The following is a 56,527-nucleotide window of genomic DNA, read 5'->3' as shown; positions in this document are numbered from 1 at the left end:
TGCCCCTCCACGACAGATCGGAGACCGACCACATCACCTGCAATGCCATTTCCAATGGCATACCGGGAGCCATGGCTGACGGCGACGTGGACTTCCTCCCCGGTGACGGCCCCACCAGCGGTATCTCCGTCACGCCGACCGCCGGCACCCTGCAGGCGATCCGTGAACGGGTCGGCAAGCGGGGTGTCTCGGCGTACCTGGAGAAGGCGGCCCAGCGGCAGATCGAGCGGGACAACCTGGACGAGCTGATTGCCGACTTCGACAAGGTGCACGGTCCGGCCGACCCGGAGGCGGTCGCGGCCAAGCGTGCCCCCCCAGGTCGCTGACCTGGGCGAACGGCTGGGTTGCGGCCCGTTCCGGCGCGGCTGCTTTTACCGTGGTTCCCCGCTGTTCCCCGCCTGATCTGGTGCGCTTGTGGTGCGGCGCTTGGGTTCCACTGCGGGCGGAACTCGCTGACCACGGGTGGGTCATCTTCGTCCGCATGACTGATACACGGATCAGTATCTGTCCGGCCCGTGGGGAGGAGACTGCGGCCCTGGCCGCGCTCCGCACTCGCATGGCGTACTACACAGCGGGCGCCTGTCGGCGAACGAGCTGACCAGTGCAAAACAGATCAGCGCGTACTGACTGCTGCACGGTGTCTAATCCACGGCCAAGTGCGGTGCAGCGCGCCGGGAAGGCTTCTGGCTCTCCAACGCGGCATCCAGAGCGCTACGAATCTCCGGAGGCAGGCACGCACTCTGCGGCCACTGCACGACGTGGTCTGCCACCTCCCGCAGTTTGATGTTCGTGTGCTGCGACACCTGCTTGAGGATCGCCCACCCTCGTGCGGGCTGTACGCCGCCGTAGGCGATCACCACGCCGATCGCCTGGTCAATGAGGGCGTGCGAGTCGAGCGCCTGCTTCAGTTGCTCGATCTGCTTCCGCAGGTCGAGAATCTCGCGGTCGGAGTCAGAGCGGTCTTGCATGTTGATCCGCAACTTCCAAACGGCGCTGCATCAGTGGGTGCGCACTCAGGGTCTTCAGTGAGGGGCTCAGGAGGCGGCGGCGGCATCCATCGTCTCTCGTATCGCCAGGACGGTGTCGGCTCCGGTGATCGCAAACAGCCGCTGAAGCTGCCATGGCGGCGCGGCCACGCGGAGGGTGCCCACTTGGTGGATATGGATCAACAGATTGAGGAACGAGGAATCCGCGAAGACGACATCGGAGGTGTCCAGGACCACCTTGCGATGCTTCCTGGCGGCGGCGTCCAGTGCGTGGGCCAGAGGCGGGATCGTATCCATGTCGTAGGAGCCGTGAGCGGCGATGACCCAGGCACCGCGCCATTCGTACTGATCCAACGCAGCTTCCGGGGCATGTTCGCCGGCCTGGTCCGACCCCTGCTCCCCGCCTGTGTTGCTCATAAGTCTTGGCATGACAGCCTCATCCTGGGACACCTTCGGGGCTCCTTCCGTGGCGCTCACCGCGGAGCACGTCAGAGATTACCTGAAAAATATGTCACGTATCTGGGTTCGGCAATGGCGGCCCCCTAAAATGCGGGTCATGGTTGGAGTGCCCGAACCTCACAGCGGATGGACGTTCATCACCAGCCACGCGCGTGTGCTGGCAGCCATCGCCGATAACCCGAACGTCCGGATCCGAGACATAGCTGCCCGCTGCCGGCTCACGGAGCGCGCCGTCCAGCGCATCATCTCCGACCTTGAGCAGGGCGGTTACCTCTCCCACACCCGTGATGGGCGCACGAACACCTATCACATCGAGCCCAACAAGGTGCTGCGCCACCCGGCAGAGGCCGGCCTCACCGTGGCCTCTCTGCTTTCGCTGCTCATGCAGGATGAGACGGAGCGCGGCAGAGCCCCGGTTGCTTAGAGGTCGCGCAGATAGGCGCGGTGGGGACCCCGACGGCAGGACGGGCACAGGCCTTGGTGGAGTTGCGACACTCCGTGATCACCGAGGAGACCTGTGCCCGCTCGGGCGAGTCACCTCTGGCCGGTGAGCTGCTGGAAGGTCCGCTCGTGGTGCATCTCGTCGCCCCCGGCCTCGCGGAAGAAGTCCGCTGCGGCCGTATCGCCTGCTTTCTGGGCCTCGTCCGCGTACCGCGCGTACATGTTGCTCGCCTCCTGTTCCGAGGCGATCGATGTCTTGAGGTTGGTGGCGTCGGAATTGACGTAACCGGCCGCGTTGGACAGCCCGGGCCAGTTCTCGTGGCTCTCTTGCGCCGCAAGAGCGGCGAACAGCGCGGCCAACCTCGCCTGCCCGGTGTTCACCGCGGTCTGGGCGAGGGCTTGGTACTCCGCCCAGTTCCATGCCGCTGTCGTCAGCGCGGAGTTCGCGTCGTGGGTCAGAGCGTTGTAGAAGCTCCCGGTGTGGTGCGGGGCGTTGCTGACCTGGATGGGAACCGTGCTGACGGAGGGAGCGGCAGGGACCTGGCCCTTGCCCTGCAGGGCTGAGAGCGCCTGGGTGAGCAGGCCGGCGGCGGCGGTCTGCCGCGCGGCGACGGCGCGCAGCTCGGCAGCCGCCGCGGAGTTCTCGGGGGCCTGCGCCGCCCAGCCGGTGTAGGCCTTCGCGGCCTGCTGGGCCTGCTCAATCGCCGTCCGCAGGTTGGCGACGTTGTCGGTGGCGCTGTACAGCCCCGCCTCGGTCACCTCATGCATCCAGTGGTCCTGGTGCTCGACCAGACCCACCGACTGCCAGACGTCGGCCAGGTCCGGCCGACCGCTCCGCAGTGCACCGTCGGCGTAGCCGGCGTACTGCAGGGAGGCCGCCGACTCGGTCTTGGCGGCGTCGATCATCAGTTGCCGACTGTCTGAGCCCGCGGCCGATGTAGCGGAGGAAGAGGCGGCCATCGCCGCCGGGGCGGCGGTCCCCATCACTGCGAGGACCGCTATGGCGGGAACAACGAGACGGATGTGCATTGCAAGATCCTCTCGAGCTGAGTCCTGAGACGCCCTGACCGCTATATGCGCAGGGTGCGAGACGGACGAACGATGCAGGGCCAGGGGGTCGACGCGCCATCCTGTGCCAAAAAGGGACTCTACGGCAAAGGGTTACAGTTCGCCCATTAGTGGACTACTCTGCGTCATTGTCGCTGATCGGGCCGTGGGGTAGGTCCTCGGGCAGCCGCCGCGGAGGATGAGGGCTTCGTCTTGATCAGCGAAGCCGTGGATCGCACATCTCTGAGCTCACAGGCCGCACGGATAGGCGTGCGTTCATGGTCGGATGGGTGCAAGTCTCCTTAGAGGCCGCGCGGATAGGCGTGATGTCGTGGGGTAACGGTCCCAGGTCGTCCAGGCGGTCCAGGGTCGGGGCGAGCAGAGGGGAGCCATGTCGGTTGGCGCCAGGCAGGACACGACCCAGTGGAATGCCGTGTCCATCCTTCATGCCCGAGCGTTTCAGGCCCTGTTCGCCGCGGTCGACTGGTGAGCGACCGGCGACCTCGCCGCCTCCGGGGGCCTTGGTGATGGCCGTTCGGGCAGCAGGGACGGTGGGCGCATCCGTGCGGACGAGACCTTCGAGACGAAGAAGGATGCGGAGGTCTGGCTGTCCCAAGTAGAGGCGGACCTCAGCCGCGGTGACTGGCGCGCTCCCGATGCTGGGGCGGTCAACTTCCGCGTCTACGCTGAGAAATGGGTCGAAGAGCGTGAGTTGGCCGTTCGCACTGAGGACCTGTACAAGCACCTACTCCGGCTCTATAGCCTTCCCACCTTCGGCGGCCTCGACCTCGACGAGATCACCGCTCCTCGCGTCCGTGAGTGGCGCGCCGAGCGGCTTCGCACCACGCAGGCCAAGACCACTGTCGCCAAGGCGTACCGCCTCCTCAAGGGCATCCTCGAGACGGCTGTCGATGACGACCCGATCAGCCGCAATCCGTGCCGAATCAAGGGAGCGGGCAAGGAGTCGGCCGCCGAACGCCGTATCGCCACCGTGACCCAGGTCGATGCCCTCGCCGATGCGATCGGTATCCGCTGGCGCCTCATGGTCTACCTCGGTGCGTACGGCCCGATGCGGCCTGAAGAGCTGGCCGGCCTTCGCCGCCGTGACGTCGACGTCGACAACATGGTGATCCGCGTCCGCGTCGCCGAGCCGGAGCGGACGAACGGCAAGCGTGCACCTGGCGAGACCAAGTCGGGCGCAGGCGTGCGACCTGTCGTCCTCCCGGCGTTTCTTCACAGGGAGGTGAAGCAGCATCTCGCCTGGTTCGCCGAGAAGGGGCCTGACGGCCTGGTCTTCGTCGGCGAGAAAGGAGCGCCGTTCCGTAGGACCTCCTTCGGCCGGAAGTGGAAGCGTGCCCGTGCTGCCGTCGGTCTTCCGGACGGATTCCGGTTCTACGACCTTCGTCACACCGGGCACACTCTTTCGACCCGCTCGGGTGCCACGCTGAAGGACACGATGGTTCGGGCGGGCCAGTCCTCTGAGAAGGCTGCGCTGATCTACCAGCACTCCGACGAGGAGCGGCAGCGGGACGTGGCGGCCGGGCTCGACGACATGGTCCGCGCCGAGCGTGCGAAGAACCACAGCGGCGATCGCGCGCACCACAACCAGAAGCCCACCGGTAGCTGACAGCGGCCTTATGGTGCGGTTGTGGTGTGCTCGCCGCCGACCGGTCTAGACAACAAAGAACCCCCGGGTCCATGACCTGGGGGTTTCGCATGGAGCGGGTGACGAGAATCGAACTCGCGCTCTCAGCTTGGGAAGCTGAGGTGATTTAGTGCCCGGCCCGCTGCGGGGTTGACCTGCGGGCCCTGTTATACCAGCACAACACCCCATGAATGCAGTCTGCCGCGGTTGGAACGTGTAGGGGCGCTAGTTGGGGCTACTGGTTAGGCAGTTGCCCAGATCCATGCCCTGGTGATCAGCTTGAGAAGCTGCGAGTAAGTGCGTCTGGCTCGGCCGCTGACCTAAGAGCTGTCCCGCAATGGCCTGCTCGTTGCCTGGCATGATCGACGCGTGACCAGTGAACCTGGGCGGCAGGGCCGCATGAAGTATGTGCTGTTCGACGTCGACGGCACGCTGATCGACGCGGTGAGCAACCAGCGTCGGGTTTGGGGAACCTGGGCGGAACGGTACGGGCTGGACGCAGACGAGGTCTACCAGGTGGCTCTACGGACGCGGCCGATGGAGACGTTCGCCCAGATCGCTGCGGACCACGATCCGCGTGAGTGCCTGGCCGCACTGCACGAGCTGGAAGACGAAGACGTCCGCTCCGGCGTCTATTCGGCTTTCGACGGCGCGTCGGAGCTGTTGCACGGCCTGCCACTGAAGTCCTGGGCGCTGGTGACCTCGAACTACGAGCACCGGGTGCGCGGCCGTTTCCTGCGAACGGGTTTGCCGGTGCCGGACGTGATCGTGGACGCGGCCGCGGTCGAGGAGGGCAAGCCCTCTCCCGTCCCCTATCTGCGAGCAGCTGAGCAGCTCGGCGCCAGTCCGGGAGACTGCCTGGTCATCGAGGACGCCCCGTCCGGAGTGCGGTCCGGGCTACGGGCCGGGATGACGGTGTGGGGTGTGAACACCACCGTCGCAGTGGAGGATGTGCATCGCCACTTCGTCAGTCTTCGAGAGGCAGTCCCCCACATCCTGGCCTTCGCGTCCGGACCTGACGCGAGCGCCGCAGTCTGAGCCCGTCCGCCGGCACCGGGCAGCACCGGGATGATCACGCAGTGACCGGTGTGATCACGGCGTCGGAGCCTTCCTGGATAGCCCCGTTCAGCGGACTGAGCCCGCGACAGTTCGGCAAGCTGATCACGGCGTTGCGGCGCGAAGGCGCGGACCCGGTTCGCACGGGCCGGCCGTGGAGTCTGCCGCTGGAGGATCGGGTCCTGCTGGTCGCCGCATACTGGCGCACCAACCTCACGCTGCGCCAGCTGGCACCCCTGTTCGGGGTATCGAGGTGTTCCCGCAGGATGGTGACCAGTGTGGGCGGGACAGGCGCCGGGCGGACCGGGTGACAGGTCCGCCCGGCCGTACCACCGGTAGCCTCAGGGGGCTACAGAGACGGGGGAGAGGACGAACCCTCTTCCTCGGGGTGGGGTTCTGGAGGAAATATGCGGGTCTTGTTCTGGTTCGTCGGCGCTTTCTTCGGCCTGGTCGCACTGATCACTATCTTCATTTCTTTTTCTGAATGGGATATTCGCAAAAAAGATCTGAAAAGGGCAAATGACAAGACTTTCCTGGGATTTGCATGCGTGGGGGTCGTTTCAGTAGCACTTGCGCTACTCTTCTGGTCACTGTAAACGTGCACGCCTTACGAGGCCCAGGCTTTGAGGTGCGGCTTCATCCTTATCAGGTCGATCACGGGGAGTTGGTGGCATCGGTCAACTCGCTCCTGGCCGCCGTCGGGCGTCTGCTGTGAGCCGGGTCTGACCGCCGCTGTCCGTGCCTGTTGGTGTCAGCCGCTGATGTCAGGTGCCAGGGCCCTCTTCACGGATCGGCCCGTCGCGCCCTTACAGCCCGTTCGGCCTTTCCCGCACGCCAGATAACGAGCGCTCGTAAGATCATCTGGTCATCGTGAGGCATGAACGGGGGCCAGATGGGGGAAAGCGAGCAGTTCGTGACGATAGCGGCCGTCCTGCTTGGCGCGCTGTCTACTCACTTCACCAATCACCTGATGGAGCGGAGCAAGAACCGCTACCAACTCATGACTCGGTGGGACGACAAGAAGGTCGAGGCCTATGCGGCGTACATGGATGCGGTGAAGTGGCGCATCGCCGCATGCGTCCGGGTGTACGAGGCCAAAGAGGGGCTGGCCGAAGATCACAGGTCTGAGGAGGAGATTCGCGCGGACTTGTTCCAAGCGAGCCGACAATGGGGGTCCGCCTTCGAGCGGGTCATGCTCCTCGGCTGTGACGATGCGATCGAGGCCGGCCATGAGCTGAACGTACTGCTCTCTGAGATCACTTGGCAGGCGACTGGGAAGATCACCGGAACTCTCAGCGAATGGCGGGAACGGCATCGCGCCGCGTTCCGAGCGATCAACACCTTCCATGAAGCGGCCCGGCAAGACCTGGGCATCCAAGGGAGAGTCACGGGCGAGAGGCACCCGCAGCGCGACCTCTTGCTCCCACCCTCACGCGATGCAGCGGAAGACTGATCTCCCTCAGCCCACCACTCACCCCAGCTCCCATCCCGTACGCCGTCGACCCACACACCGTGGAGCGGGCGTGGTTCCTGGCGTCCAGGTGGAGCGCGCCACTGTACGAACGACCTGGACGCCAGGGGCCGCGTCTGCTCGGCTCTGCCTGGGTCGATGGTGTACGGGAGGGGAGCCCCCGACATCTGCCACGACGGACCTGGGGTCGGCGACGGCGCCCCCTCGTCACACCGGACACACCCTGTCGACGCGCTCCGGTGCCACGCTCAAGGACACGATGGTCCGCGCGGGGCAGTCCTCGGAGAGGGCGGCGCTGATCTATCAGCACTCCGACGAGGAGCGCCAGGAGGAGGTCGCCGCGGGCCTCGACGCCACCGTCCGGAAGGCTCGAGCCGCCGCAGCTCGGAAGGCCCCCGACAAGCCTTCTGGCACGAATCTGGCACGCGGCGAGTGATCACCGAGGACAGCAAAAAGGCCCGGGTCTGTGACCTGGGCCTTCGTCGTGGAGCGGGTGACGAGAATCGAACTCGCGCTCTCAGCTTGGGAAGCTGATGTTCTACCATTAAACTACACCCGCGTAAGTCCCGACCGGAGATCCGGTCCCGGAACGCTGCTCACTGTACCTCATCCCGGACCCCCGGTGCTCGCGCCCTGGGGTCCGGTGTCGTTGCGGGGTGTGGATGTGGCTGCGGGCAGCCGGAGTTGGGGCGTACGGTGGTGGGGTAGCGGTGGGGTTGTGTGCGGTCGGAGTGCCGCCTGGAGGGCCGTCCCTTTCATCCCGTAATGTGGCGTTCGTCGTCCGTCACGGCAGTGAGACGAAGCCTCTTGGGGAAGGGACTCTGAGGACTTGATGGAGCGCACCGTCGTCCGTTGTGCCGAAGGGCACGTGTTCAGCACCGCTTCGTTCCCGATGCAGCAGGCCGAGCGCCTCGGCCCCGGCCGGCTCGTCCGGTGTCCCCGCTGCGCCCGGCTCCGCAGCGCGGTGCCGGTGACCTTGCAGAAGCAGTAGCGGCAGGAGCGGAGAGGCCTCAGCGGCCAGCGGTTCGGGCGCGTGGAGTCGTCGCGATTGTGGTGGCTCCGCGCGCCTTGCGTATTCTCAGGGCGTGCTTCTCTCAGACAAGGACATCCGGACCGAGATCGACAAGGGGCGGGTCCTGATCGACCCGTTCGATCCGACCATGGTGCAGCCCTCGAGCATCGACGTGCGGCTCGACCGCTACTTCCGGGTGTTCGAGAACCACAGGTACCCCCACATCGACCCCTCCGTCGAGCAGGTCGACCTCACGCGGCTCGTCGAGCCCGAGGGCGACGAGCCGTTCATCCTGCATCCCGGGGAGTTCGTGCTGGCCTCGACCTACGAGGTCATCACCCTGCCCGATGACCTCGCTTCGCGGCTCGAGGGCAAGAGCTCCCTCGGACGGCTGGGGCTCGTCACCCACTCCACCGCCGGGTTCATCGACCCCGGCTTCTCCGGGCACGTCACGCTCGAGCTGTCGAACCTCGCCACCCTTCCGATCAAGCTCTGGCCGGGCATGAAGATCGGGCAGCTGTGCATGTTCCGGCTGAGCTCGCCGGCCGAGTTCCCCTACGGCAGCGAGCGGTACGGTTCGCGCTACCAGGGCCAGCGCGGTCCCACGCCGTCCCGTTCCTTCCTGAACTTCCACCGGACGCAGGTGTGAGCGGGACATGACGAGCGACGCACGGGAGAACCTGACCTACGAGGACTTCGGACGCGCCGTCCGGGAACTCGCCCAGACCATCGCCGACGACGGCTACGAGCCCGACATCGTGCTCAGCATCGCGCGCGGCGGAGTGTTCGTGGCCGGCGGGCTCGCGTACGCCCTGGACTGCAAGAACATCCACCTGGTCAATGTGGAGTTCTACACCGGTGTGGGCACCACGCTCGACATGCCCGTGATGCTCGCCCCGGTCCCCAACGCGATCGACTTCACCGACAAGAAGGTCCTGATCGCCGACGACGTGGCCGACACCGGCAAGACGCTGAAACTCGTGCACGACTTCTGCGTGGAGACCGTCGCCGAGGTCCGCTCCGCGGTGATCTACGAGAAGTCCCAGTCGCTGGTGAAGTGCGAGTACGTGTGGAAGCGGACCGATGACTGGATCAACTTCCCGTGGTCCGTGCTGCCTCCGGTCCGGAAGGCCGGGACGCCGGTCACGCCTTCCAAAGAGGCCCTCTGAGGGCCTGCGGGCATGGCTCCGGGGCCGGCTCCGGTCCCCGGGTGGCCCGAACCCCCTCGACGCGCCTCAGGAGCTGACCTGAGCCGTCGCCCCCGAACGGACGGTGCCGGCCGACTCGGGGGCTCGCGGTCGCGCCGGGGCTGCGGTTCGTCGGGGACTCGGCGTCCCTGTCCGGGCGGCCTGGTCACAGCCAAGGCCCCGGCGCACTCGGCGCCGGGCCTTGGTCGGAGCCGTTCGAAGCCGTGCGGCTAGAACGTCCCCAGCTTGATGATCGACAGGATCGCGATCAGCTGGATCGCCGACGCGCCCAGAGCCTTCGGCCAGGGCAGGTCGTGGGACTTGGAGACCATCACGGTCAGCAGCGCGCCCGCCGCGACCCAGGTCGCCCAGCCCAGGAGCTGGACGAAGGACGCGTCGCCGCCGAAGAACATCGCGACGACCAGGCGTGGTGCGTCCGTGATGGACATGATCAGCATGGACAGGCCGACCGTGGGCTGCCAGGCGCCGTCGCCGCCGAGCTGGCGGGCCAGGGTGTGGGTGACCACGCCCAGGATGAAGGAGCTGATCACGATCGCCACTGCGGTCGTCAGGACGATCGGGATCGCGCTGGAGAGCGTGGCGTTGATCGCGTCCTGACGGGCGCCGTCGAAGCCGAAGACCGCGAGCAGGCCGTACAGGAACGTCACGATGAGGGCCGGCCCCCACATCGTGTAGTCCCGCATCTGGAGGAACGTCTGGGTCGGGGACAGCACGATGCCCCGCAGCAGCTCCTTCCAGTGCAGCCGCGGACCGGCAGGCGGCGTCGAGGCCTGGCCCGCGCGGTAGGTCTGACTCTCGTTGTAGGGGTCCTCGCCGACGGAGAACGCCTGGGTGTGGCCCGGGTTGTTGGCCGCGTAGGGATCCGTGGTGTGGGGGTGGCCCTGGCCGTCGTCGCCGAAGTACTCCGGCTCGCCCTGGGGCTGCGGCGCCTGCCACTGCGGGCGGCCGCCGTAGGGCTGTGCCCCGCCGTACTGCTGCTGAGGCGCGGCGGGGTAGCCGTACGAGGAGGCCTGCGGCGCCTGCCGGCCGTTCGGCGGTTGCTGCGGTCGCGCTTGAGGAGCGCGGGCCTCCCGGCCGCGCCCGATCCTGAATCCAGCCACGTCTTCGAACGTACCTGTTCCCGGAGGGTGACGTGCCGGGTCCGGGGCCGAGGGCCCGCTTTGCTGCCGAGCTGTGACATCCCCTAAGGGGCCGTCAGGCGGGGAATCAGGGACGTCTCAGTGTGCCGTCGATGTTTGCGCTGCGCCCCGGACGTAGGTGACCCGGCAACGGCCGAGGGGCCGGGGTCGCCTTCCGCGATCCCGGCCCCTCGGCTGCTGCACCTTTCGGCGTTGCGCCCTTGGGCGCTGTGCCCTTCGGGGGTGTATGGCCGCCCTGTTACTTCACCGGTTCCGGCTCCGGCGTGCTCTCCGCGTCCGCCTGGCCCGCCGGCGGCTCGTCGACCGGCGTCTTGACGGAGTCGAGGAGCAGCTGGGCCACGTCCACGACCTGGATGGACTCCTTGGCCTTGCCGTCGTTCTTCTTGCCGTTCACCGAGTCCGTGAGCATGACCAGGCAGAACGGGCAGGCCGTCGAGACGATGTCCGGGTTGAGGGAGAGGGCCTCGTCGACGCGCTCGTTGTTGATGCGCTTGCCGATCCGCTCCTCCATCCACATCCGGGCGCCACCGGCGCCGCAGCAGAAGCCGCGCTCCTTGTGGCGGTGCATCTCCTCGTTGCGCAGGCCCGGGACCTTGCCGATGATCTCGCGCGGGGGCGTGTAGATCTTGTTGTGGCGGCCCAGGTAGCACGGGTCGTGGTAGGTGATGATGCCCTCGACCGGGGTGACCGGGACCAGTTTGCCCTCGTCGACGAGGTGCTGGAGCAGCTGGGTGTGGTGGATGACCTCGTAGTCGCCGCCGAGCTGCGGGTACTCGTTGCCGATGGTGTTCAGGCAGTGCGGGCAGGTGGCGACGATCTTCTTCGCCGACTTCGGCTTCCTGGTCGAGGGGTCGACGTTGCCGTCCTCGTCGAGGGACTCGCCGAACGCCATGTTCAGGGCCGCCACGTTCTCCATGCCGAGCTCCTGGAAGAGGGGCTCGTTGCCCAGGCGGCGGGCGGAGTCACCGGTGCACTTCTCGTCGCCGCCCATGATCGCGAACTTCACGCCCGCGATGTGCAGCAGCTCGGCGAAGGCCTTGGTGGTCTTCTTCGCGCGGTCCTCCAGGGCGCCCGCGCAGCCGACCCAGTACAGGTACTCGACCTCGGTGAGGTCCTCGATGTCCCGGCCGACGACCGGCACCTCGAAGTCGACCTCCTTGGTCCACTCCAGGCGCTGCTTCTTGGCCAGGCCCCAGGGGTTGCCCTTCTTCTCCAGGTTCTTGAGCATCGTGCCCGCCTCGGACGGGAACGCGGACTCGATCATCACCTGGTAGCGGCGCATGTCGACGATGTGGTCGACGTGCTCGATGTCGACCGGGCACTGCTCGACGCAGGCGCCGCAGGTGGTGCAGGACCACAGCACGTCCGGGTCGATGACGCCGTTCTCCTCGGCGGTGCCGATCAGCGGGCGCTCGGCCTCGGCCAGCGCGGAGGCGGGCACCGAAGCAAGCTGCTCCTCGGACGCCTTCTCCTCGCCCTCCATGGTCTTGCCGCCGCCGGCCAGCAGGTACGGCGCCTTGGCGTGCGCGTGGTCCCGCAGGGACATGATCAGGAGCTTCGGGGAGAGCGGCTTGCCCGTGTTCCAGGCGGGGCACTGCGACTGGCAGCGGCCGCACTCGGTGCAGGTGGAGAAGTCCAGCAGGCCCTTCCAGGAGAACTGCTCGACCTGGGAGACGCCGAAGACGTCGTCGTCGCCGGGGTCGGTGAAGTCGATCGGCTTGCCGCCGCTCGTCATCGGCTGGAGAGCGCCCAGGGCCGTACCGCCGTCGCTCTCCCGCTTGAACCAGATGTTCGGGAAGGCGAGGAAGCGGTGCCATGCGATACCCATGTCCGTCTTCAGCGAGACCGTGATCATCCAGATGAAGGACGTCGCGATCTTGATCATCGCCACCAGGTAGACCAGGTTCTGCAGGGTGCCGACGCCCAGGCCGTGGAAGGCGGCGACCAGCGGGTACGAGGCGAAGTACCCGGCCTCGTAGTGGTCGACGCCGGCCAGGGCGCCCTCCAGGCCGCGCAGTGTCATGATCGCCAGGCCGATGATCAGGATCACGGACTCGACGAAGTAGGCCTGGCCGAAGTTGGAGCCCGCGAACCGGGACTTGCGTCCGGGCCGGGTGGGCAGCGACAGCTGGCGGATGACGATCAGGGTGAGGATGCCGAGCGTCGTCATGGTGCCGACGACCTCGACGAACAGCTCGTACGGCAGCCAGTGCCCGATGATCGGCAGCGCCCAGTCGGCCTCGAAGAGCTGCCCGAAGGCGTTGATCAGGGTCAGGACCAGGGTGAAGAAGCCCACCGCCACGAACCAGTGTGCGACGCCGACGATGCCCCAGCGGTTCATGCGGGTGTGGCCGAGGAATTCCTTGACCACGGTGACGGTGCGCTGCTTGGGGTCGTTGGTACGGGTGCCGGCGGGCACGTTCTGTCCGAGCCGCACGAAGCGGTAGATCTGGCCGATGGCTCGGGCGAACAGCGCCACGCCGACCACGGCCAGGACCAGCGACACGATGATCGCGGCGAGTTGCATTTGGGGGCTCCTCGGGCCTGCGAGGGGTTTCCTCCGTGTACTTCCTGTGTACTCCGAAGGCGGTGATTACTAAGCGGTAACTTATGCAGTCCGTCTGAGACTACCCACTTATGCCGCCGCACTGTAGTGGCGCAAGCGGTGATCTGCGTCGCTGTGGGTTTCGGTCGCCGTCGGGACCCGCGCCCGCGCGGTCCTGGCCCGCGACCGGGGACTGGTCCGTTCCGGGGACGGTGTTACGGGGTGCTGGACGTGAGCCCTGGGGGCGCGGGCCCGTGGTGCCGCGGACGGTGAGTCGGCTCGGTGTACGACACCGCCCGCTTGGTACACGTCGGTGTGCGCCTCGCTGCGCTGTCCGCCCGCCCCACTTCCCTCAGTGGTCCCCGCGGTGGGTCTCGCCATGAACTGTACTGCCGTCCCCGGCGTCCCGAACCAGCCCTCACCTGCGGTGATTCTCTGGTTGCCGTATGGCGTGGGAAAGAAGTTGAGTCGATTGGGCTCAGGTCTGTTGACGCCGCGCCGACCCTCGTGCATCCTTGAGCCTGTTCCACTCAAGTCAGCTGGAGGAATTCACCATGGCACGTGCGGTCGGCATCGACCTGGGCACGACTAACTCCGTCGTCAGCGTTCTGGAGGGCGGCGAGCCCACCGTCATCACCAACGCCGAGGGTGCCAGGACCACGCCGTCCGTCGTCGCCTTCGCCAAGAACGGCGAGGTGCTCGTCGGCGAGGTCGCCAAGCGCCAGGCGGTCACGAACGTGGACCGGACCATCCGCTCGGTGAAGCGCCACATGGGCACCGACTGGAAGATCCAGCTCGACGGCAAGGACTTCAACCCGCAGCAGATCTCCGCGTTCATCCTGCAGAAGCTGAAGCGGGACGCCGAGGCGTACCTGGGCGAGAAGGTGACCGACGCGGTCATCACCGTCCCGGCCTACTTCAACGACTCCGAGCGCCAGGCGACGAAGGAGGCCGGCGAGATCGCCGGTCTGAACGTCCTGCGTATCGTCAACGAGCCGACCGCGGCCGCGCTCGCCTACGGCCTCGACAAGGACGACCAGACGATCCTCGTCTTCGACCTCGGTGGCGGCACCTTCGACGTGTCCCTCCTGGAGATCGGCGACGGCGTCGTCGAGGTGAAGGCCACCAACGGTGACAACCACCTCGGTGGTGACGACTGGGACCAGCGCATCGTCGACTACCTGGTCAAGCAGTTCCAGTCCGGCCACGGCGTGGACCTGTCCAAGGACAAGATGGCTCTGCAGCGTCTGCGTGAGGCTGCCGAGAAGGCGAAGATCGAGCTGTCCTCGTCCACCGAGACCTCGATCAACCTGCCCTACATCACCGCGTCCGCCGAGGGCCCGCTGCACCTGGACGAGAAGCTCACCCGGGCTCAGTTCCAGCAGCTGACGGCCGACCTGCTGGAGCGCTGCAAGACGCCGTTCCACAACGTCATCAAGGACGCCGGCATCTCCATCAACGAGATCGACCACGTCGTCCTCGTCGGTGGCTCCACCCGTATGCCCGCCGTCGCCGAGCTCGTCAAGGAGCTGACCGGCGGCAAGGAGGCCAACAAGGGTGTGAACCCGGACGAGGTCGTCGCCATCGGCGCCTCGCTCCAGGCCGGTGTCCTCAAGGGCGAGGTCAAGGACGTCCTGCTCCTCGACGTCACCCCGCTGTCCCTCGGCATCGAGACCAAGGGCGGCATCATGACCAAGCTGATCGAGCGCAACACCACGATCCCGACCAAGCGCTCGGAGATCTTCACGACGGCGGAGGACAACCAGCCGTCGGTGCAGATCCAGGTCTACCAGGGCGAGCGCGAGATCGCGGCGTACAACAAGAAGCTCGGCATGTTCGAGCTGACCGGTCTGCCGCCGGCGCCGCGTGGCGTCCCGCAGATCGAGGTCTCCTTCGACATCGACGCCAACGGCATCATGCACGTCACGGCGAAGGACCTCGGCACCGGCAAGGAGCAGAAGATGACCGTCACCGGCGGCTCCTCGCTCCCGAAGGAAGAGGTCGACCGCATGCGCGAGGAGGCCGAGCGCTACGCGGAGGAGGACCACAAGCGCCGCGAGGCCGCCGAGGCCCGCAACCAGGGCGAGCAGCTCGTCTACCAGACCGAGAAGTTCCTCAAGGACAACGAGGACAAGGTCCCCGGCGAGATCAAGGCCGAGGTCGAGGCCGCGGTCGGCGAGCTGAAGGAAGCCCTCAAGGGCGAGGACACGGCCGAGATCCGCTCCGCCACCGAGAAGGTCGCGGCCGTCTCGCAGAAGCTCGGTCAGGCCATGTACGCCGACGCCCAGGCCGCGCAGGCCGCCGACGGCGGTGCTTCGGCCGGTGCCGGTGAGGCCAAGGCCGACGACGACGTGGTGGACGCCGAGATCGTCGACGACGAGCGGAAGGACGGTGCCGCGTGACGGAGGAGACCCCGGGCTTCGAGGAGAAGCCCGACGTCCCCTCCGGCGCCACCCCTGATGACGCCGAGCCGCAGGCCGCCTCCCCCTCTTCGGAGGAGGCGGCGGCCCCGGCGGGGGACGCAAGCGACAACAACGCCGGTCTGGTGGCCCAGCTGGACCAGGTGCGCAAGGCGCTCGGCGAGCGCACGGCGGACCTCCAGCGCCTCCAGGCCGAGTACCAGAACTACCGCCGCCGCGTCGAGCGCGACCGGATCGCGGTCAAGGAGATCGCCGTCGCGAACCTCCTGGCCGAACTCCTGCCCGTACTCGACGACATCGGCCGCGCGCGGGAACACGGCGAACTGGTGGGCGGTTTCAAGTCCGTCGCCGAGTCGCTGGAGACCGTCGCGGCGAAGATGGGTCTGCAGCAGTTCGGCAAGGAGGGCGAGCCCTTCGACCCGACCATCCACGAGGCCCTGATGCACAGCTACGCGCCCGACGTCACCGAGACGACGTGCGTGGCGATTCTGCAGCCCGGGTATCGCTTCGGCGAGCGCACCATCCGACCCGCGCGGGTGGCCGTGGCCGAGCCGCAGCCGGGAGCGCAGACGGTCAAGGCCGAGGAGACCGGCGAGGCGGGCGACGACAAGGAGAACGGTGGCCCGGACGAGGGCTGACGTACACCACGAACGCGTAGGGAAGGAGGGACGTCGGGGATGAGCACCAAGGACTTCATCGAGAAGGACTACTACAAGGTCCTCGGCGTCCCCAAGGACGCCACCGAGGCCGAGATCAAGAAGGCGTACCGGAAGCTCGCCCGCGAGTTCCACCCGGACGCCAACAAGGGCAACGCCAAGGCGGAGGAACGTTTCAAGGAGATCTCCGAGGCGAACGACGTCCTCGGCGACCCCAAGAAGCGCAAGGAGTACGACGAGGCCCGCGCCCTGTTCGGCAACGGCGGCTTCCGTCCCGGCCCCGGGGCGGGCGGCTCGTTCAACTTCGACCTGGGCGACCTCTTCGGCGGCCAGGGCGGCGCCGGGGGCGGCTTCGGCGGTGGTCTCGGTGACGTCTTCGGGGGCCTGTTCAACCGTGGCGGCGGCGCGGGCACGCGTACGCAGCCCAGGCGCGGCCAGGACATCGAGTCCGAGGTCACGCTGAGCTTCATGGAGGCGGTGGACGGGGCGACCGTGCCGCTGCGCATGTCCTCGCAGTCACCGTGCAAGGCCTGTTCGGGCACCGGCGACAAGAACGGCACGCCGCGCGTGTGCCCGACCTGTGTCGGCACCGGGCAGGTGGCGCGCGGCTCGGGCGGCGGCTTCTCGCTGACCGACCCGTGCCCGGACTGCAAGGGCCGCGGGCTGATCGCGGAGGACCCGTGCGAGGTCTGCAAGGGCAGCGGCCGGGCCAAGTCGTCCCGGACGATGCAGGTGCGCATCCCGGCGGGCGTGTCCGACGGGCAGCGCATCCGGCTGCGCGGCAAGGGCGCGCCCGGCGAGCGGGGCGGCCCGGCCGGTGACCTGTACGTGGTCGTGCACGTCAATCCGCATCCCGTCTTCGGTCGCAAGGGCGACAACCTGACGGTCACCGTTCCGGTGACCTTCGCGGAGGCGGCGCTCGGCGCCGACATCCGGGTGCCCACCCTGGGCGGGCCCCCGGTGACGCTGAAGCTGCCCCCCGGCACGCCGAACGGGCGTACGATGCGCGCCCGTGGAAAGGGCGCGGTCCGCAAGGACGGCACCCGCGGCGACCTGCTGGTCACCGTGGAGGTGAGTGTCCCGAAGGACGTGTCGGGGAAGGCTCGTGACGCGCTGGAGGCGTATCGCGAGGCAACCGCGGGTGAGGACCCGCGGGCGGAGCTGTTCCAGGCCGCGAAGGGAGCATGACCAGATGGACGGGCGTCGACGCAACCCGTATGAGCTGACCGAGGACACCCCGGTCTACGTCATCTCGGTGGCGGCCCAGCTCTCCGGACTGCACCCGCAGACGCTGCGCCAGTACGACCGTCTGGGGCTCGTGTCCCCGGACCGCACCGCGGGGCGGGGCCGGCGCTACTCGGCCCGTGACATCGAACTGCTCCGCCAGGTGCAGCAGTTGTCGCAGGACGAGGGCATCAACCTGGCCGGTATCAAGCGCATCATCGAACTGGAGAACCAGGTCGCCGCGCTCCAGTCCCGCGTCGCGGAGCTCCAGGCCGCCCTTGACGGCGCGGCGGCGGCCATGCGCCAGCGGGAGGCGGCCGTCCACGCGTCCTACCGCCGTGACCTGGTGCCGTATCAGGAGGTCCAGCAGACCAGCGCGCTGGTGGTGTGGCGGCCGAAGCGGCAACAGCAGGACTGAGTGGAACACGGTGAAGGGGCCCGCGGAACACCGCGGGCCCCTTCATCGTGCCAGAACCGGCCGGTACAGGGTCGTGCCGACGGGTGCGGTGGTGTCGGTCCACACCCAGCCGCGCGAGCACGACGGCGGTGGCCGCCGCGGCGGTCGTGCGTCGTCTGGCTTGGTTCATTCGGTCCTCTGATCGGATCGGGACTCTTCTGGAGCGAGGGCGGCGAGACCTGTCTGTCGACTGTGATGCGGATCACGCGTCCCGGGATTTGACCAAGGAGGCGGCACTGCCAGGCAGTTGACTACACGTCAGTTCGCGATCGCTCCAGGTGACGGAGTGGGTAGGCGTCAGGCTGAGACGCGGAAGCAGTCCCCACACGACGCTCTCTTGGTTTTCACTTGACTCGCACAGTGATCCTGTTGCCATCTCGTTAACCGGTAGTTCTTGACGCTGCCCACCGTCCCCGCGTTGGCTTTCAGCCACCTGGGTCGCAACGCTGCTCCCTCGCCCGGAAGGCACCTGATGTGAACGTTCGTACCACCCGTAGGACCGCTGTGCGTCGTACCGCCATAGCCCTGGCCGCCTCGGCGTCGGCCGTCTCGCTCGCCGCGTGCGGCGTCATCGACGGAGTCGGCGGCAGCAGCAGCTCCGCCACGCCGAAGAAGGGCAACGACATCACGGTCGGTCTCCTTCTGCCCGAGAAGGAGAACCCGCGGTACGACAGGTTCGACTACCCCATCATCAAGAAGCAGGTCGCCTCCCTCACCGACAACAAGGGCAAGGTCCTGTACGCCAACGCCGACGCCGACGCGGCCGCGCAGAACAAGCAGCTCGACCAGATGATCGCCGACAAGGCGGACGTGCTGCTGGTGGACGCGGTCGACGCCAAGGCCATCGCGCCGGGCGTGCAGAAGGCCAAGGACGCGGGCATCCCGGTCATCGCCTACGACCGGCTCGCCCAGGGCCCCATCGACGCGTACATCTCCTTCGACAACGAACTGGTCGGCCAGGTGCAGGGCCGCGCCCTCATGGACGCACTCGGCGCCAAGGCCTCGAGCAGCAAGATCGTCATGATGAACGGCTCGCCCACCGACCCGAACGCGGCGCAGTTCAAGGAGGGCGCGCTCAGCGAGCTCCAGGGCAAGGTCAACATCGTCAAGTCCTTCGACACCAAGGACTGGAAGCCGGAGAACGCCAAGGCGAACATGGCCGAGGCGATCCGGGCCGTCGGGCTGAGCAACATCGCCGCGGTCTACTCCGCGAACGACGGCATGGCCGGCGCCGTCATCGACGCGCTGAAGGAGGCGGGCGTCAGCAAGGTGCCGCCGGTGACCGGGCAGGACGCGGCGCTGGACGCGGTGCAGCGGATCGTCTCCGGTGAGCAGTACATGAGCGTGTACAAGTCGTACCCGGACGAGGCGAACAACGCCGCGGAGATGGCCGTGGCCAAGGTCCAGGGCCGCTCGATCGAGTTCGACGCACTGACCCGTGACCATGTCGACAGCCCGACGGAGAAGAACATCCCGTCGATGCTCGTGCCGGTGGTCGCCCTCACGAGGGACAACATCAAGGACACGGTGATCCAGGACGGCATCTACACCGTCAAGGACATCTGCACCGCGAAGTACAAGGCGGACTGCTCCGCGATCAACCTGCACTAAGAGCCCCGGAAGGGCCTGTCGTCACCCGCGTCGCCCGCCGTGGTAGCGGCTCAGGTCACCACTGTGCGGACGGCACAGGCCTGGCGCGCCTTCGGGGTACCCGGCGACCGGCGAGCCGGTCCGGGCCCCGGCCGTGCCCCCTGCGACCCGCGCCCCCAAGGGGGCGCGGGTCGCGGCCTGTCCGGATCGAGGAGTTCCGCCGACGGGCCCGTCAGCTTGGTGCAGCGGAAGTTCCGGAGGTGGGCCGAAACCCGCATGTTCGGGGGCAAGGGCGGGCGTTGTGGCGGGGGAGCCGTGTTGCGGTGGCGGGCGGGTCCGCGCATAGTTGCGCTGCGAAGGCGTGCGGGGCGCGGCGCGGACGGCGCGCGTCCGCGTGCGTGAGGGAGTCGCCGGCGGGCCGCGTCGCGTGGGACGCGGGAGCCGGGAGTCGTAAGCCAGGGGTGGAAGATGGCCGGGCACGGGACGGACGCGCATCCGCACGGCGCTGACCGGCTCTGCGAGGCCGGGACCCGCGTGTACTCCCGGGCCGTGCGTCGCGGCCGGGTGCCCCGCGCCGACGCCGCGAAGGTGCCGTGCCTGCTGGAGCTGGCGCTGCTGCACCCCGACCCCGACGACATGGACTGGCTGGTGCCCACCGCCCCGCAGGAGGTCATGACCCGGCTGCTGCGCGGTGTGCACGAGGAGGTCTCCGCGAGTCGGGCGCGGGTCGGCACGGCGGTGGCCGCCGTCGAGTGGTACGCCGGGCTGGGCGGCCGTGAGCAGGGCTCCCAGGAGGGCGTGGCGATCCGTGTGCTGGACGGGCTGACGCGGATCCGCGCCGCCATGGACGAGGCGACGGAACAGTGCACGACCGAGGTGCTGACCGTGCAGCCGGGGGGTATCCGCCGCGAGGACGAACTGGCCGAGGGGCTGCCGCGGGCGCTGGAGATGCGCCGGCGGGGTGTGCGCATGCGCGACCTGTACACGCATGTCGCCCGGCACGGCCAGGGCCTGCACACCTACATGGAGCTCATGGGCGACGCGGCCGAGGCGCGCACCCTGGACGAGGTGCCCGAGCGGCTGATCGTGTTCGACCGCACCGTCGCCTTCATCCCCGCGAACGCGGACCGCACGATCGCGCTGGAGCTGCGACATCCGGCCATCATCGAGTACCTGGTGACCGTCTTCGAACGTTTGTGGCGTCTGGCGATCCCGCTCACCTCACCGCTGCCCGAGACGGGCATCGACGGCATCACCCACCGGGAGCGCTCCATCGCGGCGCTGCTCGCCGAGGGTCACCAGGACGCGGTGGTCGCCGAACGGCTGGGCATCAGCGTCCGCACCTGCCGCGCGCACATCGCCCGGTTGTCCGAGACCCTGGGCGCGGCGAGCCGTACGCAGCTCGGGGTGAGGATCGCCCAGACGGGCCTGGACGGTCCGCCGCACGCGCCCGAGTTGCTGCCGGTCACCGCTCCGGGCGCTCCGGAATCCCCCACCGAGCTGTAGAACCCTCGCGCTTCAGTGCTCCTCCTTCAGGAGGCCCGACTGGGCGATGAGGTAGCCGAGTTGGGCACGGCTGCCGCTGCCCAGAGCCTGGGCCAGCTTGGCGATGTGGGCCCGGCAGGTGCGGACGTTCATCCCCAGCCGGCGGGCGATGGCCTCGTCGACGTGACCCTCCACCAGAAGCTTGGCGATGGAGCGCTGGACGCCGGTGATGCCGTCGCGGGCGGGTTCGTAGGGCACTTCCTCGCGCAGGGGGGTGGCGCGGCGCCAGAGGTGCTCGAAAACCTTGATCAGATATTTGACGAGGCCGGGATGGCGGAGTTCGAGGGCCACTTGCTGGTCGTCGTGCGCCGGGACGAAGGCAACCGTCTCGTCGCAGATGATGAGCCGCCCTATGAGTTCCTCCAGCGTGCGGATCTCGACCTTGCCGCGTGACATGACCTCCACGTACGCCATGGTTCCCAGACTGTGGCGCACGGTGTGCTGGTAGAGCGTGCGCATGCTCACGCCGCGTTCCATCAGGGGACGGTCCCGCTCGAGGGCCTGCCTCAGGATGTGCTCGCTGCGTCCGCCACCCGGCTGCACGGTCAGGACCTCGTGACGGCATTCGGCCGTGGCGAGGTTGAGCGCCGCGTTGATCCGGTCGGAGCCCTCGAGCACGGTGATGGCATGGGTGGGGGCAGGGGCCAGGGCGCTGAGCGCCATGAACGGCTCGAAGGATTCGGTCAGTTCGATGGAGATCCGCCGACGGTCCAGGATCTCCCGCTCCAGCGGATGCAGCCGTTGGGCGAGCGCGACGGACGGCGGAACCGGCCGCAACCAGTTCTCGTCGTCAGGATCCGGGTGCAGCAACGCGAACTCCAGGAGGCAGGGAGCGTCCTTGATCTCCGACCGGGCGATACGGCCGGTGCTCAACGCGCTTGCATAAAGCTGTGTCCCCTCCTCACAGAGATCGGTAATCGCGTGTGGATGTGTCCCTTTCGGATAGTTATTAGGCAAATCTCCACCCCCCAGGGTCCTGAACATGCAGGAACATGATGCATCGACCCTGTGGCATTGACGTGCCTGAATGAGCCATCGTCTTGGTGGCACGGGGGAAGGAAACTCGTTGAGTGAGGACGAAGCCGACTATGTACAAGAGAATGCTTCGATCGGCGCTTGCCGTTGCCTTCTCTGCGGCCGTGGTCTTCGGTGCCGGGGCGGGGACGGCGCAGGCGGTCGGCGTCGCCAAGCTGGACACCGGCTGGGGTGCCAGTGAGCCGACGGGGATCGTCGCGACGCCGGCGGACACCGGTTGGGGGGCGAGTGCGCCTCTCGCCGCGCCGGGGACGACCTCATGACCACCCCGCCCGACGACCGGTCCTTCCGCCGGGAAATGGCCACCGCCTACCGCTCGGGCTGGCACTTCATCGACCTGGCCACCGCCATCCCCCACAGCGGTGACTCGTTGATGGTGACCGTGTTCGGGGAGCCCGTCGTCGTCACCCGGGACGAGGACGAGGACGTGCGGGCGTACCGGCTGCTGCGGCGGCCTCGGGGAGCGCCGCAGCCTGTGCGGTGCGCCATCCGGTACGGAATGATCTTTGTGAACCTGGACCAGCGTGACCACCGGCTGTCCGAGGCGGACAGCCCGGAAGTGAGGACCATCTCAGCCACCCCCCGCAGTGCCTGACGCGATTCCCCCGTCGTAACAAATCGCTCAGGTGCTTCCCCCCGCAGCGGCGTCACCGTGACCTGAACACGGTGACGCCGCTGCAGTTTTCGGCGGACATCTCCGGACATCACCAGGATCCGACGGTGGCCGAAACCAGTCGCCGTGGCGGGCCCGGCGATCAACCGCGTCCCAGTGCCCGGGAGAGCCCGATCTCGATCACCACGCGCGACGGGTTCGGCGCCGGCACCCTGCCGTAGCGCTCGGCGTAGCGCCGCTCCGCCTCCGCGACCCGCCCGGGGTCGGCCGAGACGTGTGCGCGCCCCTCCAGCGTGGCCCACCGTCGCCCGTCCACCTGGCAGACCGCGACCGGCGCCCCCTCGGGCCCCGCAGCCGTCACATGTCCCACCTTCGTGCTCGCCTTGTTCGTGATCACCCGGGCCAGCCGCGCCCCGGGGTCGTACGTCACTCCGACCGGGACGACGTGCGGGCTGCCGTCCGGGCGCAGGGTCGTCAGCGTGCACAGGTGTCTTTCCCGCCAGAACCTGAGGTACTCGGCATCGGGTGCGCCGGGGTCTTGGGAGTACGTGGCCATGGAACCGGAACCTAGCCGTTCCCTCTCCCGTGCGGCGCCTTGAGTGGAATAGACTCAACTTTGTGTACGTTGACGTAGTCACAGTGGAAGGCACAGCTGAGCGCGGCTGACCCGCAGGAGGAGAACGGACACGTGGACGCCGAGCTGACCAACAGGAGCCGGGACGCGATCAACGCGGCCACCCAACGGGCCGTGTCGGAGGGCCACCCGGACCTCACCCCCGCCCACCTGCTCCTCGCGTTGCTCGAGGGGCAGGACAACGAGAACATCATCGACCTGCTCGTCGCCGTGGACGCCGACCGGGCCTCCGTGCGTTCCGGCGCGGAGCGCCTGCTCGCCGGGCTGCCCCGCGTGACCGGGTCGACCGTAGCGCCGCCCCAGCCCAACCGCGACATGCTCGCCGTGGTCGCGGACGCGGACAAGCGCGCCAAGGACCTCGGCGACGACTACCTGTCCACCGAGCACCTGCTCATCGGCATCGCCGCGAAGGGCGGCGCCGCCGGGGAGGTCCTGTCCGGGCAGGGAGCGGACGCCAAGAAGCTGCTGGACGCGTTCCAGAAGACCAGGGGAGGACGCCGGGTGACGACCCCGGACCCGGAGGGGCAGTACAAGGCCCTCGAGAAGTTCGGCACCGACTTCACCGCCGCCGCGCGCGACGGCAAGCTGGACCCGGTCATCGGCCGGGACCAGGAGATCCGCCGCGTCGTACAGGTGCTGTCCCGCCGTACGAAGAACAACCCCGTCCTCATCGGTGAGCCCGGCGTCGGCAAGACCGCCGTCGTCGAGGGGCTCGCCCAGCGGATCGTGAAGGGCGACGTGCCCGAGTCGCTCAGGAACAAGCGCCTCGTCGCGCTCGACCTGGGCGCCATGGTCGCGGGCGCGAAGTACCGCGGTGAGTTCGAGGAGCGGTTGAAGACCGTGCTCTCCGAGATCAAGGACAGCGACGGCCAGATCATCACCTTCATCGACGAGCTGCACACCGTCGTGGGCGCGGGCGCCGGCGGCGACTCCTCGATGGACGCCGGCAACATGCTGAAGCCGATGCTGGCCCGCGGCGAGCTGCGCATGATCGGCGCGACCACGCTCGACGAGTACCGTGAGCGCATCGAGAAGGACGCCGCGCTGGAGCGCCGCTTCCAGCAGGTCTTCGTGGGCGAGCCGACCGTCGAGGACACCATCGCCATCCTGCGCGGCCTCAAGGGCCGGTACGAGGCCCACCACAAGGTGCAGATCGCGGACAGCGCCCTGGTGGCCGCCGCCGCGCTGTCCGACCGCTACATCACCTCCCGCTTCCTGCCCGACAAGGCCATCGACCTCGTTGACGAGGCGGCCTCGCGGCTGCGCATGGAGATCGACTCGTCCCCGGTCGAGATCGACGAACTCCAGCGTGCCGTGGACCGGCTGCGCATGGAGGAGCTGGCCCTCGACAAGGAGACCGACGCGGCCTCCCGTGAGCGCCTGGAGAAGTTGCGCCGCGACCTCGCCGACAAGGAGGAGGAGTTGCGGGGCCTGACCGCCCGCTGGGAGAAGGAGAAGCAGTCCCTCAACCGCGTCGGTGAGCTGAAGGAGAAGCTGGACGACCTGCGCGGCCAGGCCGAGCGCGCCCAGCGCGACGGCGACTTCGACACCGCCTCCAAGCTGCTGTACGGCGAGATCCCGGCCGTGGAGAAGGAGCTGGAGGCCGCCTCCGAGGCCGAGGAGGAGGCCACGAAGGACACCATGGTCAAGGAGGAGGTCGGCTCCGACGACATCGCGGACGTCGTCGCCTCCTGGACCGGTATCCCCGCCGGGCGCCTCCTGGAGGGCGAGACGCAGAAGCTGCTGCGCATGGAGGAGGAGATCGGCAAGCGGCTCATCGGCCAGAGCGAGGCCGTACGGGCCGTCTCCGACGCCGTACGCCGCAGCCGCGCGGGCATCTCGGACCCCGACCGGCCGACGGGCTCGTTCCTCTTCCTCGGCCCCACGGGCGTCGGCAAGACCGAGCTCGCCAAGGCGCTCGCGGACTTCCTCTTCGACGACGAGCGGGCCATGGTCCGCATCGACATGTCGGAGTACGGCGAGAAGCACAGTGTCGCCCGGCTGGTCGGCGCCCCGCCCGGGTACGTCGGCTACGAGGAGGGCGGCCAGCTGACGGAGGCGGTGCGCCGCCGCCCGTACAGCGTCATCCTGCTCGACGAGGTGGAGAAGGCCCACCCCGAGGTCTTCGACATCCTGCTCCAGGTGCTGGACGACGGCCGTCTGACCGACGGCCAGGGCCGTACGGTCGACTTCCGCAACACCATCCTGGTGCTGACCTCGAACCTGGGCAGCCAGTACCTGGTCGATCCGCTCACCACTGGGGCGGAGAAGAAGGAGCAGGTCCTCGAGGTGGTCCGGTCCTCCTTCAAGCCTGAGTTCCTCAACCGGCTCGACGACCTGGTGGTCTTCTCGGCGCTGACCAAGCCCGAGCTGGAGCGGATCGCACAGCTCCAGATCGAGCGCCTGGCCAAGCGGCTGCACGAGCGGCGCCTGAACCTGGAGATCACCCCCGAGGCCCTGGCCTGGCTCGCCGAGGAGGGCCTGGACCCGGCCTACGGCGCCCGCCCGCTGCGCCGCCTGGTCCAGACGGCCATCGGTGACCGCCTCGCCAGGGAGATCCTGGCGGGCGAGGTCAAGGACGGCGACACGGTCCGGGTGGACCGCTTCGGCGAGGGTCTGCTGGTGGGGCCGGCGACGGGCAAGACGCTGTAGGGGACCGCACGGCTCCCGGGTACTCGAAAGTACGCCCGCCCACGTGACCGGTTCGTGTCAGCCATCGGCTGACACGAACCGTCGGGGGTTGCCACCCCCCTCCCCGCATGAGGGAGGATGGCGGAATCCGTACGAAGGGAAGAACACGGTGAGCATCGACCCGTCCTCGATTCCGAATTTCGGGGGCCAGCCCGAGCCGCAGCCTCCGGCGGGCCCCGTGGTTCCGGATCAGGACCTCGTGAAGCAGCTCCTGGACCAGATGGAGCTCAAGCACCTCGTCGACGAAGAGGGTGACCTCGTCGCGCCGTGGGAGCAGTTCCGTACGTACTTCATGTTCCGCGGCGAAGGCGATCAGCAGGTCTTCTCGGTGCGGACGTTCTACGACCGGCCCCACAAGATCGACGAGAAGCCCCAGCTGCTGGAGTCCATCGACGACTGGAACCGGCGCACGCTGTGGCCCAAGGTCTACAGCCACACCCACGACGACGGCACCGTCCGCCTCATCGGCGAGGCACAGATGCTGATCGGCACGGGTGTGAGCCTGGAGCACTTCGTCTCCTCGACCGTCAGCTGGGTACGGGCCGCCATCGAGTTCGACCGGTGGCTCGTGGAGCAGCTCGGCCTCGCGGAAGAGGTCGACGACGCCGAGAAGCCCGAGGACGACGGGGAGTAGCCCCGGCCGGACCCGTCCGGTGCCGCGGCGGTTCGCCCGCACTAGAGGGGAGATCGGGCCAGCACCACCAGATAGGCCCCATAGACGAACGAGAGCCCGGCCAGCGCGCCCGCCACCACGGCGGCGTGCCACGGCCGGGCTCGCGCTGTTCGCACCAGCGCCCGCGCCACCACGATCAGCAGCGGGAACGCCGGCAGCAGAAAACGCGGCTTGGACTCGAAGAACCCGGAGCCGCCGAGCGCGATCAGCAGCAGCACGCCGCTGTGGACGACGAGCGGCAGCGGGGCCCGGTCCACGACCAGCAGGGCGAACAGCACGGTGCTCACCCCGACGATCACCAGCGCCATCGGGAACAGCAGCCGGGTGCCGTGCAGCAGCATGTGCTCGGTGAAGTTCAGGGCGCCCCGCCCGAAGTCGAAGCGGGAGCCCCACAGCCGTTGCACGGTGAAGTAGCCGCCGAGCGGATCGCCCCGGCGGCGGCCCACCCACACGACGTAGCCGCCCCAGCCGAGCGGTGCGAGCGCCGCGCCCGTCCACAGCCTGGGGGAAACTCCGCGCCCGCGCTGCCGCCACACCTCCAGGCCGGCCGCCGCGAGGACCGCCGCGGTCACTGCGACGCCGTTGGGCCGGGCGAGCCCCGCCAGCGCCGCCAGCGCGCCCGCCCACACCCAGCGGCGGGTCAGGACCGCGTACAGCGACCAGGCGGCGAACGCGGTCATGACGGGTTCCGTGTAGGCCATCGACAGCACGACGGAGTGCGGCAGCAGACCCCACAGCAGGACCAGGACGACGGCCACCGCGGGGCCGTACACCCGCAGGCCGATGCGGTGGATGCCGCATGCGGCGACCGCGGCCGCCGTCCAGGACACCAGCAGTCCCGCCGCACCGCCGCCGAGGGGGGCGATCGTGGTGACGGTGTGGACCATGCCCGGGTACAGCGGGAAGAACGCCAGGTCGCTGTGGACGCCGGTGGGGGTGTGCTGGGTGAACCCGTAGCCGTGGGCGGCGATCCGCAGGTACCAGACGGAGTCCCAGGAGCGCCCGAGCAGGAGCAGCGGGTTCTTGCCCGCCGCCCGGGCGGCGACGGCGAGCACGAGCACGCCGGACAGCCGGACGGCGACGAACAGCCCGAGGGCGGTGAGGGCCGTGGCGGCCGGCCGCCGCCCGCCACCGGTCGGACGGACGGAGTCGCGGTGGCCCGGGCGCTCGGCGGCCGGGGCCGGGATGGTACTGACGTGGGTCACACCGGAACCATGCGTCGATCATGTCCCGATTTGCGACCTTGCGCGTCCGCGCGCCGACGAATTCCCACGCCTGACACGCAGCCGTCTTGCAACAGGGCCGCCACTGCCAACTTCAGCACCACCGCGCCGGTGAGCCGGCCTCCGCCGGTACCGGCCTCCGCCGGTACCGGCCTCCGCACGCGATGCGCGGCGCTGCCGGCGGGTGCTCGCTCGGGTCCGGCTTCAGGCAGGCGTGATCCGAACGAGGCCCTGGTCGACCTGCCCGGTAGGGCGGATCGTGACGGTGTCGACGTCGACGCCGGCCGGCTGGCCGAGCCCCCGCATGACGCCGTCGGCGATGTTCTCCGCGCTGAGCGCCGGGCCGGGCGGAGTGCCGCCGCGTGAGGGGGCAGTGGCCGCGTGAGGGGGGCAGTGGGAGAGCAGGAGCGGATGAGAGGAGGGGCCGGTCCCGACGGTGGTCAGCGCGCGAACGCCTTGCGGAGCCGTTCCGTCGCGTCCGCCAGCACCTCGACGCGTTTGCAGAACGCGAACCGGACGTAGGGTGCCCCCGCCTCTTTGTGGTCGTAGAAGACCGCGTTCGGGATGGCGACGACACCCGCCCGCTCGGGGAGGGCGCGGCAGAAGGCGAAGCCGTCCCTCTCGCCGAGGGGGCGGATGTCGGTGGTGACGAAATAGGTGCCTGTCGGCCGGAAGACCGTGAAGCCGGCGTCGGTGAGACCGGCGCTGAGCAGGTCCCGCTTGGCGCGCAGATCGTCGCGGAAGTCCGTGAAGTAGGCGTCGGGCAGGCGCAGGGCCTCGGCGACGGCGTACTGGAACGGCCCGGACGCCACGTACGTCAGGAACTGCTTGGCCGACCGCACCGCCGCCACCAGCCCCGGCGTCGCCGTCACCCAGCCGACCTTCCACCCCGTGAACGAGAACGTCTTCCCGGCCGACCCGATGGTCACCGTCCGCTCGCGCATCCCGGGGAAGGTCGCCAGCGGTACGTGCTCCGCCTCGTCGAACACCAGGTGCTCGTACACCTCGTCGGTGACCACCAGCAGATCGCGCTCGACGGCCAGCTCGGCGATCGCCCGCAGCTCCTCGTGGGTGAGCACGGTCCCGGTCGGGTTGTGCGGGGTGTTGATCAGCAGCAGCCGGGTCCGGTCGGTGACGGCGTCGCGCAGCTCGTCCAGGTCCAGCCGGAAGCTGCCCTCCGAGGGGCGCAGCGTGACCGGTACGCGCCGGCCGCCCGCCATCGCGATGCAGGCGGCGTACGAGTCGTAGTACGGCTCCAGGGCGACCACCTCGTCACCCGGTTCCAGCAGCGCCAGCAGCGCCGCCGCGATCGCCTCGGTCGCGCCGGCGGTGACCAGCACCTCCGTGTCGGGGTCGTACCCGAGCCTGTAGCGCCGCTCCTGGTGGGCGGCGATCGCGGCACGCAGCTCGGGGACGCCGGGCCCCGGCGGGTACTGGTTGCCGTGCCCGTCGCGCAGCGCCCGTACGGCGGCCTCCCGCACCTCCTCGGGGCCGTCGGTGTCGGGGAAGCCCTGACCGAGGTTGATCGACCCGGTGCTCACGGCGAGGGCCGACATCTCGGCGAAGATCGTCGTCCCGAACTCGGTGAGGCGGCGGTTGAGGAAGGGGCGCGCGCTGGAGGTCATGGCCGCCATCCTGCGCCCAAGCTCTGGACTTCCTCAACTCTGCTTTGGCCGGTCACCGCCGCGGGCATCCCCCGACCATTCAGGAAGACGGAGGCGCCCACGGGGGGTCGCTTCGGGGGATTCGAAAGGGGGACGGTGCCATGGTCACCGGCATCTTTCTGGCGATCGTCTGCGTCGTTGTGGTGGCGCTGCTCGTGTCGGCACAGCGTCGTTCGAAGAAGGGAGCGGTGCGGTCGGGGGGCCGCTCCGGGGCGCGGACGCGGACGGGCCGGGGGCGCGACGGAAGCCACGGGGGCAGCGGGGACACCGGGGCCGGCAGCTGGTGGGTGGCCGGGACCGACGGCGGTTCGTCGAGCGGCCACCACTCGGGCGGGCACCACTCGGGCGGGCACCACTCGTGCGGCGGGGGCCACTCCTGCGGCGGCCACTCGTCGTGCGGGTCGTCGTGCGGCGGAGGCAACTGACACGGGGCAGTCGGGCTCCGGACGCATCCGGGCCGCGCGCACCGGGTGGCCGCCGGGACGGATCCCGGCGGCCACCCGGCCCATGTGCCCACACGTCAGCACCCGACCGACGACCGCCTCTCCCGGGGGAGCGCGACGGCGCGTGCCGACGGCGCTGTATGTGGGACGTGCGCTCATTGCCGCGTCGCGAAGGGGCGCACGGCTCACACAGCAACACTCCAGGCGCACGCGATAGTTGAACAATTGAGCTGGGGAGCCCCCGTGGGATGGAAACCCTACGAACTTGGGTAAAAACGCTTTGCCGGGACCACAGTTCATGATTCCCTCTCAACACACCAACGCAGCCCGCGGACGCCCTTCGGACACCTGTCCGGCAGGAGTCCCTCCCCACCGGGCCGACCGGAAGCATTACCCGACTGGCTGAGCCGGCCTTGTCCCCGGCGCCACGACCGGGGTGCTCCGGATCCCCACTTCTCACTTTGCGTGCTAGCGGAGCCGATCCATGCTCACGACCCTGAACACCTCCTACACCGACACGCGCGCGGCCGATCTGGCCTGGACCCTGGGCCGCGAGCCGCTGCCCGCGCTCGCCACCCTCGACCTCGAACTCGCCGGGACGCAGCTGCAGTTGCGCCTCCTCGGCGCGTCCCACCAGGTGCTCCTTACGGAGGAGCGGGGCATCTGCTCGGAGACGGTGGCGTGCATCGCGGGCTCCAGCACCCCGCTGCCACTGGGTGTCGCCAAGCGGGTCGGCGACTGGGAGTACGAGTTCGCGGCCCGCGTCGAGGTGCTCTCGCCCGGCTCCTTCGCCGGCCGTGCCCAGGAACTGCTGGCCCTGGTCTCCGACCACCCCAACGGCCTGGCCGGCGTCTTCCCCGGCAGTCCGCACGCGTTCACCGCGATGCTGGCCCAGCGCCACGAGGGCCAGGTCCACTGGCGCACCTGGCACGCCTACCCGCAGGACGGCCAGTTGGTGGCGACCCGGACCCGGGTCGGGGTGAGGCAGCGGCCGAAACGACGGGACGACGCCAGGGAGAAGTCGGTCCTGTCGGGCAGGTGAGGACGATCGGCGCCCATTCAGCCATGGCTGTGCACCGTCATCCCGGCCGGCATGTGCGGACGAGCCCCTTCAGGCCGGAGCGACGCTCTGGGGGCGGCAGCCCCCACTCGGCCGCACCACCCCCCGGTGCCGAACGACTCGGCGCCACACGTGTGGGTGACAAGGCTGAGCGCAAGCGTGACGTAGCGTTCCGGACGTGATCGAACCGCACGCGCCCGCACCACCCGGCGCTGCCGCCTCCTGGGGCGGCGGCCGGAGCCAGACGCGGCTGCCCGTAGGCCCGGGCGCCGGGCGGTTCCTGGTCCTCGCCGGCGTGTTCGTCTGCGCGGCCTGTGGACTCGTGTACGAACTCGAACTCGTCGCGCTCGCGTCGTACTTGATCGGCGACTCGGTCACCCAGGCCTCGGTCGTGCTGTCCGTGATGGTGTTCGCGATGGGTGTCGGCTCGCTCGCCGCCAAACGGCTCCGTTGCCGCGCCGCGGCCGGGTTCGGCGCGGTGGAGGCGGCGCTCGCACTCGTCGGCGGCCTGAGCGCGATGGCCCTGTACGCGGCCTTCGCCTGGACCGGTGACCGGGACGGCGTCTGGTCCGGCGGACCGCGCTGCCTGCTGGTCGCGTTCTCCCTGGCGATCGGGCTGCTCACCGGCGCAGAGGTGCCGCTGCTGATGGAGCTGATCCAGCGCATCCGCCGGCAGGACGCGGGCGGCGCGGTCGCGGACCTGTTCGCCGCCGACTACGTGGGCGCGCTCGTCGGCGGCCTCGCCTTTCCCTTCCTGCTGCTGCCGCAGCTCGGCCAGCTGACAGGTGCGCTGCTCACCGGCGCGGTCAACGCGGCCGCGGGCGGCGCCCTGGTGCTCGGGCTGTTCCGGCGCGACCTGTCCCGGCGCGGGTGCCGGCTGCTGCTGGTCGCCAACCTGCTCGTCCTCGGTGTGCTCGCCGCGGCGGCCGTGCTCGTCGACGACTTCGAACGGGCCGCGCGCCAGGCGGTGTACGGCGGCCACGTACGGGTCGCGCTGCGCACCGGCGGCCAGGAGGTGGTGCTGACCGGCGGCACCCCCGGCCGTCCCCTCGACCTGTTCCTCGACGGCCGGCTCCGTGTCGACGGCCGCGACGAACTCCTCTACCACCAGGCGCTGGTGCACCCCGCGATGAGTGGCGGCCCGCACGCGCGCGTGCTCGTCCTCGGCGGCGGCGACGGACTCGCGGCGCGTGAGGTGCTGCGGCACCCGGGGGTGCGGCGGGTCGACGTGATCGACCCGGACCCGGCGCTGTTCCGGCTCGCCCGCCAGGACGCGGCCCTGTCCGCGCTGAACGGCCACGCCTTCGCGGACCCGCGCGTCCACATCCACGCGGAGGACACGTTCCGCTGGCTGAGGCGGACCCGGGAGGCGTACGACGTGGTGATCGCCGACCTGCCCGGCCCCGGCGGCACGGCGAGCACGAAGCCGTACTCGCAGGAGTTCTACGGCCTGACCCGGCGCGTGCTCGCGCCGGGCGGGCGGCTGGTGGCGCACGCGGGGCCGGTGACCGCTCGGCCGCGCGCGTTCTGGACGGTGGAGGCGACGGTACGGGCGGTGGGGCTCGGGACCACCCCGTACCGCGTCGACGGCCGCGCCCCGGGCCGTACGGCCGGGGCTCCCCGGGAGCCGCGCGACTGGGGGTTCGTGCTCGCCGCCCGCACCCCGCCGACGCTGACCCTGGACCCGCGCACGCCGTGCCTGCGCCCGCTGACCCGGGCGGCCCTGCGGGCGGACGCGCGGGCGGCGGCGCGCACCCGGGTGCCGGGGCTGCTCCCGTCGACGCTGGTGCACCCGAGGTACCAGGAATGAGCCTCCCGGCCCCACGGACGTGCGAATCCCGTCTTGCACGGGTGAGGTTCGGCCGCTGCTGGGTAGGCTCGTGAGACATGGAGCATGAGGTGTTCGTTCCGGTTCCCGCCGAGCGGTTGAGCCAGGCGCTGGCCGATCCGGCCCGGGTGGCCCGCTCGATCCCCGGGCTCCAACAGGACGCGGGCACGGAGCCCGTCGCCGGCCGCCTGAAGGTGCGCGCCGGCGGCCACACGATCACCTACCGCGGCACCCTGCGGATCGAGATGCGGGACGACGGCTCGTTCACGGTGGAGGGCGAGGCCGCCGAGGCACGCGGCACGGGCACGGCGAAACTGTCCCTGTCCCTGCGTCTGACCCCGGCCGAGGGCGGCACCACGGTCGCGTTCACGGGAACGGCCACGGCCGACGGCCGGATCGCGGACCTGCCGGCGGAGACGGTGGCGTCGGCGGCGGCGCGGCTGCTGGGACGGTTCGCGGAGAAGCTGGGGGAGGTCGCGGAGGAAGGCCCTCGGGAGGTGACCGAACCGCCGTCACAGGCGCCGAGTCCCGAGGAGGAACCCGCGTCGGCCGGCGACACCGGGGTCCCCGCGTCGTCCCTCGAGCCCCTCCTCGAGGAGGACGAATCCGGCCTCGCACCCGACAGCTTCGACGAGGCACCGCCCGCCGAGGCGGCGCACGCCCGCCGCACGATGATCGGCCGCAGTGCCGAGGAGGTCGACCACGCGCCCCCGCGCGGCCGCTACGCGCCCGTCCCGCCCCCGGAAGCCGCGGCGGCCACCGCCACCCTCCGCTGGGCGGCCCCGGCGGCGGCCCTGCTCGTGGCATCGGCGATCGTGGCGGGCCGGCTGCTGCGGCGGCGGCGCTGACGTAGGCGCACGGGCGTCACCAACCGCCCCCTTGATCGGCCCAGTAGGGTCGGGCTCGTGAGCAACGACGAGATCACGTTGGCCGCGGGAGACGCGGAAGTCGTGCTGGCGCCGGGGAACGGCGGGCGCGTGAGGAGTCTGCGTATCGGCGGGACCGAACTGCTGCGGCAGGGGGAACGGTTCGGCTGCTTCCCCATGGCCCCCTGGTGCGGTCGTATCCGGGACGGCAGGTTCCGCAACGGCGGCACCGTCCAGCAGATGCCTCTCAACGCCCCGCCGCACGCCATCCACGGCACGGTCCGCGACGGCGTCTGGCGCGTCGCCCGCGCCGAGCCCACCGAGGCCGTCCTCACCTACGACCTGGTCGCCCCCTGGCCGTACGCCGGCCGCGTCACCCAGCTGGCCGCGCTCACCGAGGACGCCCTCACGCTGACCATGTCCGTGGAGACGTACGACGACTCCTTCCCGGCCCAGATCGGCTGGCACCCCTGGTTCCACCGCAGCCTGGGCGGCGAAGACGTCCGCATCGACTTCGACCCCGCCTGGCAGGAGGAGCGCGGCGACGACCACCTGCCCACCGGCAACCGCGTCGACCCCGAGCCCGGCCCCTGGGACGACTGCTTCGGCATGCCCGACGGCGTCGACGTCACCCTCACCTGGCCCGGGCAGCTGGAGCTGAAGGTCACCAGCCGTGAGGAGTGGGTCGTGGTCTACGACGAGCAGAGCGAGGCGGTGTGCGTGGAACCGCAGACCGGCCCCCCGGACGGCCTCAACACCCTTCCGTGCCTGGTCACCCCCATCGAGCCGCTCGAGGCCACCACCACGTGGACCTGGCGACGGCTCTGAGGGCCCTGAACAGCGGGGCTCTAAGCTGGCTGCCATGAGCGACGTTCGCGGCGAGCTGCTGCAGCAGATCAAGGACAAGGCCGTGGTGCACGGCAAGGTGACCCTGTCCTCGGGCAAGGAAGCCGACTATTACATCGACCTCCGCCGCATCACCCTCGACGGCGTGGCCGCCCCGCTGGTGGGTCAGGTCATGCTCGACCTGACCGCCGACCTGGACTACGAGGCGGTCGGCGGCCTGACCCTCGGCGCCGACCCGGTGGCGACCGCGATGCTGCACGCCTCCGCCGCCCGGGGGAAGACGCTCGACGCCTTCGTCGTCCGCAAGGCGGGCAAGGCGCACGGCCTGCAGCGCCGTATCGAGGGCGCGGAGGTCGCGGGCCGGCGCGTGCTCGCCGTCGAGGACACCTCCACCACCGGCGGCTCGGTGCTGACCGCTGTCGAGGCGCTGCGGGAGGCCGGTGCCGAGGTCGTCGCGGTCGCGACGATCGTGGACCGGGCGACGGGCGCGGCCGAGGCGATCGCGGAGAAGGCCGGGGTGCCCTACGTGTTCGCCTACTCGAAGGACGACCTGGGTCTGGACTGAGACACGGGGTCATCCACAGGCTGGACGGGGTGTCCGAAGCATCCGGTCACGTCTGGGAAGATGGGGCCGACGATGACGTCACTCCCTAGGTCAGGGCCGTAAGCACGCAGAACGCAACCCGCACAACAAGGAGCGGACAGATGCCCATCGCAACCCCCGAGGTCTACAACGAGATGCTCGACCGGGCGAAGGCAGGCAAGTTCGCCTACCCGGCCATCAACGTGACCTCCTCCCAGACCCTGCACGCGGCCCTGCGCGGTTTCGCGGAGGCGGAGAGCGACGGCATCGTCCAGATCTCGACGGGTGGCGCCGAGTTCCTGGGCGGCCAGTACAGCAAGGACATGGTCACCGGTGCGGTGGCCCTGGCCGAGTTCGCCCACATCGTCGCCGAGAAGTACCCGGTCAACATCGCGCTGCACACGGACCACTGCCCGAAGGACAAGCTCGACGGGTACGTGCGTCCGCTGCTCGCGATCTCCGAGGAGCGCGTGAAGGCCGGCCAGAACCCGCTGTTCCAGTCGCACATGTGGGACGGTTCCGCCGAGACCCTGGCCGACAACCTGGCGATCGCCCAGGAGCTGCTCGCCCGCACCGCCGCCGCGAAGATCATCCTCGAGGTGGAGATCACCCCGACGGGCGGCGAGGAGGACGGCGTCACCCACGAGATCAACGACAGCCTGTACACGACGGTCGACGACGCGCTCCGCACGGCGGAGGCGCTGGGCCTCGGCGAGAAGGGCCGCTACCTGCTGGCCGCGTCCTTCGGCAACGTGCACGGCGTGTACAAGCCGGGCAACGTCGTGCTCCGCCCCGAGCTGCTGAAGGAGCTGAACGAGGGCGTGGCCGAGCGGTTCGGCAAGGAGTCGCCGTTCGACTTCGTCTTCCACGGCGGTTCCGGCTCCACGGAGCAGGAGATCCTGACCGCGCTGGAGAACGGCGTGGTCAAGATGAACATCGACACGGACACGCAGTACGCCTTCACGCGCCCGGTCGCCGACCACATGTTCAAGAACTACGACGGCGTCCTGAAGGTCGACGGCGAGGTCGGCTCCAAGAAGACCTACGACCCGCGCACTTGGGGCAAGCTGGCGGAGGCGTCGATGTCGAAGCGAGTGCTGGAGGCCTGCCAGAACCTCCGCTCGACCGGCACGAAGATCAAGTAACAGCCGGTTGGCGGGGCGCCCCCCTGCTCGAAGAGCTTGGGGGGACCCCGCCACCGCCGGGCTGCGCCGCCTCCCCCCTCCGGGCGGAGGCGGGCAACCCGGCCCCCGGGCACCGCAAACCTGGCTCAAACACCCCCGGCGCGGGATGATCCCAGCATGGCGGTTACCGCACAGCAAAGCCCCGCCGTGAGGCTTGCCTCCCCGCAGGGAAAATGGATCCTGCTGACAACGGTGCTCGGCTCCAGCATGGCCCTGCTGGACTCCACCGTCGTCAACGTCGCCCTCCCCCGCATCGGCCACGCCCTCGACGCGAGCCTCGCCGCCCTCCAGTGGACCGTCAACGCCTACCTGGTCACGCTCGCCGGTCTGATCCTCCTCGGCGGCGCGCTCGGAGACCGCTACGGCCGCCGCAGGATCTTCGTTCTCGGCATCCTGTGGTTCGCCACCGCCTCCCTGCTCTGCGGCATCGCCCCAACCCCCGAGATCCTCATCGTCGCCCGCGCCCTCCAGGGTGTCGGCGGTGCCCTCCTCACCCCCGGGTCGCTCGCCCTCATCCAGGCCGCCTTCCACCCCGACGACCGCGGCAGGGCGGTCGGCCTGTGGTCCGGCTTCGGCGGCATCGGCGCCGCCGTCGGCCCGTTCCTCGGCGGCTGGCTGGTGGCCGGCCCGGGCTGGCGCTGGGTCTTCCTCCTGAACGTCCCCCTGGCCCTCCTCTGCGCCCCCATCGCCGTACGCCACGTCCCCGAGTCCTCCGCCGGAGGCACCCACAGCGGCCGCTTCGACGCCCTCGGCGCCACCCTCGGCGCCCTCTCCCTCGCCCTGGTGACCTACGCCCTCATCGAGGCCCACGGCGGCTTGCTCCCGGTGGCCCTCACCGCGGTCGCGGGCCTCGCCGCCGGGGTCGCCTTCATCCACGTCGAACGGCACCGCCCCGACCCGATGATGCCGCTCGACATCTTCGCCTCCCGCCAGTTCACGGCGGTCAACCTGGTGACGTTCTGCGTCTACGCGGCCTTCGGCGGCTTCTTCTTCCTCACCGCGCTCCAGCTCCAGGTCGTCTCCGGCTACTCGCCCCTGCGGGCCGGGGTCGCCCTGCTGCCCACCACCGTCCTGATGCTCCTGTTCTCGTCCCGCTCCGGTGCCCTCGCCGAACGCATCGGCCCCCGCATCCCGCTCACCGTCGGCCCCCTGCTCTGCGCGGCCGGCATGCTGCTGATGCTGCGCGTCGGCAAGGGCGCCGCGTACGCCGCCGACGTCCTGCCCGCCGTGCTGGTCATGGGCGCGGGCTTGGTCACCCTGGTCGCCCCGCTGACCGCCACCGTGCTCGGCTCGGTGGACACCGACCGGGCCGGCCTGGCCAGCGGCATCAACAACGCGGCGGCCCGCGCCGCCGGTCTGATCGCCGTGGCCGCGCTGCCGCTGCTCACCGGGATGGGCCCGGAGGCGTACCGCGTGCCGGACGCGTTCGAGGCCGCCTTCCGCCGGGCGATGCCGCTGTGCGCGGGCGTGCTGGTGGCGGGCGCGGCGCTCGCCTTCGCGGCCGTACGCCGCCCGGCCCCGCAGTGCCGCCACCCCGAGTGCCGTACGCACTGCTCCGTGACCGCCCCACCGCTCGAGCCGCCGAGCGGTTCGGCGGGTTCCGGGGCCGGTCCGGCCTCCTGAGCAGGTACCGAGGGCGCGCGATCTGCGGGCACGGTCCATGGCGCACACTGATCCCATGACCCTTCACGAGAACCTTCTCGGGGGCCCGCCCCCGACGCACCTCCCCGACGACCCGGAGCCGCGCGAGCTCCTCGCGAGCGGCACGGCGCCCTCCGAGGTCGCCGCCCGGTACCCCGCCTCCTCGCTCGCCTGGGCGCAGCTCGCCGACGACGCGTTCGAGCGGGGGGCGGTCGTCGAGTCGTACGCGTACGCCCGCACGGGCTACCACCGCGGCCTGGACGCCCTGCGCCGCAACGGCTGGAAGGGACATGGACCCGTCCCCTGGGAGCACGAGCCCAACCGTGGGTTCCTGCGCGCCCTGCACGCCCTCGCGCGCGCCGCGCACGGCATCGGCGAGCAGGAGGAGTACGAGCGCTGCTCGCAGTTCCTGAAGGACTCCTCGCCGACGGCGGCCCAGACGCTGGGCTAGTCCCGCGGTAGTGCAAGGCCCGCCTGTGACCAGGCGGGCCTTGCGGTGTCCGGGGGCATTGCGCAGGATGCCTGTGGGGACCGGGGCCCCCGTGCCGGCATCGGCAGGGGCGGACCGCTACCCGGAGTACATACAGGAGACAGCGATGTCCCAACAGGCTCACCAGGCCCCTCGCACCTCCGAGGCTCATGAGCCCGAGACCCCGCATCTCGACTTCCAGGGCACGACCCCTTACGAGGACTACGTCAAGGCGGACGTGCTCACCCACCTCCAGCACACCCTCTCCGACGACCCCGGGGAGATGGTCTTCCTGGTCACGACCCAGGTGATGGAGCTGTGGTTCACCGTCATCGTCCACGAGTGGGAGACCGCGGCGCGCGCCCTGCGCGAGGACCGGGTGCCGGTGGCGATCGACGCGCTGAAGAGGTCCGTACGGGAGCTCCAGGCGCTGAACGCGTCCTGGCGGCCCCTGGCGCAGCTGACGCCCACCCAGTTCAACTCCTACCGCTCCGCCCTCGGCGAGGGCTCCGGCTTCCAGTCGGCGATGTACCGCCGCATGGAGTTCCTGCTCGGCGAGAAGTCCGCGTCCATGCTGGTCCCGCACCGCGGCGCGCCCCGCATGCACGCAGAACTCGAGAAGGCGCTGCACGAGCCGTGCCTGTACGACGAGGTGCTGCGGCTCCTCGCCCGGCGCGGGCACGCCGTCCCGGACGCGGCGCTGCGGCGTGACGTATCGCAGCGCTACGAGCCGTCGGAGGAGGTCGAGTCGGTCTGGGCGGCCGTCTACTCGGGGGACCCCGACGACGAACTCGCCCGGCTGGGCGAGGTGCTGACCGATGTCGCGGAACTGGTGTGGCGCTGGCGCAACGACCACCTCCTCGCCACCCGGCGCGCGATGGGCGCCAAGCCCGGCACGGGCGGCTCCGCCGGGGTGGCCTGGCTGGAGAAGCGAGCCCAGAAGAACGTGTTCCCCGAGCTGTGGACGGCGCGGTCCCATGTCTGAACCGTCGGAACTCGCCGTCAGGGCGGAGAAGCTGGACGCGGCCGACGAACTCGCCGCGAAGCGTTCGCAGTTCGTCCTGGACGACGTCGTCTATCTGGACGGCAACTCGCTGGGCGCGCTGCCCGCCGCCGTACCGGGCCGGATGGAGGACGTCGTCCGCAGGCAGTGGGGATCGCTGCGGATCCGGTCCTGGGACGAGAGCGGCTGGTGGACGGCGCCGGAGCGGATCGGCGACCGGATCGCCCCGCTGGTCGGGGCCGCGCCCGGGCAGGTCGTGGTGGGCGACTCGACCAGTGTCAACGTCTTCAAGGCGCTGGTGGCGGCGGTGCGGATGGCCCGGGAGACGGACGCCGGCCGGGACGAGATCGTGGTCGACGCGACGACGTTCCCGACGGACGGGTACATCGCCGGATCGGCGGCACGGATGACGGGCTGCACGCTGCGACCGGTGGCCCCGGCGGATGTCCCCGGGGCGCTGTCCGGCCGTACGGCGGCCGTGCTGCTGAACCACGTCGACTACCGCACCGGCCGGCTGCACGACCTGCCCGCACTGACGGCAGCCGTGCACGCGGCGGGCGCCGTGGTGGTGTGGGACCTGTGCCACAGCGCGGGCGCGCTGCCCGTGGGCCTGGACGAACACGGGGTCGACCTGGCGGTCGGCTGCACCTACAAGTACCTGAACGGGGGCCCCGGCTCGCCGGCGTACCTGTATGTGCGGCGGGAGTTGCAGGACCGCTTCGACTCCCCGCTGCCGGGCTGGAACTCGCACGCGGAACCCTTCGGTATGCGGAGCGACTACGAAGCGGCCCCCGGCGCCGTGCGCGGTCGCGTCGGCACCCCGGACATCCTGTCGATGCTCGCCCTGGAGGCGGCGCTGGAGGTGTGGGACGGCATCTCGATCGACGCGGTCCGCGCCAAGTCGCTGGCCCTGACGGACTTCTTCCTCGAGTGCGTGACGGCCTACCTTCCGCCGGGCACGGTCGAGTCCCTGACCCCCGTGGCGCACGAGGAGCGGGGCAGTCAGATCGCGCTGCGCTGTCCTCCCAGGCCCTCGGCTTCGCTCGGGCAGCCAGGCACCCCCGCCGCGGGAGAGGTGATGAAACGGCTGATCGCCGCCGGGGTGGTCGGTGACTTCCGGCCGCCGGACGTGCTCCGGTTCGGGTTCACGCCGCTGTACGTGGGATTCGGGGACGTGGAGCGGGCGGCCCGGGTGCTGGCGGAGGTGGTGGCCTGACGCACGGTTCACGGGGGGCGGGGCGACCCGCCCCCGCCCCGGCCGGGAACCCCGTGGCCGGGGCCTTGGCCACCGCCCCCCGGGACGGCTCGGCAGAACCGTTTGCTCCTCACCCAGAGTGACAACCCCGTGCTGACGCATGTCACCCGCCTGATACCGTCCCCGCCAACGGCCGGTACTCTCCGGCCGCCGCGCACGAATCCCGTTCTGCCGCTGAGAGGTTGGAGCATGCCGGACGACGCCGCCCCCCGCGATGCCGCCGAAGAGGCGTCCGCCTTCTCGCACCCGCCGGTGGACCCCGACTCCACCGCCGTCTACGGCGACCACCCCGACCAGGTGATCGACTTCTACGCCCCGCGGCAGACCGAGCCGGCCGGGGCGGCGGCCGCCCCGGGACACGCCCCCCTGGTCGTCCTCCTGCACGGTGGCGCGTGGCGTGCGCCGTACGACCGCCGGCACATCTCGCCGTTCGCGGACTTCCTGGCCCGCCGGGGCTTCGCCGTGGCGAGCGTCGAGTACCGCCGGGGCGCCCTCATCCCGTCCCAGGCCGACGGCTCCGCGGACGCGGAGTCCGGTGCGGGCGGCGGTACGGGGCCGGTGGCGGGCCGCTGGCCGGACACGTTCGACGACGTGGCGGCCGCGTTCGACGCGCTTCCCGGGCTGGTGCGCGAGGCGCTGCCGCAGGTCGATCCGCGGCGCACGGTGATCACCGGGCACTCGGCGGGTGGCCACCTGGCGCTGTGGACCGCGGCCCGGCACGTCCTGCCGACGGACTGCCCGTGGCGCACGGACCGCCCCGCCCCGCTGCGCGGTGTGGTGGCGCTCGCCCCGATCGCGGACTTCCACGTCGCCGAGAAGCTGGAGGTGTGCGGCGGCGCGGCGCTCCAGCTCCTCGGCGGCAGGGACCGGTTCGAGGAGCGCAGACCGTACGCGGATCCGGCGCTGCTGCTGCCCACCGGTATCGCCACCACCCTGGTCCAGGGCCGGACGGACGTCGTGGTCCCGCAGGCGGTCGCCGAGGCGTACGCGGAGGCGGCGGCGAAGGCCGGTGAGGTGGTCGGCCTCACGCTCCTGGAGGGCGTCGGCCACTTCCCCCTGATCGACCCGGCGGCGGACGCGTGCGCGGTGGTGGCCGAGGAGATCGCGCAGCTGGCGTGGTAGCCGGGGCCCCCGGGTGGACCCGGTCATACCCGTAATACCTGAGAGCTACCTCCCAAGTGAGCTCCGCGGCATGACGCCGACGACGGGTGACGCTCCGTAACTTCCTTCCCGTGACTGCCCGATGAGCGCGGCAGCGGAAGGGGAGGACGTCATGGGTTCTCGGGGGAGGGGCCCGGCCGCGGTCGAGCACGCGGCCGGACGGGACGGGACCGGGGGAGGCGACGAGCGGCGGCGCCTTCGCCGACGGCGTCTCGGGCGCGTCCGTCGCACCCTGCTCGCCGTCCTCGTCACGGTCGCTGTCGTCGTCCCCCTGTCGGCCGCCGCGCGGCCCCGCATTCCGGCCCCGCCGCCGGCGGCGCTCGCCCCGCTCTCGGCGGCCACGCTCGCCGGGACGTACCGGGCGAACCGCGCGGATGCCGGCGAGGCGTCCCGCATGGCGGCGGCCCACGGCGACCGGAGCCGGGCGGCGGTGGAGCGGGCCCTGGCCCTTCCCGCCCGCGATCTTCTGGCCTTCGACGGCCGGGGCACGGGCCGGGTGACCGAGGTCCTCGGCGACCTGGCCACGGCGCGGCACATAGCGGTCCTGATACCGGGCTCCGACACCACGCTGGACACCTACGGCCGCTTTCGCGCCACCGCGCTCGCCCTGCACCGCAGCACCGGTCGGGACACGGCGGTGATCGCCTGGCTCGGCTACGACACACCCCGGACGCTCAGCACCGACGTACTCACGACGTCCCGCGCCGCGCGCGCCGCCCCGGCCCTGGAGCGGTTCGTGCGGCAGCTGCGGGACGCGTTCGGTCCGTCGCCCCGCATCTCCCTGCTGTGCCACTCCTACGGCACGGTGGTGTGCGCCCGTGCGGGCGCCGGCGTCGACGCCCAGGACATCGTCCTGATCGGCAGCCCGGGCACGGGCGTGGACTCCGCCTCGGCCCTGCACACCCACGCCCGTATCTGGGCGGCCCGCGGCGCCGACGACTGGATCGCCCACGTGCCGCACCACCGCGTGGACCTGTTCGGCACCACCGTCGGCTTCGGCACGGACCCGGTCTCCCCGGCCTACGGCGCCCGGGTGTTCGCGGCGGGCGACGGCGGCCACAGCGACTACTTCGAGCCGGGCTCGGCCTCCCTGGCCAACCTGACCCGGATCGTGCTCGGCGAGACGGCGGAGGTGACCCGTGCGTGACACGACGGTGCCTGACACGACGGGGCGTGACACGACGGGCCGTGACACGACGGTGCGGCCGCGGACCCTGAAGCGGCAGCGGGCCCTGAACGCGATCCGCACCGCGGCCCACCGCGCCGACCTGGCCACCCCCGCCGAGCGGGACCGCGCGGTCGACGCCCTGCGGGCCCTGGCGATCCTCGGTGTCGTCCTGGGGCACTGGCTGGTGACGGCCCTCGTCGCGGACGGCGGTTCGCTGCACACCGCGAGCCCGCTGCACTTCATGCCGTGGCTGGCCCCCATCTCCTGGGTCTTCCAGACGCTCGCCGTGTTCTTCCTGGTGGGCGGCCATATCGCGACGAAGGGCTACGCCTCGGCGCGTGTCCGCGGCGTCACCTACGGGCAGTGGCTGCGCACCCGTCTGACCCGGTTGTTCAAGCCGGTCGCGGCGGTCCTGACGCTGTGGACGGGCGCGGCGTGCGGCCTGCTCGCGGCCGGGGCGGACGCCGGCACGGTCCACACCCTGGTGAAGCTCGCCCTGTCGCCCCTGTGGTTCCTGCTGGTGTTCGCGACCCTGACGGCGGCGACCCCGCTGCTGAGGCGCCTCAACCCGCTCTGGCCGCTGGCCGTCGTCCTCCATGTGGACATCGTCCGCTTCGGACTCGGCGGCCCCTCCTGGCTGGGCTGGGTGAACCTGCCGGCGGGCTGGCTCGTGCCGTACACCCTGGGCGCGGCCTGGACCCGGGGTGAGCTGGAGAGCCGCCGCGCGGGCCGGGTGCTGCTGGCGGGCGGCGCGGTGGCGACGGCGGCGCTGGTGGCGTGGGCGGGTTACCCGGCGTCGATGGTCGGCGTGCCGGGCGAACCGGTCTCCAACCTGAACCCGCCGACCCTGGCCGCCGTCACCTTCGGCCTGGCCCAGTGCGGACTGGCGCTGCTGCTGCGCGAACGGTTGCGCCGCGCGATGTGCCGCCCCCTGGTCTGGGCGGCGGTGGCTCTGGTGAACCTCTCCGCGATGACGATCTTCCTGTGGCACCAGACGGCCCTGATGGCGACCACCGTGACGGGCCTGCTCGCCGGCCGCCTGCCCGGCCTGCACACCACCCCCGACAACCTGACCTGGGTGGCGGCCCGCCTGGCCTGGCTGCCGGTCTTCGCTCTCGCCCTGACCGTCTGCTGGGCGGCCTTCCGCGCCTGCGAACAGGGCGGCGACCGGCGTCCTTCCCGGGTGGTCCGATCACACCGCCCCGGAGCGGGCCGCACCTCAGGTCCTAGGGTGGACGCGTGATGCAAGGGGGGAACCGCGTCCGGCGAGGGCTGCGGGTGCTGCGCGACGACCTGTGGACCGCGCGGGCGGATCCGCTGCCCCCCTCCGTCTGGCTGCGCTGGCTGCCGCACGGAATCGTGTGGCTGGCCGCGTTCGGCGTCCTGGTCGGCGCTGTGCCCCAACTCCAGGAGAGCGGCCATGTGGCCCTCGGATACGCCTACCTGATCGGGCTCGGCCAGAGCGGAGCGGTGGTGCTGGCCCTGTGGCGGCCGATCCCGGCGTGGTGGCTGTCGACGGGGGCGACGGCACTGGGGGCGGTCGCGCTGCACGGCCCGTTGATCGCCAAAGAGGCGGACGGCTTCACCTGGCCGTGGACCTCGGCCGGGATCATCGCCCAGCTGTTCGTGCTGCTGCTGCTCGCCCTGAGAGTCCGCACCCGCGTCGCGACGGAAGCGCTGGTGCTGACCACGCTGGTCACCTATGTGCTGCAGGGCCTGTGGGGCGCGGCGAACTACCAGTCCACCGGCGTGCTCACGGTGGCCCTGTCCGCGGCCGTGGTGGTGCTGGGCGTCGCCCTGCGCGGCCGCCGCGAGGCCCGCGCCGAGCTGGTGCAGCAGACGACGCTCACCGCCGAGGAGCGCGCCCGCCGCACCCTCCTGGAGGAACGCAACCGCATCGCCCGCGAGCTGCACGACGTCGTCGCCCACCACATGTCGGTCATCTCCATCCAGGCCCAGGTCGCCCCCCACCTGGTGGAGAACCCCTCCACCGAGCTGAGGGAGAACCTGGACGGCATCCGCAAGAACGCGCTGGAGGCGCTGACCGAACTGCGCCGCGTCCTCGGCGTCCTGCGCTCGGAGAACCCCGCCGACCCCTACGGCATAGGAAGCGGTAGCGGTACCGGCGCCGCCCTCGACTCCCCGCAGCCCACCCTCGACCGGCTCGACGCCCTCGTGGAGAACACCCGCGCCGCCGGCCTGGAGGTGCGGACGGAGATCGTGGGCGAGGTGCGCCCGCTGTCACCCGGGCTGGAGCTGTCCGCGTACCGGATCGTCCAGGAGGCCCTCAGCAACGCGCTGCGGCACGCCCCCGGCTCCACCGTCCGCGTCGAACTCACCTACTTCCCGCGGGGCCTTCAGCTGCACATCGCCAACTCCCGGCCCACCCGCCCGGCTCCGCCGTCACCGGGGGCGGGCCACGGACTGCTCGGCATGCGGGAGCGTGCCGTGATGCTGGGTGGGACCCTCTTCGCGACCGAGACGGCCGGCGGCGGCTTCGCGGTGGCGTGCTTCCTGCCCAGCCACAAGGACGCCCCGACCGACGGCGATCCCGCCGACCCGACAGGAGAAGAGAGCCGATGACCAGCGGCACCATCCGCGTACTGATCGCCGACGACCAGATGATGGTCCGGCAGGGCTTCACGGTGCTGCTCAACGCCGAGCCCGACATCGAGGTCGTCGGCCAGGCCGTCGACGGCAGGGACGCGATCGCCAAGGTCGCCGAACTCGCCCCGGACGTCGTCCTGATGGACATCCGCATGCCCGAACTGGGCGGTATCGAGGCGACCCGGCGCATCACCGAGACCACCCCGCACCCCAAGGTCCTGGTCCTGACCACCTTCGACCTCGACGAGTACGTCTACGACGCCCTGCGCGCCGGCGCCTCCGGCTTCCTGCTCAAGGACGCCTCCGCCGACCAGCTCGCCGAGGCGGTACGGGTGGTGGCGGCGGGCGACGCGCTTCTCGCGCCCGGCATCACCCGGCGTCTGCTCGCCGAGTTCTCCCGGATGCACAGCACACCCCGGGCGCCGCTGAAGGAGCGCGTCGGCGACCTCACCGAGCGGGAGACGGAGGTCCTCGCCCTCATCGCCCAGGGCCTGTCGAACGCGGAGATCGCCGAGCGCCTCGTGGTCGCCGAGCAGACCGTGAAGACCCATGTGGGCCGCATCCTGGTGAAGCTGGGCCTGCGCGACCGTACCCAGGCGGCCGTGTTCGCCTACGAGTCGGGGCTGGTGCGGCCGTCGGGCCACTGATACGCGGCCGCGCGGATGGGAGCCACCCGGGAGCCACCCCCACCTCTGCCCGTAGTACTTGAGAAGGATTCTGCAGGACCCCTCTCACTGGTGACGACCGCGCCCCCTGACCGGGCCTACCTTTTCCACGTGACCGAGACGACCCAGAGGCAGACGCCACCGGACGGCGCGTACGCCGCGTACACGCCGCGCAGCCCGGAGTACCGGTTGGCCGCGGACGCCCTGCGCAGAATGCGGCAGGACCTGTTCCACGACGCCTTCGCCTACCGCCCGTTGCCCCGCATGAGCGTCGACGGTCCGGTGACCAGGCGGCTGCCGGGACGCATGCGCGAGTACGCGGCCTGGACCCCGCACGCCGTGGTGGCCGGGGCCGGCCTGGTGGCGATGCTGGTCGCCCAGCGGAACGACGGCGGCGGACTGCCGAACCTGCTGAGCGGTCTGTTCGCTCTGCTCCCGGTGTTGTTGACACTGGTGCGCCCGGTCGGAGCCTTCTGGGTGTCCTTGGCGGGGACCGCCGGGACGGCGGTCCTGGGCTCCTCCTGGGGCGCCTGGCCCTGGCTGCCCAGCAGCTTCATAGCCCATCTGACGGTGCTGACGGTGGTGGCGATACGCACCCGGCCACGCACGGCGGCGTGGATGTGGGTGGCCACCGCGGCCTACGCCTTCGTCGCCGAGACCGTGTTCGGGTGGGGCCGCTACGACGGCGACGCCCCGGCCATGCTGGTCGTCTCCGCCCTCGCGCTGCTCGCGGTCACCGTCCGGCACATACGCCGCGAGGCCGAGCAGGAGGTCACCGCCCAGCAGACCGAGACCGCGCACGAGCGCTCCCGGCGCACCCTGCTGGAGGAGCGCACGACGATCGCACGCGAGCTGCACGATGTGGTCGCCCACCACATGTCGGTGGTCGCGATCCAGGCGGAGGCCGCGCCCTACCGCGTGGAGAACCCGCCGCCGGAACTGGAGAAGGCCTTCGCCACGATCCGGGAGAACGCGGTGGCGGCCCTGACCGAGCTGCGCCGCGTCCTCGGCGTCGTACGGGCGGAGGACTACGAGGCCCCGGACGCGCCCCAGCCCACCCTGGCCGACCTCGACGCCCTGCTGGCGAACGTGCGGGAGGCGGGACTGAGTGTCGACAAGGTGGTCACGGGCGCGGTGCGGGAACTCCCGCAGGGCGTCGAGCTGTCGGCGTACCGCATCGTCCAGGAGGCCCTCAGCAACACGCTGCGGCACGCGCCCGGCGCCCCGGCACGCGTGGAGATCGGTTATGTGCTCGGTGGGCTGGGCCTGCGCATCGTCAACGGCCCGGCGCCGCAGGTCACGCTCACCAAGTCGACGCACGGCGCGGGGCACGGCCTGACGGGCATGCGCGAGCGGGTCTCGATGCTGGGCGGGGAGATGACGGCGGGGGAGACGGACGACGGAGGCTATGAGGTCGCGGTGTTCCTGCCGGTGGCCACGGTGGAGGGCACCGCGTGACCGAGGGCACCATCCGCGTACTGATCGCCGACGACCAGATGATGGTCCGGGAGGGCTTCTCGGTGCTGCTCGGGGCGATGCCGGACATCGAGGTTGTCGGGGAGGCGGTCAACGGCAGGGAGGCGGTCGAGCGGGTCCGGGAACTGGCTCCGGACGTCGTGCTGATGGACATCCGCATGCCGGAGCTGAACGGCATCGAGGCGACCCGGGAGATCGTCGCCGCGGACGGTTCGGCGAAGGTCCTGGTGCTGACCACCTTCGATCTCGACGAGTACGTGTACCAGGCGCTGCGGGCGGGAGCCTCCGGCTTCCTGCTCAAGGACGCGTCGGCCAGGCAGCTCGCCGAGGGAGTGCGGGTGGTGGCGGCCGGCGAGGCGCTGCTGGCGCCCTCGGTCACCCGGCGGCTGATCACGGAGTTCTCCCGCCTGGAGGACCGGCCGGCGCTCCCGCCGGCGGCCCGGGCGGCGTACGGGGACCTGACGGAACGGGAGACGGAGGTGCTGGTCCTCATCGCCCAGGGGTTGTCGAACGCGGAGATCGCGGAGCGGCTGGTGGTGGCCGAGTCCACGATCAAGACGCACGTCAGCCGCATCCTGGTGAAACTGGGCCTGCGCGACCGCACCCAGGCGGCGGTGTTCGCCTACGAGGCGAGACTGGTGACCCCGGGGTGAGCCGCCCTTCGGTGTGAGACCCCCCCTGGTCAGCGGGCGTCCGCTCGGTTAGCGTCCGGGCATGGCAGCTCCTTCGGCTCTCGCGTTCGACCCCTGGGACCCGGCGTTCGTGGCCGACCCGTACCCCGCCTACGCCGAGCTGCGTGCGCGGGGCCGGGTGCACTGGTTCGAGCCCACGGGTCAGTGGCTGGTGCCGCACCACGCGGACGTTTCGGCATTGCTGCGGGACAGGCGGCTGGGCCGGACGTACCAGCACCGGTTCACGCACGAGGAGTTCGGCCGGACCGCGCCGCCGCCCGAGCACGAGCCGTTCCACACGCTCAACGATCACGGCATGCTCGACCTGGAGCCGCCGGACCACACCCGCATCCGACGCCTGGTGTCGAAGGCGTTCACGCCGCGGACCGTGGAGCAGCTGAAGCCGTATGTGCGGCACCTCGCCGGCGAGCTGGTGGCCCGGCTGGTGGAGGCGGGCGGCGGCGATCTGCTGACCGACGTCGCCGAGCCGCTGCCGGTCGCGGTGATCGCCGAGATGCTGGGCATCCCCGAGGCGGACCGCGGGCAGCTGCGCCCCTGGTCGGCGGACATCTGCGGGATGTATGAGCTCAACCCGTCCGAGGAGACGGCACGCAGGGCGGTGCGGGCGTCGGTGGAGTTCTCGGATTACCTCCGGGAGCTGATCGCCGAGCGCCGCAAGGAGCCGGGGGAGGACCTGATCTCGGGACTGATCGCCGCCTACGACGAGGGCGACCGGCTCACCGAACAGGAGATGATCTCGACCTGTGTGCTGCTGCTGAACGCCGGACACGAGGCCACGGTGAACGCGACCGTGAACGGCTGGTGGGCGCTGTTCCGACACCCGGAGCAACTGGCGGCCCTGCGCGCCGACCACACGCTCGTCCCCTCGGCGGTGGAGGAGCTGATGCGCTACGACACCCCGCTGCAGCTCTTCGAGCGCTGGGTGCTGGACGAGATCGAGATCGACGGCACGGTGATCCCGCGGGGCGCCGAGATCGCCATGCTGTTCGGCTCCGCGAACCACGACCCGGCGGTCTTCACGGACCCCGAGCAGCTGGACCTGACCCGCCGGGACAACCCGCACATCTCCTTCAGCGCGGGCATCCACTACTGCATCGGCGCACCCCTGGCGCGTATCGAGCTGGCGGCGTCCATGACGGCGTTGCTGGAGAAGGCCCCGACGCTGCGGCCGGCGGCGGAGCCGGAGCGGAAGCCGAACTTCGTGATCCGGGGCCTGGAGGGGCTGAGCGTGGAGATCGGCTGACCACCGCGCCCTCACGCTCCGGGAGGGCGGGCCGCAGGCAGCGTGAGCCCCCAGGCCCCCTCCCGCACCACCCACGTCCGCGTCCGCACCGGCCCCGACACCACCGCATCCGCGCGATACCGGAAATCGGCCCCCGAGACCGTCACCCGGCGCCCCACCGCCAGCAGCGGCGACGCCTCCGCGCCCACCGAGACCGGCCGCACCTCCACCTCGGCCACCCCCGGATCCCCCGGCGTCACGGACACGCCCTCCACCGGCTGGTCCAGGTCCACCAGCGTCTCCCCGTCGACCTCCACCCGCAGCCGGGACGGCCCGGGCGCCGGCCGCGGCGAGGGCACCCGCGTCGGACGCGCCGCGAGCGTCCGCACCAGCGACTGACACGTCCGCAGCCACGGACGCCCCGTGGCCGGCGACGAGGCCGGCATCGGCTCGGTCCCGGCCCCCTCACGCGCCGCAACCGGAGGAATCCGCAGGTCCCCGAGCACCACCCCGTCACTGTCGTCCACCAGCAGGTCCAGCCGCCGCTCCACCCCCTCCAGGACGGCCCGGGCCGCCGCCACCGCCCCCGTCGGCACCCCCAGCGACCGCGCCAGCGACTGGGCGGCGCCCACCGGCACCAGGGACAGGGCCGTCGTGCCCAGCTCACGGCGTCGGTGCAGGAGCGTCACCGCCCGCAGCAGCGCCCGGTCGTCACCCACCACCACCGGCCGCCGCGACCCCCGTCGGTCCAGCGCCCGGGCGAATTCCTCCGGCCCCGCCGGGAGACACACCTTGGTGGCCGCACCCGCGCTGAGCACGTCTTTCGCGATCCGTACCGACTCACCGTCGCTGTGACGGGCGACCGGGTCGATGACCACGAGGAGCTGGTCGGAAGTCGCCACCTCGGTCCTGCCTCGCTTCCTCGGGTAGCATCTCTGTGCAAGAGCCCCTTGCGCTATTGCGTCAGGGGCTTCGTCTATTCCGGGGCATCCGGTCCGACGGTTTGCGGCCAACGACGGTCGCGGTGCACGTGGCGGTGGACCCTCCGCGTACGCCCCCGACCCTGGACATGCCCCGCCCGGAAGGGGTGTACGCGCGTGCCCGCACTTGTGCTGCTCGGTGCTCAGTGGGGTGACGAAGGCAAGGGAAAGGCCACCGACCTGCTCGGTGGCTCGGTGGACTATGTCGTGCGCTACCAGGGCGGCAACAACGCCGGCCACACGGTGGTCGTAGGTGACCAGAAGTATGCGCTCCACCTCCTCCCTTCCGGAATCCTGTCGCCCGGATGTACGCCCGTCATCGGCAACGGCGTCGTCGTCGACCCGTCGGTCCTGCTCTCCGAGCTGAGCGGTCTGAACGAGCGCGGTGTCGACACCTCCAAGCTGATGATCAGCGGCAACGCCCACATCATCACGCCGTACAACGTCACCGTGGACAAGGTCACGGAACGCTTCCTCGGAAAGCGCAAGATCGGCACGACCGGCCGCGGCATCGGCCCGACCTACGCCGACAAGATCAACCGCGTCGGCATCCGGGTCCAGGACCTGTACGACGAGTCGATCCTGACCCAGAAGGTCGAGGCGGCCCTCGACGTCAAGAACCAGATCCTCACCAAGCTGTACAACCGGCGCGCGATCGCCGTCGGCCAGGTGGTCGAGGAGCTGCTGGGCTACGCCGAGAAGATCGAGCCGTACGTCGCCGACACGGTCCTGATCCTCAACCAGGCGCTGGAGGAGAACAAGGTCGTCCTGTTCGAGGGCGGCCAGGGCACGCTCCTGGACATCGACCACGGCACGTACCCCTTCGTGACCTCGTCGAACCCGACCGCGGGCGGTGCCTGCACCGGTGCCGGCGTCGGCCCCACGAAGATCAGCCGCGTCATCGGCATCCTCAAGGCCTACACGACCCGTGTCGGCTCGGGTCCCTTCCCGACCGAGCTGTTCGACGAGGACGGCGAGGCGCTGCGCCGCATCGGCGGTGAGCGGGGCGTGACGACGGGCCGCGACCGCCGCTGCGGCTGGTTCGACGCGGTGATCGCCCGCTACGCGACCCGGGTCAACGGCCTGACCGACTTCTTCCTCACCAAGCTCGACGTGCTCACCGGCTGGGAGCAGATCCCGGTCTGCGTCGCGTACGAGATCGACGGCAAGCGGGTCGAGGAGCTCCCGTACTCCCAGACGGACTTCCACCACGCGAAGCCGGTCTACGAGATGCTGCCCGGCTGGCAGGAGGACATCACGAAGGCCAAGACCTTCGCGGACCTCCCGAAGAACGCCCAGAACTACGTCAAGGCGCTGGAGGAGATGTCCGGCGCCCCGATCTCCGCGATCGGCGTGGGCCCGGGTCGCGACGAGACCATCGAGATCAACTCGTTCCTGTAAGTCCCTTACATCCCCCTCCAGTTGGGCCGGTCATGGACATCCTTGACCGGCCCATGGGCTGCTCCTGGTTCCGCGCGGAGGTGGGGACCGGAACTATCTACGCGGGTAGTGTCGTCCCTCTTCGCTCTCCAGTCCCAGGAGCCTTGTATGCCCGTCAGTCCCATGAACAGACGCGAGTTCATGCAGAAGTCGGCCGTCACCTCGGCGGCGGTCGCCGTCGCGGGAGCGGTCGGCAGCGGCACGGCCGCGGCTGCCGACCAGGAGCCCGACAAGACGCCGTGCACCTGGTCCTTCTCCGTCCTCGGCACCACCGACCTGCACAGCCACGTCTTCGACTGGGACTATTACAAGGACGCCGCCTACAGCGACAAGGCCGGCAACTCCGTCGGAGTCGCGCGTGTCGCCACGCTCATCAAGCAGCAGCGAGAGGCGAAGGGCGAGGACCGGGTGCTGCTCGTGGACGCCGGCGACATCATCCAGGGCACCTCGCTGGCCTACTACTTCGCCCGCGTCGCGCCGATCACCGGCAAGGACGCGCCCAAGCACCCCATGGCCGTCGCCATGAACCACATGCGCTACGACGCCGCCGCGCTCGGCAACCACGAGTTCAACTACGGCATCGACGTCCTGCGGAAGTTCGAGAGCCAGTGCCACTTCCCGCTGCTCGGCGCCAACGCCCTCGATGCCAAGACCCTGCGGCCCGCCTTCCGCCCGTACACCGTGAAGCGCATTAGGGTCCCCGGCGCCCCCGACATCAAGGTCGGCATCCTCGGGCTCACCAACCCCGGGATCGCGCTGTGGGACAAGGACAACGTCAGCGGGAAGATGGTGTTCCCGGGGCTCGTCGAGCAGGCGAAGAAGTACGTGCCGCGGCTGCGGGCGCTGGGCTGTGACGTGGTGTTCCTGACGGACCACTCCGGGCTCGACGGCTCGTCCTCGTACGGCGACGAACTCCCGTACGTGGAGAACGCGTCGAACCTGGTCGCCGAGCAGGTGCCGGGCATCGACGCGATCCTGGTCGGCCACACCCACGTCGAGGTCCCCTCCTACACGGTGAAGAACGAGGAGACCGGCGAGGAAGTCCTCCTCTCGGAGCCGTACTGCTGGGGCTACCGCCTGAGCGTCTTCGACTTCGAGCTCGAACTCCACCACGGCCGGTGGAAGGTGACGAGCAAGACGGCCCAGACCCTCAACCCCAACACGGTGGACGAGGACCCGGAGATCAAGCGGCTCCTGGAGGCCGACCACGAGCTGGTGGTGAAGTACGTCAACACGCCCGTCGGCACCTGCACGGCGGACCTGTCGGCGGCGGAGTCCTGCTGGAAGGACGTCCCCATCATGGACTTCATCCACCAGGTGCAGATGGCGACGGTCGCCTCCGGGCTGTCCTCCGCCGACGCCGCGCTCCCGCTGATCTCGGTCGCCGCGCCCTTCAGCCGGACCGCGGACATCCCCGCGGGGAACGTGACGATCAAGGACATCGCCGGGCTCTACATCTACGACAACACCCTCTACGGCAAGAAGCTGACCGGCGCCCAGCTCAAGGACTATCTGGAGTACGCGGCGAAGTACTACCACCAGGTCCCGTCCGGCACGAAGGTCGACACCGCGACCCTCACCAACGCCAACAACTTCTGGGACTACATGTACGACACCGCCGCCGGGGTCGACTACGAGATCGACATCGCGCAGCCCGAGGGCTCGCGCATCAAGAACCTCTCCTACAAGGGCGCACCGGTCCCCGACGACCAGGTCTTCGTCGTCGCCGTCAACAACTACCGCGCCAACGGCGGCTCCGGCTATCCGCACATCGCGTCCGCCGGCATCGCCTACAGCTCCACCAACGAGATCCGCCAGCTGATGATCGACTACGTGACGTCCAAGGGGACCCTGAACCCGGCGGACTTCGCGGTCACCAACTGGCGGCTGACGCAGGGCGGAACGCCGGTGTTCTAGGCCGTTCCCAGCAGGGTGCCGGTCCGCTCCGCCAGGAACTCCTCCCAGGTCCGGATGCCTTTGTCGGCGCCCTCGAGGGTCAGGTTGGCCCCGGACCGGTAGGCACGCCCTGCATTGCCGGGCATGCGGACCGGGAGCATCGGGCGGTGCTTGCCGCGTGCCGTGAGGTAGCTGCGCAGCAGGTCCGAGAGGTCGTACACCGCCGGTCCGGCCAGGTCGGGGACCAGGCCCTCCGGTTCGCCGAGCGTCAGCTCCACGAGCCGGGCGGCCACCTCACGCGCGTCGACCGGCTGCAGCCGCATCCCGCCCGGGACCGGGATCACCGGCAGCTTGGCCATCTTCTCGGCCATGAGCAGCGCCAGGTCGTGGAACTGGGCGGCCCGCAGGATCGTCCAGGCGATCCCTGACCCGGCGATCGCCCGCTCCGCCTCCAGCTTGGAGCGCAGCCAGGCCAGCGGGACGCGGTCCGCGCCGATGACCGAGATGTGGACCAGATGCCGGACCCCGGCCTCCTGCGCGGCCCGGACCAGGTTGCGGGTCGCCACGTCGTCGCCCTTGGGGCCGCCCGCGAGGTGCAGGACGGTCCGGGTGCCCGCCACCGCCGTGTCGAGGCCCTCGCCCGTCCGCAGGCCACAGGCCACGTGTTCGACGCCCTGCGCAGGGTCGTGTGCGTGCCGGCTCAGCACCCGGACCTCGCGGCCCGCCTCCCGCAGCAGCGGGACGACATGGCGGCCGAGTGTGCCGGTGCCGCCGGTGACCAGGACGGGTGCGGTCGTCGTGTTCATGATCTTTCTCCCATGCGGTCGATCCGTCACTCAGTGGGTGATCTACTGAGATGACCCGCCGCCCGGAAGGAATGTGACACGGTGCCCGAACTTCCGCCGGCAACCGAGTGGTTCGAGGTGCACCGCCCCCGGCTGCGGGCGGTCGCCCACCGGATGCTGGGCTCGCTCAGCGAGGCCGACGACGCCCTCCAGGAAGCGTGGCTGCGCGTCGATCGCGCCGACACGGCCGACGTGGAGAACCCGGCCGCATGGCTGACGACCGTGGTGGCCCGGGTGTGCCTGAACATGCTGCGCTCGCGCGAGAACCGGCGCGAGGAGCCGCTGGAAGCGGCCCGGGCACCGGTCACGGGTGCGGTCGTCGACCCGGAGGAGGAGGCGCTGCTCGCCGACTCGGTGGGCCTGGCGCTGCTGGTCGTCCTCGACAGGCTGACGCCCGACGAGCGGCTCGCGTTCGTGCTGCACGACATGTTCGCGATGCCGTTCGACGAGATCGGCGCGATGCTCGAGAGGTCCCCTGCCGCGACCCGGCAGCTCGCGAGTCGCGCCCGCCGCCGGGTCAGGGGCACCCGGGCGCCCGAGGCCGACCTGCCCCGGCAGCGCCGGGTCGTCGACGCCTACCTGGCCGCGACGCGCGGTGGCGACTTCGACGGGCTGCTGGCGCTGCTCCACCCCGACGTGGTGCTGCGCGCCGATCGCTCGGTCGTCCCGACCCCCGAACCCGTCCGCATCGCCGGTGCACACCCGGTGGCCAAGGGCGCGATGGCGTCCATGGGCCGGGCCCGGTTCACCGCCGCCGTCCTGGTGGACGGCCGCCTCGGCCTGGCGATGCTCGACACGGGCCGTCTGCGGCTGGTGCTGAGCTTCACCTTCGCCGACGGCCTGATCGCGGAGATCGACGTGATCGCGGACCGGGTGCGGCTGCGGGAGGTGGAGGTGGCGCTGCTCGACGAGCCGGTGGTCAGCTGAGCCGGCTCGCGTGCCCTTCATCCGCCTCCGCTTGACCGGCAGGCGGATCCGCACAGTCGGGGCAGGCGGGCGGGATGCCGAGACAGCAGTGCAGGGCAAGGCTGAACCTGCGGTCGACGGCCTCGCGCTCGGCGGCGGGATCCGGGTCCTCGGACGCGGGTGTGAGCGCGTAGGGGAGGGCGGTGGTGAGGACGGCGAGTGTGACCGCGTCCTGTGTGGCGCCCCTCGGCAGGTGCCCGGTCACGTGCCGGCGCAGCCAGTCGCAAGCCGTCCGGTGCCAGACGGTGGTCGGGCGGAGTACTGCGGCGTGCGTCAGGTCCGGGGCGGTCAGCGGCACGTCTGTCCGGTTCACCCCTTCCGGGGGATCAAGGGGTGCGTGCGCCCTTGAGGAACGCGCCCCATGCGCCGGGGGAGACCCTGAGGGTGGGGCCGGTGGGGTTCTTGGAGTCGCGGATGTGGATCAAGTCGACGTCTCGGGCTACTTCGAGGCATTGGCCCCCGCTGTCGTTGCTGTAACTCGATTTGAACCACCGCAGTGTGCTGCTCATCGCTGCTCGTCTCCTGCCAACCGCTTGATGAGGCTCAGGGAGTCGTCCGGGCTCAGAGCCTGTGTGCGGATCTTCGCATAGCGGTGCGCGAGTTGGGCCACCTTGGCCGGATCACTGACCAGGACGCTCTCGTCCTCGATCTCCATCCTTGATCTTGCGTGGGTATCCCCGGCTTCAGCCGGGGAGGGAAATGCATCCTCGGCTCGGAGGCGCGCAGCGCCGGAGTTCGCTGCGCGGCTTCGGTGACGGTCAGATGGGTCGTTTCTGGCCCTCGATGTACTGGCGGAC

Annotated in this window: 50 protein-coding genes, 1 tRNA gene and 5 pseudogenes; 40 read left to right on the top strand and 16 right to left on the bottom strand. The window is 70.4% G+C overall.

Annotation, left to right across the window (positions count from 1 at the left end):
- Positions 1 to 71 precede the first annotated feature (71 nt).
- The gene (locus ACZ7L1_RS33435; RefSeq protein ID WP_471442626.1) at positions 72 to 326 is read left to right on the top strand and encodes a hypothetical protein; all 255 of its coding nucleotides are present in this window, start codon (positions 72 to 74) and stop codon (positions 324 to 326) included.
- A 315-nt stretch (positions 327 to 641) separates the two neighbouring features.
- Here the strand turns inward: ACZ7L1_RS33435 and ACZ7L1_RS33430 are convergent, their stop codons facing one another.
- Both ACZ7L1_RS33430 and ACZ7L1_RS33425 read right to left on the bottom strand, forming a co-directional pair.
- Positions 642 to 980: an ANTAR domain-containing protein gene (locus ACZ7L1_RS33430; protein ID WP_471442624.1), complete on the bottom strand. Its 339-nt coding sequence runs from the start codon at positions 978 to 980 to the stop codon at positions 642 to 644.
- A 54-nt stretch (positions 981 to 1,034) separates the two neighbouring features.
- A complete protein-coding gene (locus ACZ7L1_RS33425; RefSeq protein WP_471442622.1) occupies positions 1,035 to 1,403 on the bottom strand; it encodes an STAS domain-containing protein in 369 nt (122 codons plus the stop codon).
- A gap of 139 nt (positions 1,404 to 1,542) precedes the next feature.
- On the opposite strand from ACZ7L1_RS33425, the gene ACZ7L1_RS33420 reads away from it, so the two are divergent.
- Positions 1,543 to 1,869: a MarR family transcriptional regulator gene (locus ACZ7L1_RS33420; protein ID WP_471442620.1), complete on the top strand. Its 327-nt coding sequence runs from the start codon at positions 1,543 to 1,545 to the stop codon at positions 1,867 to 1,869.
- Between the two features lie 110 nt (positions 1,870 to 1,979).
- On the opposite strand, the gene ACZ7L1_RS33415 is transcribed toward ACZ7L1_RS33420, so the two are convergent.
- Together ACZ7L1_RS33415 and ACZ7L1_RS33410 are read right to left on the bottom strand one after the other, a co-directional pair.
- Positions 1,980 to 2,915: a ferritin family protein gene (locus ACZ7L1_RS33415; RefSeq protein WP_471442618.1), complete on the bottom strand. Its 936-nt coding sequence runs from the start codon at positions 2,913 to 2,915 to the stop codon at positions 1,980 to 1,982.
- A gap of 340 nt (positions 2,916 to 3,255) precedes the next feature.
- Positions 3,256 to 3,462, bottom strand: a pseudogene (locus ACZ7L1_RS33410) (IS5/IS1182 family transposase); the annotation flags it as partial.
- Between the two features lie 18 nt (positions 3,463 to 3,480).
- Between ACZ7L1_RS33410 and ACZ7L1_RS33405 the strand changes: the two are divergent.
- The 6 genes and pseudogenes from ACZ7L1_RS33405 to ACZ7L1_RS33380 form a co-directional block, all read left to right on the top strand.
- Positions 3,481 to 4,560: pseudogene (locus tag ACZ7L1_RS33405) on the top strand (tyrosine-type recombinase/integrase); the annotation flags it as partial.
- A 387-nt stretch (positions 4,561 to 4,947) separates the two neighbouring features.
- Positions 4,948 to 5,616, top strand: coding sequence for an HAD family hydrolase (locus ACZ7L1_RS33400; protein WP_471442616.1), 669 nt, complete (start codon positions 4,948 to 4,950; stop codon positions 5,614 to 5,616).
- Positions 5,617 to 5,657: 41 nt separating this feature from the next.
- A pseudogene (locus tag ACZ7L1_RS33395) lies at positions 5,658 to 5,918 on the top strand (helix-turn-helix domain-containing protein); the annotation flags it as partial.
- A 132-nt stretch (positions 5,919 to 6,050) separates the two neighbouring features.
- The gene (locus ACZ7L1_RS33390) at positions 6,051 to 6,230 is read left to right on the top strand and encodes a hypothetical protein (RefSeq protein ID WP_471442614.1); all 180 of its coding nucleotides are present in this window, start codon (positions 6,051 to 6,053) and stop codon (positions 6,228 to 6,230) included.
- A gap of 296 nt (positions 6,231 to 6,526) precedes the next feature.
- Positions 6,527 to 7,087 carry a hypothetical protein gene (locus ACZ7L1_RS33385; protein ID WP_471442612.1) on the top strand — a complete coding sequence of 187 codons (561 nt, stop codon included), beginning with the start codon at positions 6,527 to 6,529 and terminating at the stop codon, positions 7,085 to 7,087.
- A 223-nt stretch (positions 7,088 to 7,310) separates the two neighbouring features.
- A pseudogene (locus tag ACZ7L1_RS33380) lies at positions 7,311 to 7,541 on the top strand (tyrosine-type recombinase/integrase); the annotation flags it as partial.
- 49 nt (positions 7,542 to 7,590) lie between these two features.
- On the opposite strand, the gene ACZ7L1_RS33375 reads toward ACZ7L1_RS33380, so the two are convergent.
- Positions 7,591 to 7,664, bottom strand: a tRNA-Gly gene (locus ACZ7L1_RS33375).
- A 526-nt stretch (positions 7,665 to 8,190) separates the two neighbouring features.
- On the opposite strand from ACZ7L1_RS33375, the gene dcd reads away from it, so the two are divergent.
- On the top strand, positions 8,191 to 8,766 hold the full coding sequence (gene dcd / locus ACZ7L1_RS33370) for a dCTP deaminase (protein WP_471442610.1): 576 nt from the start codon (positions 8,191 to 8,193) through the stop codon (positions 8,764 to 8,766).
- Positions 8,767 to 8,773: 7 nt separating this feature from the next.
- Positions 8,774 to 9,286 (top strand): phosphoribosyltransferase, encoded by a 513-nt coding sequence (locus ACZ7L1_RS33365; protein WP_471442608.1) that lies wholly within the window; start codon positions 8,774 to 8,776, stop codon positions 9,284 to 9,286.
- 248 nt (positions 9,287 to 9,534) lie between these two features.
- On the opposite strand, the gene ACZ7L1_RS33360 is transcribed toward ACZ7L1_RS33365, so the two are convergent.
- Together ACZ7L1_RS33360 and ACZ7L1_RS33355 are read right to left on the bottom strand one after the other, a co-directional pair.
- Complete coding sequence (locus tag ACZ7L1_RS33360; protein ID WP_471442606.1) at positions 9,535 to 10,425, bottom strand: Yip1 family protein; 891 nt, start codon at positions 10,423 to 10,425, stop codon at positions 9,535 to 9,537.
- Between the two features lie 277 nt (positions 10,426 to 10,702).
- Positions 10,703 to 12,991, bottom strand: a complete 2,289-nt coding sequence (locus tag ACZ7L1_RS33355; RefSeq protein ID WP_471442604.1) for a (Fe-S)-binding protein — start codon at positions 12,989 to 12,991, stop codon at positions 10,703 to 10,705.
- 572 nt (positions 12,992 to 13,563) lie between these two features.
- On the opposite strand from ACZ7L1_RS33355, the gene dnaK reads away from it, so the two are divergent.
- The 6 genes from dnaK to ACZ7L1_RS33325 all read left to right on the top strand — a co-directional run bounded on the left by dnaK (position 13,564) and on the right by ACZ7L1_RS33325 (position 20,862).
- Positions 13,564 to 15,411, top strand: a complete 1,848-nt coding sequence (gene dnaK, locus ACZ7L1_RS33350) for a molecular chaperone DnaK (RefSeq protein WP_471442602.1) — start codon at positions 13,564 to 13,566, stop codon at positions 15,409 to 15,411.
- The gene (gene grpE / locus ACZ7L1_RS33345; RefSeq protein ID WP_471442600.1) at positions 15,408 to 16,067 is read left to right on the top strand and encodes a nucleotide exchange factor GrpE; all 660 of its coding nucleotides are present in this window, start codon (positions 15,408 to 15,410) and stop codon (positions 16,065 to 16,067) included. The genes dnaK and grpE overlap by 4 nt, the downstream gene beginning before the upstream one ends.
- 39 nt (positions 16,068 to 16,106) lie before the next feature.
- Entirely contained in the window at positions 16,107 to 17,273 is a 1,167-nt protein-coding gene (gene dnaJ / locus ACZ7L1_RS33340) for a molecular chaperone DnaJ (protein ID WP_471442598.1), read from the top strand.
- Positions 17,274 to 17,277: 4 nt separating this feature from the next.
- Entirely contained in the window at positions 17,278 to 17,727 is a 450-nt protein-coding gene (locus tag ACZ7L1_RS33335; RefSeq protein ID WP_471442596.1) for a heat shock protein transcriptional repressor HspR, read from the top strand.
- Positions 17,728 to 18,270: 543 nt separating this feature from the next.
- Entirely contained in the window at positions 18,271 to 19,377 is a 1,107-nt protein-coding gene (locus tag ACZ7L1_RS33330; protein WP_471442594.1) for a sugar ABC transporter substrate-binding protein, read from the top strand.
- Between the two features lie 447 nt (positions 19,378 to 19,824).
- The gene (locus tag ACZ7L1_RS33325; protein WP_471442592.1) at positions 19,825 to 20,862 is read left to right on the top strand and encodes a helix-turn-helix transcriptional regulator; all 1,038 of its coding nucleotides are present in this window, start codon (positions 19,825 to 19,827) and stop codon (positions 20,860 to 20,862) included.
- Between the two features lie 12 nt (positions 20,863 to 20,874).
- Here the strand turns inward: ACZ7L1_RS33325 and ACZ7L1_RS33320 are convergent, their stop codons facing one another.
- A complete protein-coding gene (locus ACZ7L1_RS33320) occupies positions 20,875 to 21,885 on the bottom strand; it encodes a helix-turn-helix transcriptional regulator (protein ID WP_471442590.1) in 1,011 nt (336 codons plus the stop codon).
- 310 nt (positions 21,886 to 22,195) lie between these two features.
- Here ACZ7L1_RS33320 and ACZ7L1_RS33315 point away from each other — a divergent pair, with 310 nt between their 5' ends.
- Positions 22,196 to 22,531 (top strand): Rieske (2Fe-2S) protein, encoded by a 336-nt coding sequence (locus tag ACZ7L1_RS33315; RefSeq protein ID WP_200422238.1) that lies wholly within the window; start codon positions 22,196 to 22,198, stop codon positions 22,529 to 22,531.
- Between the two features lie 160 nt (positions 22,532 to 22,691).
- Here the strand turns inward: ACZ7L1_RS33315 and ACZ7L1_RS33310 are convergent, their stop codons facing one another.
- Positions 22,692 to 23,105 (bottom strand): pyridoxamine 5'-phosphate oxidase family protein, encoded by a 414-nt coding sequence (locus ACZ7L1_RS33310; protein ID WP_471442588.1) that lies wholly within the window; start codon positions 23,103 to 23,105, stop codon positions 22,692 to 22,694.
- 132 nt (positions 23,106 to 23,237) lie between these two features.
- Between ACZ7L1_RS33310 and clpB the strand changes: the two genes are divergently transcribed.
- Entirely contained in the window at positions 23,238 to 25,835 is a 2,598-nt protein-coding gene (gene clpB, locus ACZ7L1_RS33305) for an ATP-dependent chaperone ClpB (protein WP_471442587.1), read from the top strand.
- Between the two features lie 148 nt (positions 25,836 to 25,983).
- Positions 25,984 to 26,508, top strand: a complete 525-nt coding sequence (locus tag ACZ7L1_RS33300) for a YbjN domain-containing protein (RefSeq protein ID WP_103837862.1) — start codon at positions 25,984 to 25,986, stop codon at positions 26,506 to 26,508.
- A gap of 41 nt (positions 26,509 to 26,549) precedes the next feature.
- On the opposite strand, the gene ACZ7L1_RS33295 is transcribed toward ACZ7L1_RS33300, so the two are convergent.
- A complete protein-coding gene (locus tag ACZ7L1_RS33295; RefSeq protein ID WP_471442585.1) occupies positions 26,550 to 27,752 on the bottom strand; it encodes a mannosyltransferase family protein in 1,203 nt (400 codons plus the stop codon).
- 458 nt (positions 27,753 to 28,210) lie between these two features.
- Positions 28,211 to 29,404 (bottom strand): pyridoxal phosphate-dependent aminotransferase, encoded by a 1,194-nt coding sequence (locus ACZ7L1_RS33290; RefSeq protein WP_471442583.1) that lies wholly within the window; start codon positions 29,402 to 29,404, stop codon positions 28,211 to 28,213.
- A 957-nt stretch (positions 29,405 to 30,361) separates the two neighbouring features.
- Between ACZ7L1_RS33290 and ACZ7L1_RS33285 the strand changes: the two genes are divergently transcribed.
- The 18 genes from ACZ7L1_RS33285 (at position 30,362) to ACZ7L1_RS33200 (ending at position 49,624) form a co-directional block, all read left to right on the top strand.
- Positions 30,362 to 30,919, top strand: coding sequence for a DUF2617 family protein (locus ACZ7L1_RS33285; RefSeq protein WP_471442581.1), 558 nt, complete (start codon positions 30,362 to 30,364; stop codon positions 30,917 to 30,919).
- A gap of 196 nt (positions 30,920 to 31,115) precedes the next feature.
- Positions 31,116 to 32,747 (top strand): polyamine aminopropyltransferase, encoded by a 1,632-nt coding sequence (locus ACZ7L1_RS33280; protein ID WP_471442579.1) that lies wholly within the window; start codon positions 31,116 to 31,118, stop codon positions 32,745 to 32,747.
- Positions 32,748 to 32,824: 77 nt separating this feature from the next.
- Complete coding sequence (locus tag ACZ7L1_RS33275) at positions 32,825 to 33,613, top strand: SRPBCC family protein (RefSeq protein WP_471442577.1); 789 nt, start codon at positions 32,825 to 32,827, stop codon at positions 33,611 to 33,613.
- A 57-nt stretch (positions 33,614 to 33,670) separates the two neighbouring features.
- Positions 33,671 to 34,459, top strand: coding sequence for an aldose epimerase family protein (locus ACZ7L1_RS33270; protein WP_471442575.1), 789 nt, complete (start codon positions 33,671 to 33,673; stop codon positions 34,457 to 34,459).
- A gap of 34 nt (positions 34,460 to 34,493) precedes the next feature.
- Entirely contained in the window at positions 34,494 to 35,042 is a 549-nt protein-coding gene (gene pyrE, locus ACZ7L1_RS33265) for an orotate phosphoribosyltransferase (protein ID WP_471442573.1), read from the top strand.
- A 140-nt stretch (positions 35,043 to 35,182) separates the two neighbouring features.
- The gene (gene fbaA / locus ACZ7L1_RS33260; protein ID WP_471442571.1) at positions 35,183 to 36,205 is read left to right on the top strand and encodes a class II fructose-bisphosphate aldolase; all 1,023 of its coding nucleotides are present in this window, start codon (positions 35,183 to 35,185) and stop codon (positions 36,203 to 36,205) included.
- Positions 36,206 to 36,361: 156 nt separating this feature from the next.
- The gene (locus ACZ7L1_RS33255; protein WP_471442569.1) at positions 36,362 to 37,867 is read left to right on the top strand and encodes an MFS transporter; all 1,506 of its coding nucleotides are present in this window, start codon (positions 36,362 to 36,364) and stop codon (positions 37,865 to 37,867) included.
- A gap of 55 nt (positions 37,868 to 37,922) precedes the next feature.
- Positions 37,923 to 38,336 carry a DUF3151 domain-containing protein gene (locus tag ACZ7L1_RS33250; RefSeq protein WP_471442567.1) on the top strand — a complete coding sequence of 138 codons (414 nt, stop codon included), beginning with the start codon at positions 37,923 to 37,925 and terminating at the stop codon, positions 38,334 to 38,336.
- Between the two features lie 145 nt (positions 38,337 to 38,481).
- Entirely contained in the window at positions 38,482 to 39,339 is an 858-nt protein-coding gene (locus tag ACZ7L1_RS33245; protein WP_471442565.1) for a tryptophan 2,3-dioxygenase family protein, read from the top strand.
- On the top strand, positions 39,332 to 40,573 hold the full coding sequence (gene kynU / locus ACZ7L1_RS33240; RefSeq protein WP_471442563.1) for a kynureninase: 1,242 nt from the start codon (positions 39,332 to 39,334) through the stop codon (positions 40,571 to 40,573). Before ACZ7L1_RS33245 ends, kynU begins: the two co-directional genes overlap by 8 nt.
- Before the next feature lie 228 nt (positions 40,574 to 40,801).
- Positions 40,802 to 41,734, top strand: coding sequence for an alpha/beta hydrolase family protein (locus ACZ7L1_RS33235; RefSeq protein WP_471442561.1), 933 nt, complete (start codon positions 40,802 to 40,804; stop codon positions 41,732 to 41,734).
- A 151-nt stretch (positions 41,735 to 41,885) separates the two neighbouring features.
- Positions 41,886 to 42,920 carry an alpha/beta hydrolase gene (locus tag ACZ7L1_RS33230; RefSeq protein WP_471442559.1) on the top strand — a complete coding sequence of 345 codons (1,035 nt, stop codon included), beginning with the start codon at positions 41,886 to 41,888 and terminating at the stop codon, positions 42,918 to 42,920.
- 52 nt (positions 42,921 to 42,972) lie between these two features.
- Positions 42,973 to 44,184: an acyltransferase family protein gene (locus ACZ7L1_RS33225; protein WP_471442634.1), complete on the top strand. Its 1,212-nt coding sequence runs from the start codon at positions 42,973 to 42,975 to the stop codon at positions 44,182 to 44,184.
- Entirely contained in the window at positions 44,184 to 45,524 is a 1,341-nt protein-coding gene (locus tag ACZ7L1_RS33220) for a sensor histidine kinase (RefSeq protein WP_471442632.1), read from the top strand. Before ACZ7L1_RS33225 ends, ACZ7L1_RS33220 begins: the two co-directional genes overlap by 1 nt.
- The gene (locus ACZ7L1_RS33215; RefSeq protein ID WP_471442557.1) at positions 45,521 to 46,195 is read left to right on the top strand and encodes a response regulator; all 675 of its coding nucleotides are present in this window, start codon (positions 45,521 to 45,523) and stop codon (positions 46,193 to 46,195) included. The genes ACZ7L1_RS33220 and ACZ7L1_RS33215 overlap by 4 nt, the downstream gene beginning before the upstream one ends.
- Positions 46,196 to 46,324: 129 nt before the next feature.
- Positions 46,325 to 47,671 carry a sensor histidine kinase gene (locus ACZ7L1_RS33210; RefSeq protein WP_471442555.1) on the top strand — a complete coding sequence of 449 codons (1,347 nt, stop codon included), beginning with the start codon at positions 46,325 to 46,327 and terminating at the stop codon, positions 47,669 to 47,671.
- Positions 47,668 to 48,342, top strand: a complete 675-nt coding sequence (locus ACZ7L1_RS33205) for a response regulator (RefSeq protein WP_471442553.1) — start codon at positions 47,668 to 47,670, stop codon at positions 48,340 to 48,342. Before ACZ7L1_RS33210 ends, ACZ7L1_RS33205 begins: the two co-directional genes overlap by 4 nt.
- A gap of 61 nt (positions 48,343 to 48,403) precedes the next feature.
- Positions 48,404 to 49,624 (top strand): cytochrome P450, encoded by a 1,221-nt coding sequence (locus ACZ7L1_RS33200; protein WP_471442551.1) that lies wholly within the window; start codon positions 48,404 to 48,406, stop codon positions 49,622 to 49,624.
- Between the two features lie 11 nt (positions 49,625 to 49,635).
- On the opposite strand, the gene ACZ7L1_RS33195 is transcribed toward ACZ7L1_RS33200, so the two are convergent.
- The gene (locus ACZ7L1_RS33195; protein WP_471442549.1) at positions 49,636 to 50,505 is read right to left on the bottom strand and encodes a diacylglycerol kinase family protein; all 870 of its coding nucleotides are present in this window, start codon (positions 50,503 to 50,505) and stop codon (positions 49,636 to 49,638) included.
- Positions 50,506 to 50,700: 195 nt separating this feature from the next.
- On the opposite strand from ACZ7L1_RS33195, the gene ACZ7L1_RS33190 reads away from it, so the two are divergent.
- Together ACZ7L1_RS33190 and ACZ7L1_RS33185 are read left to right on the top strand one after the other, a co-directional pair.
- The gene (locus ACZ7L1_RS33190) at positions 50,701 to 51,984 is read left to right on the top strand and encodes an adenylosuccinate synthase (protein ID WP_471442547.1); all 1,284 of its coding nucleotides are present in this window, start codon (positions 50,701 to 50,703) and stop codon (positions 51,982 to 51,984) included.
- A gap of 147 nt (positions 51,985 to 52,131) precedes the next feature.
- A complete protein-coding gene (locus ACZ7L1_RS33185; protein WP_471442545.1) occupies positions 52,132 to 53,940 on the top strand; it encodes a bifunctional metallophosphatase/5'-nucleotidase in 1,809 nt (602 codons plus the stop codon).
- Here the strand turns inward: ACZ7L1_RS33185 and ACZ7L1_RS33180 are convergent.
- Positions 53,937 to 54,725 carry an SDR family oxidoreductase gene (locus ACZ7L1_RS33180; RefSeq protein WP_471442543.1) on the bottom strand — a complete coding sequence of 263 codons (789 nt, stop codon included), beginning with the start codon at positions 54,723 to 54,725 and terminating at the stop codon, positions 53,937 to 53,939. The genes ACZ7L1_RS33185 and ACZ7L1_RS33180 overlap by 4 nt on opposite strands.
- Before the next feature lie 81 nt (positions 54,726 to 54,806).
- Between ACZ7L1_RS33180 and ACZ7L1_RS33175 the strand changes: the two genes are divergently transcribed.
- Positions 54,807 to 55,691 (top strand): sigma-70 family RNA polymerase sigma factor, encoded by an 885-nt coding sequence (locus tag ACZ7L1_RS33175; protein WP_471442541.1) that lies wholly within the window; start codon positions 54,807 to 54,809, stop codon positions 55,689 to 55,691.
- Here ACZ7L1_RS33175 and ACZ7L1_RS33170 read toward each other — a convergent pair.
- The 3 genes and pseudogenes from ACZ7L1_RS33170 to ACZ7L1_RS33160 form a co-directional block, all read right to left on the bottom strand.
- Positions 55,684 to 56,043, bottom strand: coding sequence for a hypothetical protein (locus tag ACZ7L1_RS33170; RefSeq protein ID WP_471442539.1), 360 nt, complete (start codon positions 56,041 to 56,043; stop codon positions 55,684 to 55,686). The genes ACZ7L1_RS33175 and ACZ7L1_RS33170 overlap by 8 nt on opposite strands.
- A gap of 13 nt (positions 56,044 to 56,056) precedes the next feature.
- The gene (locus ACZ7L1_RS33165; RefSeq protein ID WP_471442537.1) at positions 56,057 to 56,239 is read right to left on the bottom strand and encodes a DUF397 domain-containing protein; all 183 of its coding nucleotides are present in this window, start codon (positions 56,237 to 56,239) and stop codon (positions 56,057 to 56,059) included.
- Positions 56,236 to 56,385: pseudogene (locus ACZ7L1_RS33160) on the bottom strand (Scr1 family TA system antitoxin-like transcriptional regulator); the annotation flags it as partial. The pseudogene ACZ7L1_RS33160 and the gene ACZ7L1_RS33165, both read right to left, overlap by 4 nt.
- Positions 56,386 to 56,527: the final 142 nt, after the last annotated feature.

It is taken from the genome of Streptomyces sp. NPDC107546, from assembly GCF_055639175.1.
Note: the sequence above shows the minus strand (reverse complement) of the source record. Positions and strands in the feature narration are given on the sequence as shown.

Bases quoted from the DNA above. Each gene is read 5' to 3' on its own strand.
- ACZ7L1_RS33325 (WP_471442592.1), top strand. From the start codon at position 19,825: ATGGCCGGGCACGGGACGGACGCGCATCCGCACGGCGCTGACCGGCTC.
- ACZ7L1_RS33335 (WP_471442596.1), top strand. From the start codon at position 17,278: ATGGACGGGCGTCGACGCAACCCGTATGAGCTGACCGAGGACACCCCG.
- fbaA (WP_471442571.1), top strand. From the start codon at position 35,183: ATGCCCATCGCAACCCCCGAGGTCTACAACGAGATGCTCGACCGGGCG.
- ACZ7L1_RS33290 (WP_471442583.1), bottom strand. From the start codon at position 29,404: ATGGCGGCCATGACCTCCAGCGCGCGCCCCTTCCTCAACCGCCGCCTC.
- dnaJ (WP_471442598.1), top strand. From the start codon at position 16,107: ATGAGCACCAAGGACTTCATCGAGAAGGACTACTACAAGGTCCTCGGC.
- ACZ7L1_RS33215 (WP_471442557.1), top strand. From the start codon at position 45,521: ATGACCAGCGGCACCATCCGCGTACTGATCGCCGACGACCAGATGATG.
- ACZ7L1_RS33200 (WP_471442551.1), top strand. From the start codon at position 48,404: ATGGCAGCTCCTTCGGCTCTCGCGTTCGACCCCTGGGACCCGGCGTTC.
- ACZ7L1_RS33315 (WP_200422238.1), top strand. From the start codon at position 22,196: ATGACCACCCCGCCCGACGACCGGTCCTTCCGCCGGGAAATGGCCACC.
- ACZ7L1_RS33355 (WP_471442604.1), bottom strand. From the start codon at position 12,991: ATGCAACTCGCCGCGATCATCGTGTCGCTGGTCCTGGCCGTGGTCGGC.
- ACZ7L1_RS33365 (WP_471442608.1), top strand. From the start codon at position 8,774: ATGACGAGCGACGCACGGGAGAACCTGACCTACGAGGACTTCGGACGC.
- ACZ7L1_RS33275 (WP_471442577.1), top strand. From the start codon at position 32,825: ATGGAGCATGAGGTGTTCGTTCCGGTTCCCGCCGAGCGGTTGAGCCAG.
- ACZ7L1_RS33425 (WP_471442622.1), bottom strand. From the start codon at position 1,403: ATGAGCAACACAGGCGGGGAGCAGGGGTCGGACCAGGCCGGCGAACAT.
- ACZ7L1_RS33435 (WP_471442626.1), top strand. From the start codon at position 72: ATGGCTGACGGCGACGTGGACTTCCTCCCCGGTGACGGCCCCACCAGC.
- ACZ7L1_RS33255 (WP_471442569.1), top strand. From the start codon at position 36,362: ATGGCGGTTACCGCACAGCAAAGCCCCGCCGTGAGGCTTGCCTCCCCG.
- kynU (WP_471442563.1), top strand. From the start codon at position 39,332: ATGTCTGAACCGTCGGAACTCGCCGTCAGGGCGGAGAAGCTGGACGCG.
- ACZ7L1_RS33310 (WP_471442588.1), bottom strand. From the start codon at position 23,105: ATGGCCACGTACTCCCAAGACCCCGGCGCACCCGATGCCGAGTACCTC.
- dnaK (WP_471442602.1), top strand. From the start codon at position 13,564: ATGGCACGTGCGGTCGGCATCGACCTGGGCACGACTAACTCCGTCGTC.
- ACZ7L1_RS33165 (WP_471442537.1), bottom strand. From the start codon at position 56,239: ATGAGCAGCACACTGCGGTGGTTCAAATCGAGTTACAGCAACGACAGC.
- pyrE (WP_471442573.1), top strand. From the start codon at position 34,494: ATGAGCGACGTTCGCGGCGAGCTGCTGCAGCAGATCAAGGACAAGGCC.
- ACZ7L1_RS33320 (WP_471442590.1), bottom strand. From the start codon at position 21,885: ATGTTCAGGACCCTGGGGGGTGGAGATTTGCCTAATAACTATCCGAAA.
- ACZ7L1_RS33415 (WP_471442618.1), bottom strand. From the start codon at position 2,915: ATGCACATCCGTCTCGTTGTTCCCGCCATAGCGGTCCTCGCAGTGATG.
- ACZ7L1_RS33235 (WP_471442561.1), top strand. From the start codon at position 40,802: ATGCCGGACGACGCCGCCCCCCGCGATGCCGCCGAAGAGGCGTCCGCC.
- ACZ7L1_RS33185 (WP_471442545.1), top strand. From the start codon at position 52,132: ATGCCCGTCAGTCCCATGAACAGACGCGAGTTCATGCAGAAGTCGGCC.
- ACZ7L1_RS33245 (WP_471442565.1), top strand. From the start codon at position 38,482: ATGTCCCAACAGGCTCACCAGGCCCCTCGCACCTCCGAGGCTCATGAG.
- ACZ7L1_RS33250 (WP_471442567.1), top strand. From the start codon at position 37,923: ATGACCCTTCACGAGAACCTTCTCGGGGGCCCGCCCCCGACGCACCTC.
- ACZ7L1_RS33385 (WP_471442612.1), top strand. From the start codon at position 6,527: ATGGGGGAAAGCGAGCAGTTCGTGACGATAGCGGCCGTCCTGCTTGGC.
- ACZ7L1_RS33420 (WP_471442620.1), top strand. From the start codon at position 1,543: ATGGTTGGAGTGCCCGAACCTCACAGCGGATGGACGTTCATCACCAGC.
- ACZ7L1_RS33220 (WP_471442632.1), top strand. From the start codon at position 44,184: ATGCAAGGGGGGAACCGCGTCCGGCGAGGGCTGCGGGTGCTGCGCGAC.
- ACZ7L1_RS33180 (WP_471442543.1), bottom strand. From the start codon at position 54,725: ATGAACACGACGACCGCACCCGTCCTGGTCACCGGCGGCACCGGCACA.
- ACZ7L1_RS33285 (WP_471442581.1), top strand. From the start codon at position 30,362: ATGCTCACGACCCTGAACACCTCCTACACCGACACGCGCGCGGCCGAT.
- ACZ7L1_RS33230 (WP_471442559.1), top strand. From the start codon at position 41,886: ATGGGTTCTCGGGGGAGGGGCCCGGCCGCGGTCGAGCACGCGGCCGGA.